This is a genomic window from Pseudomonas sp. Pseusp49 (assembly GCF_059491875.1).
In genome coordinates this window covers 982,915-1,040,585 of the sequence record NZ_CP168514.1, presented here as the reverse complement: position 1 = coordinate 1,040,585, position 57,671 = coordinate 982,915, and the positions used below count along the sequence as shown (strand labels likewise).

Genomic DNA, 57,671 nt, shown 5'->3' with positions numbered 1-57,671 from the left:
GTGACCGCGTCGGTGGCATCGATGCCGATGATTTTTTCGATTTCTTCCTTGACGCGCTCCGGATCGGCCTGTGGCAGGTCGATCTTGTTCAGCACCGGCATCACTTCCAGGCCCTGCTCGATCGCCGTGTAGCAGTTGGCAACCGATTGCGCTTCAACGCCCTGACCGGCGTCGACCACCAGCAGCGCGCCTTCACAGGCCGCCAGCGAACGGCTGACTTCGTAGGTGAAGTCAACGTGGCCGGGGGTGTCAATGAAGTTCAGCTGGTAGTTGATACCGTCTTTGGCTTTGTAATACAGAGTAACGCTGTGCGCCTTGATGGTGATCCCGCGCTCGCGCTCGAGGTCCATGGAGTCCAGGACCTGGGCTTCCATTTCGCGCTCGGCCAGGCCGCCACACATCTGGATGAAGCGATCAGCCAGCGTCGACTTGCCATGGTCAATGTGGGCGATGATGGAGAAATTGCGGATATGACTCAAATCACTCACGGATCAACACTCAAAAAGGCTGCAGGCATAGCCCGCCGAAAAATAGCCGGGAATTGTACCTGATCCACGGCACTAGCGTCACGTTCGCAGGTCAGACGGCACCTACAAAAACGCCCCGGTCTTGCGACAAGGGCGTTTTTGATCGTCAAAGCGCTCGGAAAAAGCCCGCCATCAACCGGCCCGGCGCAACAGCCAGAGCCCGGCCACGGCACAAATACCCGCCGGCACCAGCACCGAAAGCAACGGTGGGAAGCCGAACACCTGGCTCGAAGGGCCCAGCAGATCCTGAACGATGCGGAAGGTAAAGCCCACCAGCACGCCAGTGAACACCCGTTGACCCAGGGTCACCGATCGCAGCGGACCAAAGATGAAGGAAATCGCCATCAACACCAGGGCGGCAGTCACCAGCGGCTGCAACACCTTGACCCAAAATGCCAGCCAGTAACGGCTGTTGTTCAACCCCTGGTCCGCCAGGTAGTGGATATAACCCCACAGACCGCTGATCGACAGCGACTCTGGCACCATGACCACGGTGCTCAGCAATTGCGGACTCAAGGCCACGCCCCAACGCTCGACCGGGGTCGACACCACTTCAGTGCTGCGTTCGTGGAACACCGTGGTCGTGACGTCCGTCAACTGCCAGTGATCCGTGTCGAACTCGGCGCGCTTGGCGAAGCTCGCCGACAGCATGTGCCGCTCGTTGTCGAAACGGTAGCGGGTCACGCCGTACAGGATGCCGTTAGGCTGCACCGAGTTGACGTGAATGAACTCGTCGCCCTGGCGGTGCCACAAACCGTGCTTGGCGCTTTGTGCATCGCCGCTACCCTGGGCCAGCGAGCGATTGGCCTGCGCGGTGGTTTCAGCAGGTGGAGCGACGTACTCGCCGATCAGCAAACCGGCCAGCATCAATACCAGCATCGGCTTCATGACCGCCCAGACGATCCGGCCGATCGACACGCCGGCAGCGCGCATGATCGTCAACTCACTGTTGCTGGCCAGAGTGCCCAGGCCGATCAGGCAACCGATCAGCGCGGCCATCGGCAGCATTTCGTACATCCGGCGCGGCGCGGTCAACAACACATAACTCAGCGCATCGACCAGGGTGTAGGTGTCGCTGACTTCACTCATCTCGTCGATGAAGGCAAACAGCGTCGCCAGACCAAGAATGATCCCGAGCACCGCCAGAATCGCCATGAACACGCTGCTACCAATGTAGCGATCCAGCTTAACCACGGGCCACCTCCAGCGCGCTGCGGCGACTCGCCCTCATCAAGCGCAAGGGTTCCCAATAGAGCAGGCCCAGGCCAATGGCCAGGAAAATCCCGTGCACCCACCACAAGCCAAACACTGCAGGGATCTTGCCCTTGTCGAGGGCACCACGGGCGGCAATCAGAATGGTCAGGTAAGCCATATAGAGAAGAATCGCTGGCAGCAATTTGAGGAATCGACCCTGACGCGGGTTGACCCGCGACAGTGGCACCGCCATCAAGGTGACGATGAACACCAGCAATGGCAGCGAGATGCGCCATTGCAATTCGGCACGCATGCGAATGTCTTCACTGCCGATCAACGTACTGGTCGGCATCGCATCGCGGTCGGTGACTTCGTCGCTGACTTCCGGTTTTGGCAGCAACACACCGTATTCGTCGTACTTGATCGCCCGGTAGTCGGCCTGACCCGGACTGCCGTCATAGCGATAGCCGTTGTCCAGGATCAGGTAGCGGTTGCCGTCCGGTCGAATTTCCTGACGCCCCTTTTCCGCCACCAGCACAGAAATTCCGCGATCCTTGTTGTTGGAACTGATGTTCTTCTGCGAGATGAACACGCCACCCAGGTTCACGCGATCATCCGACATGCGCTCGGTATAGGTGACCCGGGTGCCGTCACGCAGGGACTGGAAGCGCCCCGGCTCCAGGGTATCGAATTCGGTGAGGGCATCCTGCTTGTTCAGCAGCAGCTGAAACTGATTGGCCCCTTGTGGCGCCAGGCTCAGGCTCAGCCACGCGACGACGAGTGCAACCAGGGTGGCCGGAAACATCGTCATCCAGACCAGCCGCTGCTGGCTCATGCCGGTGGCCGAGAGCACGGTCATTTCGCTTTCGAGGTACATCCGACCGTAGGACAACAGGATCCCGAGAAACAGCCCCAGCGGCAGGATCAGCTGGAGGAACCCCGGCATGCGAAAGCCCATGATCAGGAACAGCGAGCCCGGATCCAGCAGGCCCGAGGCGGCCTGGGCGAGGTATTTGATGAAGCGACCGCTCATGATGATGACCAGCAGCACGGCGCTGACGGCGCTCAAGGTCAACAGGACTTCGCGGGACAGATAACGGAAGACGATCAAACCAGACACTCCAGGGTTGTCAGGCTAAGGCGGCCAAACAAGCAAACGTTTCGGACAGCCCGCAAGACAGAGCCGCCGAAAAAAGATGGCGCATTATCCTGTGATTGGGTGCGCCTGTCACTGCGCAATGCATTGGGGTGCAGGGTGTAGGGGTGAGCTTGCTCCGGGCGGCGTTCCGACGATGGTCGTCAATGATAACGCGGGGAGCCTGAAGCCCCGCGGTGGTCTCGGGTTCTTCGCGAGCAGGCTCGCTCCTGCAACAGGGCCGTCAATTCCATGAAGATCGTACAACCGAGGGTTGTCAGCCGCCGGTAGCGAGGTTCAAACTGCGGCCTTTGTCGCCGGTCGATCCTGGCGCCTTTCTTTATATAAGCAATCGACGCACATAAGGTGTCGGGCGCATGCGTGATAACCATCAATTCAGGGACCCGGACATGGAACTGGTTGTAAAAAGCGTCAACCCGGAAACGTTGAAGACCGCCACTCTCGTGGTCTCCGTCGGCGAAGGCCGCAAGCTCGGCGCCGTTGCCAAGCAACTCGACGAACTGAGCGGCGGCGCGATCAGCGCAGTGCTCAAGCGTGGCGACCTGGCCGGCAAGGTTGGCCAGAGCCTGTTGCTGCACAGCTTGCCGAACCTCAAGGCCGAGCGCGTGCTGCTGGTGGGCGTTGGCAAGGACGACGAGCTGGGTGACCGCCCGTTCCGCAAGATCATCGCCGGCATCCTCAACACCCTGAAGGGCCTGGGCGGCAGCGACGCGGTGCTGGCCCTCGACGAAATCGTGGTCAAAGGCCGCGACAGCTATGGCAAGACCCGCCTGCTGGCCGAAACCCTGGTGGACGGCGAATACAGCTTCGAGCAGTTCAAGAGCCAGAAAACCGAACCCCGCGCCCTGAAGAAAATCACCCTGCTGACCATCAAGGCCGCCCAGGCTGAAGTGCAGCGCGCCGTGACCCACGCCACTGCCATCGCCAACGGCATGGCCTTCACCCGTAACCTGGGCAACCTGCCGCCGAACATCTGCCACCCGACTTTCCTCGGCGAGCAGGCGAAAGACCTGGGCAAGGAATTCAAGGATCTGAAAGTCGAAGTCCTCGACGAGAAGAAGATCAAGGCGCTGGGCATGGGTTCGTTCTACGCCGTAGGCCAGGGCAGCGCCCAGCCGCCACGCCTGATCGTCATGCAATACAACGGCGGCAAGAAATCCGAGAAGCCGTATGCGCTGGTCGGTAAAGGCATCACCTTCGACACCGGCGGCATCAGCCTCAAGCCAGGCGCCGGCATGGATGAAATGAAGTACGACATGGGCGGCGCCGCCAGCGTGTTCGGCACCCTGCGTGCCGTGCTGGAGCTGAAGCTGCCGATCAACCTGGTGTGCATCCTGGCCTGCGCCGAGAACATGCCGAGCGGCAACGCTTCGCGCCCTGGCGACATTGTCACCACCATGAGCGGCCAGACCGTGGAAATCCTCAACACCGACGCCGAAGGCCGTCTGGTGCTGTGCGACGCCCTGACCTACTCCGAGCGCTTCAAGCCACAAGCCGTAATCGACATCGCGACCCTGACCGGTGCCTGCGTGGTCGCCCTGGGTTCCCACACGTCGGGCCTGCTGGGCAACAACGACGAACTGATCGGCCAACTGCTGAGCGCCGGCAAGGCTGCCGACGACCGCGCCTGGCAACTGCCGCTGTTCGATGAGTACCAGGAACAGCTGGACAGCCCGTTCGCCGACATCGCCAACATTGGCGGCCCGAAAGCCGGCACCATCACCGCCGCCTGCTTCCTTTCGCGCTTCACCAAGAACCTGAACTGGGCGCACCTGGACATCGCCGGCACCGCCTGGACCAGCGGCGGCAAGGACAAGGGCGCCACTGGCCGTCCGGTTCCGTTGCTGACCCAATACCTGCTGGACCGCGCCAAAGCCTGAAACCAATGACCCTGGGGAGCATTGCTTTCGGGCAGTGCCCCCCCAGGGCTCAGGAACCGCAATGACCAAAGTCGACTTCTATATCCTGCCCAGCGCCGATCCTTCGGCACGCCTGGATTTCGCCTGCAAGCTCACCGAAAAAGCCTGGCGCATGGGGCACCGTGTCTACCTCAATTGCAGCGACGCCGCCCAACGCAACGATCTCGACGCACGCCTCTGGACGTTCAAGGGTGAAAGCTTCGTGCCCCACGGCCCCGCCGAAAACGAACCGGATGGCTTGATTGTCCTGGGTCTGGGTGACGATTGCGGTCAGCATCAGGACTTGTTGGTCAATCTCGACCTGAAAGTCCCGGCCTTCGCCCAGCGTTTCGCCCGCGTGGCGGAAGTGGTGGTGGAAGACCCGACGATTCGCCAGGCCGCGCGGGAGAGTTTCCGTTTCTACCGCGAACAGGGCTATCCTCTGCAAGATCACCGTTTACAGCGACTCTGAGCCTTCCAATGGACACTCCAAAACCGCTGCAACAGTCCGCGCACCTGCTGGACGACCTTGAGTCGATCCGCCAATTGCTCGGCGATGACAACCTGCAACCGCCCCTGCTGACCGACACGGTCGAGGAAGGCGATCAGGAACAGATTCCCATGTTGTTCGACGCCGTCAGCGAGCCTTCGCCGCCCGTCGAACCGACAGCCCCCGCCCCGATTGCTGAACCGGTCATCGCGGCTGCACCGGCGCCTGCCATCAGCAAGAACCCGGATGACCTGTTGCACCTGGACAGCGAACTGCGCGCCGCCGCGCAGTTGATCATGCAAGACGTGATCGACGATTTCGCCCCGCACATCGAGACCGAAATCAAACGCCGCCTCAGTGCACGACTGGAGCGGTTGTTGAGCCAGTACAACGATTGACCGCATACCGCTCCCTGTAGGAGCTGCCGAAGGCTGCGATCTTTTGATCTTGAAAAAGCAAAAGATCGCAGCCTGCGGCAGCTCCTACAGGGAGGTATTCAGGTAGCGCCCAATCAACGCAATCCCGCTGGCCAGCACCAGCCACGTCACCAGGCGCACGAACGCCTCGCGAGACATCCGCATCGTCAGCCGCCGCCCAATCCACAACCCCAGCACCATCGCCGGCAACAGACACACCGCCAGCACCAGCAATGGCAAATCGGCATACACCCCGGCAATAGCAAACAGGCTCAAACGCACCACCGTACTGCAACTGATCAATGCGCTCTGGGTGGCCCGGGCCGCCTCCTTGGGCAAGCGGCTGTTCAGATAGATCGCATAGAGAAAGCCGCCGCTGCCAAACAACGCGCCAAACATCCCGCCCACCGTCCCCATCGGCAGAGCCCACACGGCAGACAATTGCGTCGGACGGGTTTTGACCCACAGGCTGTAGATCGCATAGGCGCTGATAAACAGCCCCATCAACAGCAACAACAGATCGGACTTGAGGTTCAGCAGGAAAATCACCCCCAGCGTGCAGCCCACCGCCATGCAGGGCAATAACCGCAACAGTTCCGGCCGGGCGACATCCCGCCGCGAAGGCAACAGGTTGCCGAATGCCGCGACAAAGTCGAGCAACACCAGCAACGGTACGATCTTCGACAGCGGCATGAACAGAATCAGAATCGGCCCGGCGATCAACGCCGTACCGAACCCGGCGATGCCGAACACGATGTAGGCCAGGGCGATGCCTGTCCCGATCACCAACCAGCCCACCACTCCAAAAGTCCATTGACCCAACAAATCCACCAACATTTCACTCAATCCCTGTAGGAGCTGCCGAAGGCTGCGATCTTTTGATCTTTGAAATCAAGATCAAAAGATCGCAGCCTTCGGCAGCTCCTACAAGGGGTCGTGCATTCGGTTGGAGAATGCCTTTATCATGCGCCCCATGATTAAAGATCCCTTTGCAAGACTCGGCCTGGACCGCGAAGTCCTGACCGTCAGCCAGCTCAACGGCCGCGCGCGGGTGTTGCTCGAAGACGTGTTCAGCAACATCTGGGTAGAGGGCGAGATCTCCAACCTCGCCCGCCCGGCGTCCGGCCACGTGTATTTCACCCTCAAGGACAGCGGCGCCCAGGTGCGTTGCGCGCTGTTCCGGCAGAACGCGGCACGGGTTCGCCAAGCCTTGAAGGACGGGCTGGCGGTCAAGGTGCGCGGCAAGGTCTCGTTGTTCGAGGGGCGCGGTGACTATCAACTGATCCTCGACACCGTGGAGCCGGCCGGCGATGGCGCCTTGCGCCTGGCCTTCGATGCACTCAAGGAAAAGCTCAGCGCCGAAGGCCTGTTCAGTGCCGAGCGCAAGGTCCCGCTGCCTGCGCATCCACAACGCATCGGCATCATCAGTTCGCCCACCGGGGCGGTGATCCGCGACATCATCAGCGTGTTCCGCCGTCGCGCACCGCAGGTGCAGTTGACGCTGATCCCCACCGCCGTACAGGGCCGCGAAGCCACCGCACAGATTGTCCGCGCGCTGAAACTGGCGGATGCCCGCGGTTTCGACGCCCTGATCCTGGCCCGGGGCGGCGGTTCGCTGGAAGACCTCTGGTGTTTCAACGAAGAAGCCGTGGCCCGCGCCGTGGACGCTTGCGTGACACCGATTGTCAGCGCGGTCGGCCATGAAACCGACGTGTCGATCAGCGACTTCGTGGCCGATGTTCGCGCGCCCACCCCTTCCGCTGCCGCCGAATTGCTGGCACCGGACTCCAGTGACCTGGTGCGTCGGGTCGAGAGCCTGCACCGCCGGCTGGTGATGCGCATGCGTGACCGTTTGATGCGCGACCGCCTGCGCCTGGAAGGTATCTCTCGCCGCCTGCGCCATCCCGGCGAGCGCCTGCGCCAGCAAGCGCAACGCCTGGATGACCTGGACATGCGCATGCGCCGCGCGTTCGAGCGTAGCCTCAACACCCGTCGCGAACGCTTGATCCGCCTGGAAACCCGTCTGGCCGCACAACATCCGGGCCGGCAACTGGCAATGTTGCGCCAGCGCCTCGACAGCCTGGCCGAACGCCTGCCGCGCGCCATCCGCGAAGGGCTGAAGAACCGGCGCCTGCAATTGCACAGCCAGATGCAGACCCTGCATGTGGTCAGCCCGCTGGCGACCCTCGGCCGTGGCTACAGCATCCTGCTGGACGAGCGCGGCAATGCGATCCGCAACGCCGCGCAAACCCACACCGGCCAGCGCCTGAAGGCCAAGCTGGGCGAAGGCGAACTGCAAGTACGGGTCGAAGACAACCACCTGACGCCTGTCACCCTTTCTTTACTGGACTGATCCATGCCGCGTTTCCTGGTTCCATTGCTGTTGCTGCTCCTGACCTTCAACGCCCACGCCGACAGCTACATCACCCGCCTGTTGAACAAACCGGTGCCGGGCGGCGTGGCCGTGGTGAATCTGGGCCCATCCGCCCAGGCGCCAAAAGCCAGTTATCAAGGCAAACCCGTGCTGGTCGTGAAGGAGCAGAACAACTGGCTGGCCATCGTCGGTGTGCCGCTGACGATCAAGCCGGGTACCCAATCGATCAGCAGCGGTGGTCGCAATCTGAACTTTACGGTTGGCAACAAGAAATACCCGGAACAGCGCATCACCCTGAAAAACACCCAACAGGTCAATCCGGACCCGGAAAATCTCAAGCGCATCGAGCGTGAACTGGCCGAGCAGATTGCCGCTTACCGCACGTTCAGCCCCAATACGCCAAGCAACCTGCTGCTGGACAAACCGGTGAACGGGCCGCTGTCGAGCAAGTTCGGCGTGCGCCGCTTCTTCAACGGTGAGGAGCGTAATCCTCATTCGGGGCTGGATTTCGCCGTGGGCGCCGGCACGCCGATCAAGACACCGGCCGCGGGCAAGGTGATCCTGATCGGCAACTACTTCTTCAATGGCAATACGGTGTTCGTCGACCATGGCCAGGGCTTCATCAGCATGTTCTGCCACATGTCGAAAATCGACGTTAAGGTGGGGCAGCAACTGGCCCGGGGTGGTGTGGTTGGCAAGGTCGGGGCGACTGGTCGGGCGACCGGACCGCATATGCACTGGAACGTCAGCCTGAACGATGCGCGGGTGGATCCTGCCATTTTCATTGGGGCGTTTCAGCCTTGAGCAAGATCAAAAGATCGCAGCCTTCGGCAGCTTCTACAGGGAACGCATACCCATGTAGGAGCTGCCGAAGGCTGCGATCTTTTGAACTGTCGCCAAGATTGCGCACCGTCTGAACCTCGCGCAAAAAACAAGATCATCGCAACCATTTGAAGCAATAAAATCTCGATAAATACCCGCTCACGAGTATTCCTCTCAATTTTTTTCGACTGCTTGCCATCCTTCCCCCCCAAGGTTAGGGTTGAAGGCATGAAAACCTCTCACACCCTCATTCAGCTCCGCCAGCACAGCAGCCTGTGCCTTGTCAGTGCACGACTGCCGGGCTGAATCGTGGTGCCTCGTCCCAAGCGTCAATCCAAGAACTTTTGATCCACCGGCAGGCCGCCTTTTTTCGGCCCACACAATAAGGATTTCCCGATGAGCATGCTCAAAGACCCGTCTTCGAAATACCGCGCGTTCCCGACCATCGACATTCCGGACCGCACCTGGCCATCGAAAACCATCACCGCCGCGCCGATCTGGTGCAGTTCCGACCTGCGCGACGGCAACCAGTCGCTGATCGAGCCGATGGACGCCGTCAAGAAGCTGCGCTTCTGGAAAACCCTGGTGCAGGTCGGCGTGAAGGAAATCGAAGCATCGTTCCCGGCCGCTTCGCAAACCGACTTCGACTTCGTTCGCACCCTGATCGAAGGCAACCACATCCCGGACGACACCACCATCCAGGTGCTGACCCAGGGCCGTGAAGACCTGATCGAGCGCACCTTCGAATCCCTGCGCGGCGCGAAGAAAGCCATCGTTCACCTGTACAACGCGACCTCCCCTTCCTTCCGCCGCATTGTCTTCAACCAGGACAAGGACGGGATCAAGGCCATCGCCGTGAACGCCGCCAAGCTGTTCGTCAAATACGCAGCCATGCAGCCGGACACCGAGTGGACCTTTGAATACTCGCCGGAGACCTTCAGCGCCACCGAACTGGAATTCGCCAAGGAAGTCTGCGACGCGGTCATCGAGGTCTGGAACCCGACGCCCGAGCACAAGATGATCCTCAACCTGCCGGCCACCGTCGAATGCGCGACCCCGAACATCTATGCCGACCAGATCGAATGGTTCGGCCGCCACATCAACCGTCGTGACAGCGTGATCATCAGCCTGCACACCCACAACGACCGTGGCACCGGCGTTGCCGCCACCGAACTGGGCCTGATGGCCGGCGCCGACCGCGTCGAAGGCTGCCTGTTCGGCAACGGCGAGCGTACCGGCAACGTCGACCTGGTGACCGTGGCCCTGAACCTCTACACCCAGGGCGTGAACCCTGAGCTGGACTTCTCCGACATCGACGGCGTGCGCAAAGTCGTCGAAGAGTGCAACCAGATCCAGGTGCACCCGCGTCACCCGTACGTCGGCGACCTGGTGCACACCGCATTCTCCGGCTCGCACCAGGATGCGATCCGCAAGGGCTTTGCCCAGCAGAAACCGGACGAGTTGTGGGAAGTGCCGTACCTGCCGATCGACCCGGCTGACATCGGCCGCAGCTACGAGGCGGTCATCCGCGTCAACAGCCAGTCAGGCAAGGGTGGCATCGCCTACCTCCTGGAGCAGGAATACGGCATCAGCCTGCCACGTCGCATGCAGATCGAATTCAGCCAGGTCGTGCAGCGTGAAACCGACCGCCTGGGCCTTGAGATGACCGCCCAGCAAATCCACGCGCTGCTGCACAGCGAGTACTTGCAAGCCAACACCCCGTACGCGCTGGTCAGCCATCGCCTGCAGGAAGAAAACGGTCACAGCGCCGTCGAAGTGGAAGTAGCCAGCAAAGGCCAGGGCGAGACCAACCTGCACTGGCGCGGCAAGGGCAACGGTGCCCTGGAAGCGCTGGTGGCCGGTCTGCCGATCCCGGTGGAGATCATGGACTACAACGAGCACGCCATTGGCGCAGGCACCAATGCCAAGGCCGCGGCCTACATTGAACTGCGCGTGAACGGCGAACGTGCGGTGCATGGCGTGGGCATCGATGAAAACATCACCACCGCCAGCTTCAAGGCCCTGTTCAGCGCGCTGAACCGCTCGCTGAGCCAGCCGGAAGCGAAAGCGGCGTAAGACTTAGCTGCAATGCAAAAGGCCCCGGGGTTTGCATCTCGGGGCCTTTTTGTTTGGTTGAAGATCAAAAGATCGCAGCCTGCGGCAGCTCCTACAGGAAAACGCAGGCTGCGATCTTTTATGAAGTGAACTCGAAGGTATCGGCATCCAGATTCGCCGGAAACCGTGTGCGATAAGCTTGAAGGTCTGCAGCATTCAGAACGACCTGAAACACCCCATCCGCCTCTCCTGCGCCAAGCAACATCTCGCCCTGGAAATCCAGCACCTGGCTGTCACCGGTGTAGGCAAAGCCCTTGCCATCGGTGCCAACGCGATTGACTGCCGCCACGTAGCACAGGTTCTCGATCGCCCGCGCCGGCAACAGGCGGTTCCAATGCTGACGCCGCGCACCTGGCCAGTTCGCGGTGTACAGCAGCAGATCCGTGTCCTGAGCGTCACGACTCCACACCGGGAAGCGCAAGTCGTAGCAAATCAGCGGTCGCACGCGCCAGCCCTTTAACTCGAACTGCACCTGACGCTCGCCCGGGGTGTAGTGGTTATGCTCACCGGCCATGCGGAACAGGTGACGCTTGTCGTAATGCAGTACCTCGCCATCCGGGCGCGCCCACAACAGGCGATTGCGATGACTGCCGTCCTCGGCCTGGATGATCACGCTGCCGGTAATCACGGCATCAAGTTTTGCCGCCTGAACCCGCAGCCACTTGCTGGTGGGGCCGTTTTCCGATTCCGCGAGGGTCTCGGACTCCATGGAAAAACCGGTGGTGAACATCTCCGGCAGAATGATCAGGTCAGCGCCGCGAGCCTGCTCAAGCAATGGCTCGAAATGCTCCAGGTTGGCCTGACGGTCGTGCCAAGCCAGGGATGTCTGGATCAGCGCCACGGTCAGGTTCGGCAACGCACTCAGATCACGCATAGTTTTTCCGCCGCTTCACGCAGGGTCTCCTCACGCTTGGCGAAGCACAGTCGCACCAGGCGCTGCCCTTCAGGCGGTGTCTGGTAGAACACCGAGATCGGGATACTGGCCACACCATGCTCGCGAGTCATCCACAGGGCCATCTCGACATCATTGAGGTCCGGGCGGATCTGCGAGTAATCGACCAACTGGAAATAGGTGCCGGAAACCCGAGTGAAACTGAAACGCGACGGCGCCAGCAGATCGCAGAACAGATCACGCTTGGCCTGATAGAAATCCGGCAGCTCTTCGACGTGCTCAGGATGCTCGGCCATGAAGTCGGCCAAGGCATATTGCAGCGGCGTCACACCACAGAAATTGACGTACTGGTGCACCTTGCGCAATTCCGCCGTCAGGGCCGGCGGGGCGACCACGTAGCCGGTTTTCCAGCCGGTGACGTGGTAGGTCTTGCCGAACGAGCTGACCACGAAAGCACGCTGATACAGCTCTTCATGGGCCAGCACGCTGACATGGGGCACCCCGTCATACACCAGGTGTTCGTAGACTTCATCACTGATCAGATAGATGTCGCGATCGCGGATCAAGGCGGCCAACTGATCGAGTTCGGCACGACTGATCAATGCGCCACTGGGGTTGTGCGGGGAGTTGAGAATGATCATCCGCGTGCGCGGGCTCAGTGCCTGGGCAAGCTTCTCGAAGTCGATACTGAAATCGTTCAAGCCCAGCTGTACATGCACGCAACGACCGCCGGCCAGCTCTACCGAGGGCTCGTAGCTGTCGTAGGCCGGGTCAAACACGATGACTTCGTCGCCGCTGTGGATAACCGCCTGAATGGCACAGAAAATCGCTTCGGTCGCGCCTGGGGTGACCGTCACTTCAGTATCCGCATCCACTTGCGTGCCATAGCTGCGGGCGACTTTCACCGCAATCTGCTGACGCAACACCGGCAGCCCGGTCATCGGCGAATACTGGTTATGGCCACTGGCGATATGCCGGCCAACCGCATCGCACAGGGCCTGCGGGGCCGCGAAATCGGGAAAGCCCTGGGACAGATTGAGCGCGCCGGTCTGTGCCGCGAGCTGAGACATCTGCGTGAAGATGGTGATGCCGACATTCGGCAGCTTGCTGGTGATCATCGATAACCCCTTGCAGGTGAGCTGCAAGTTTCAAGCTGCAAGCTGCAAGTGGTCAAGCGCCAAACCTCCAGACGCAAAAAAGGGCCTTGGAAAGGCCCCTTTTCGCTTTGACTTGAAGCTTGCAGCTTGCAGCTGCTTTTATCGCTTATCGCGGCGCTTCTTGTCGGCTTTCTTGTGGTGCGACATCAAGCGACGCTTCTTGTTGACCTGACGGTCGGTAAGCGTGTTCTTGTTGCCTTCGTACGGGTTCTCGCCACCCTTGAACTCGATGCGGATCGGCGTACCGACCAGCTTCAGGACACGGCGGTAAGTGTTTTCCAGGTAGCGCACGTAGGACTTCGGCACCTTCTCGATCTGGTTGCCGTGGATCACGATGATTGGCGGGTTTGCACCACCGAGGTGGGCATAACGCAGCTTGATCCGACGGCTGTTGACCATCGGCGGCTGGTGCTCGCTGACCGCGTCTTCGAGGATCTGGGTCAGGCGGCTGGTCGGCCAACGGGTAACCGCGGACTTGAACGAGTTCTGTACCGACGCGTAGAGGTTGCCCACGCCGGTGCCGTGCAAGGCCGAGATGAAGTGGATATCGGCGTAGTCAACGAAGAACAGCCGACGTTGCAGCTCGACCTTCACGAAGTCGCGCTCGCTCGGCGTCATGCCGTCCCACTTGTTGATCGCGATGACCAGCGCACGACCCGATTCAATGGCGAAGCCCAACAGGTTGAGGTCGTGATCGACCACACCTTCGCGGGCGTCCATCACGAAGATCACCACGTTGGCGTCTTTGATCGCCTGCAGGGTTTTGACCACGGAGAACTTTTCGACTTCTTCGTGGATCTTGCCGCGCTTGCGCACACCGGCCGTGTCGATCAGCGTGTACTTCTCGTCGTTACGTTCGAACGGGATGTAGATACTGTCGCGGGTGGTGCCAGGCTGGTCGTAGACGATGACCCGGTCTTCACCGAGCATGCGGTTGACCAGGGTCGACTTGCCGACGTTCGGACGGCCGATGATCGCGATCTTGATCCCGTCTTTTTCGCTTGGGCCAGGAATGCGCTTGGCTTCCTCGCCTTCGGCGACGACCTCTTCCTCTTCGCCTTCCTGCGGCTCGTCTTCGTCACGCGGGAATTCACTCAGTGCCGCTTCCAGCAACTGGGTGATACCACGGCCGTGGGCACCGGCGATCGGGATCGCATGGCCCATGCCCAACGGGGCGAATTCGGCGCGGGCCATTTCCGGGTCGATGTTGTCGACCTTGTTGGCGACCACGTGGGAACGCTTGTTACGTTTGCGCAAATGCTCGGCGATCATCTGGTCGGCGGCGGTAAAACCGGCCTTGGCATCTACCAGGAACAGAACGACATCGGCTTCTTCGATGGCCAGCAGCGACTGCTCGGCCATCTTTTCGTCCATACCATGCTCGTCACCGGAGATACCGCCGGTGTCGATCAGAATGTAGGAACGCCCTTGCCACTTGGCCTCACCGTACTGGCGATCACGGGTCAGACCGGACAAGTCGCCGACGATGGCGTCACGAGTCCTGGTCAGGCGGTTGAACAAGGTGGACTTGCCGACGTTCGGTCGGCCCACCAGGGCGATTACGGGAACCATGCGGCTCTCCACTTCGTTATTTCAGAAAATACAAAAGCCGCTGCGAGGCAGCGGCTGGTGCTCGGGGCAATCACGTTGTCATTTGTAGGAGCGAGCTTGCTCGCGAAAAACGCCAAGACACCGCGTTTATTCAGGCCGCCAACGTCATCATTAACGTCCATCGCGAGCAAGCTCGCTCCTACAGTCCTACAAACGGTGAAGCCGCTTGGGGGTTAAAACCCAAGCATAGTCGTTACTTGATGGTCAGGGCTTCCAGTTTGCCGCTGTTGCCATACACATAAATCGTGTCACCCACCACCAGCGGACGGGCACGCAGGCCGTCGCTGTCGATGCGCTCGCGGCCGACGAATCGACCGTCCACCTGACTCAGCAGGTGCAGGTAACCTTCCAGGTCACCGACTGCAACATAGCTGGAGAACACTTCCGGGGCCGACAGTTGACGACGGGCCAGCGAATCGTTGCTCCACAAGGCTGTGGTGGAACGCTCGTCGACGCCTTCAACGGTACCCGAAGACAGGCTTACATAAACGGTGCCAAAGCCCTGGGCGACACCGGCGTAGCTGGAAGCATCACGCTGCCAGAGCTGACGGCCGCTTTGCAGGTCCAGAGCGGCAACGCGCCCCTGATAGCTGGCGACATACAGCGTCTCGCCCGACAGCAGCAAGCCACCGTCGATATCGACCACGCGCTCCAGCTCCGAACGACCTTGCGGGATCGCTACGCGCTGTTCCCACACTGGTACGCCGTTGGAGATGTCCACGGCAACCACTTTACCGGTCGACAGGCCAGCCACCGCGAGGCGGTTGGTCACGATCGGCGCGCTGGTGCCCCGCAGGGTCAGAACCGCAGGCGTGCTGTCATAGATCCAGCGACGATTACCGGTGGAGGCATCCAGGCCGATCAGGCGATCGTCCTGGGTCTGAACCACCACAACGTCACCGTTGTTGGCTGGCGGTGCCAGCACTTCGCTGGACACGCGAGCGCGCCATTTTTCTTCGCCGTTGATCGCGTCCAGGGCAACGATTTCACCCTTGATCGTACCGATCGTGACCAGACCGTAACCAACGCCGACAGCACCGGAAACAGGCAGCTCGAGGTCTTTCTTCCATTTGACGTCGCCCGTGTGGCGATCCATCGCCATCAACACGCCAGTGACGTCGGCGGCATAGATGGTATCGCCATCGATGGCCGGAACCAGCATGTTGTAGGTTTCGCCCTGACCGTCACCGATCGAACGACTCCACTGCTTGTGCAGAACCACTTCTTCCTTGAAGTCGACCAGTTCGGCCGGAGGCAGTTCTTTTTTGCTGTTGCTGCTGCAACCCGCGGCCAAAATGGCCAAGGCCAGCAATGCTGCATGTTTCCAACGAATCACGTCACGCATCCCCTTTGGCCAGGTCGTCCAGCTTGATTTGCAGGCCACCGACCGCCGCTTCATCCGACAGTGCCGCCTTGGCTTTTTGATACGCCGCGCTCGCCTCGTCGGTACGACCCAACTGCACCAGCAAGTCGCCCTTGAGTTCTTCGCGAGTGGCCAGGAATGCCTTGTCGGCATCGCCTTCGAGCAACTTCAGTGCTTCGTCGGCCTTGTTCTGCGCGCCGAGTACCTGGGCCAGACGCTGACGGGCGATTTCGCCCAGCGCAGGGTTGGCCGGTTTGGCGACGATGGCCTTGAGTTCGGTGGCCGCGTCGTCCAGCTTGCCGCTGTCGACCGCTACCTTGGCCACGAACAGGCTGCCGTACTGCGCGTAGGCGCTGCCGCCGTACTCGCTGTTGAGCTTGCCGGCCAGGTCCGAAACACGGGCCGCATCAGGCTTGCCGTCAGGTGTCAGCGTGGTCTCGAGCAATTGCTGATAGAGAATCGAGGCGCCTTGCGACTGATTGCTCTGATACTTGTGGAACGCCTGCCAGCCGAACACGATGACCAGCGCCAACAGGCCGCCAGTAACCAGGGGCTTACCGTTGCGTGACCACCATTCCTTCAATTCCGCCACATGTTCGTCTTCGGTACTCGACACCCCAATACTCCTTAATCGCTAATTCGGCTGTTTAGACAGCTTCAACCCTGCACGACGCAGGTGGCCAGGTGCGCTGCAAGCGCATCCCAGGCAATGCTTTGTTGTTCGCCCTGGCCACGCAGGGGTTTGAAACCTACCACTTGCTGGGCCATTTCGTCGTCACCGAGGATCAGCGCGTACAGCGCACCGCTCTTGTCGGCCTTCTTGAACTGGCTTTTGAAACTGCCGGCGCCGGCATTCACTTGCAGGCGCAGGTTGGGCAACTGGTCACGAACGCGCTCTGCCAGGGTCAGCCCGGCGAGTTCGGCGGCTTCACCGAAGGCGCAGAGGTAGACGTCAACCTGACGGGAGATCTCCTCCGGAATCTGCTCCAGGGTTTCCAGCAACAGCACCAGGCGTTCGATGCCCATGGCAAAGCCCACGCCAGCGGTCGGCTTGCCGCCCATTTGCTCTACCAGGCCGTCGTAACGGCCACCGGCACACACGGTGCCCTGGGCGCCGAGCTTGTCGGTGACCCATTCGAAAACGGTCTTGCTGTAGTAATCCAGCCCGCGAACCAGCTTCGGGTTGATCACGTAAGGAATGCCGGCGGCATCCAGGCGAGCCTTGAGGCCCTCGAAGTGCACGCGGGATTCTTCGTCGAGGTAGTCGGCCATCTTCGGCGCATCGACCAATACCGCCTGGGTGTCGGCGTTCTTGGTATCAAGAACCCGCAGCGGGTTGGTTTTCAGGCGACGCTGGCTGTCTTCGTCGAGCTTGTCCATGTGCGCCGAGAGGTATTCGACCAGCGCTTCGCGATAACGACCGCGGGATTCGCTGGTTCCCAGGCTGTTGAGCTCGAGTTTTACCGCATCGCGGATGCCCAGTTCGCCCCACAGGCGCCACGTCAGCACGATCAGTTCGGCGTCGATGTCCGGACCGTCGAGGTTGAACACTTCGACACCGATCTGGTGGAACTGGCGATAACGACCTTTCTGCGGACGCTCGTGGCGGAACATCGGACCGATGTACCAGAGTTTCTGAACCTGGCCACCACCGGTAATGCCATGCTCCAGCACCGCACGCACGCAGGCCGCCGTGCCTTCGGGGCGCAGGGTCAGGGAGTCGCCGTTGCGGTCGTCGAAGGTGTACATCTCTTTTTCGACGATGTCGGTCACTTCACCGATGGAGCGTTTGAACAGCTCGGTGAACTCGACGATCGGCATACGGATCTGCTTGTAACCGTAGTTATCCAGCAGGCGCGAAACGGTGCCTTCGAAATGACGCCACAGGGGGGTCTGTTCGGGCAGGATGTCGTTCATGCCACGAATGGCTTGCAGAGACTTGCTCACTTTAAATCCTTAAATTCGTTCGGCTCTTCAGTCAGGTTCAGCCACGCGCAATTACGGCAGCGTCAGCTTCGACCTTTTCGGCCGCTTTCTGACGGATCAAGCGTTCAAGCTCATCCACCAGATTGTCATTCGTCAGTTTCTGCGACGGCTTGCCGTCGATGTAAATCAGGTTTGGCGTGCCACCGGTCAAGCCGATATGGGCTTCCTTGGCTTCGCCCGGGCCGTTGACCACGCAACCGATGACCGCGACATCCAGCGGCACCAGCAAATCCTCGAGGCGCCCTTCCAGCTCGTTCATGGTCTTGACCACATCGAAGTTCTGCCGCGAGCAGCTCGGGCAGGCGATGAAGTTGATGCCACGGGAACGCAGGTGCAGGGATTTGAGAATGTCGTAGCCGACTTTCACTTCCTCGACCGGGTCGGCCGCCAACGAGATGCGGATAGTATCGCCAATCCCTTCGGCGAGCAGCATACCGAGGCCGACGGCAGATTTCACCGTGCCGGAACGCAAACCACCGGCTTCGGTGATGCCCAGGTGCAGTGGCTGGACGATTTCCTTGGCCAGCAGGCGGTACGCTTCGACGGCCATGAACACGTCGGAGGCTTTCACGCTGACCTTGAAGTCCTGGAAGTTCAGGCGTTCAAGGTGCTCGACGTGACGCAAGGCAGACTCGACCAGCGCAGCAGGTGTGGGCTCGCCGTATTTCTTCTGCAGGTCTTTTTCCAGGGAGCCGGCGTTCACGCCGATACGGATCGGGATCCCGCGGTCACGGGCGGCATCGACCACCGCGCGCACGCGGTCTTCGCGACCGATGTTGCCCGGGTTGATCCGCAGGCAATCGACACCTAGTTCGGCGACGCGCAACGCGATGCGGTAGTCGAAGTGGATGTCGGCGACCAGGGGGACTTTGACCAGTTGCTTGATCTTGCCGAAGGCTTCGGCGGCGTCCATGTCCGGTACGGAAACCCGCACGATATCGACGCCGGCCGCTTCCAGGCGATTGATTTGTGCGACCGTGGCCGCGACATCATTGGTGTCGCTGTTGGTCATGCTCTGCACAGCGATAGGCGCATCGCCGCCAACAGGCACGTTACCGACCCAGATCTTGCGGGATTCGCGACGTTTGATTGGAGATTCGCCGTGCATGACTTATTGACCCAACTTCAGGCGAGCAGTCTCGCCACTGGTGAACGGAGCGACATCGACTGGCTGGCCGTTGTAGCTGACCTGAGCGCCCCGGGCAAAGCCCAGGCGTACGGAAAACGGTGGTTTGCCATTGACCGCCAGGCTGTCGCCTTTGCGTTTGAGACCGCTAAACAGCACCTTGCCGCTACCGTCGGTCACTTGTGTCCAGCAATCGGAGGTGAACTGCACCTGAACCTGGCCCTGACCGGCCACAGGTGCGGCTGCCGCTGGAGCAGGAGCCGCAGCGGCTACCGGCGCAGTCACCGCAGGGACCGGGGCGGCAGGCGCTGCCGGGGCCGGAGTTGCCGGGGCCACCGGCGCTGCGACAACGGGCGCGGTAGTGTGCGCAGGAGCCGCTGGCGTGGTCGGCGCTGCCGGGGCAACTGGTGCAGTCACTTGAGCCTGTTCCGGTGCTTCAGCCGGAGCCTCGGCCTGTGGCAGCGCGAGAGCCGTGCCGCCTTCGGTCTGACCTTCCGCGACGGCCTGGTCTTCCGGCTCATCCAGCGGATGAATCTGAGTGGTACCGTCGGCACCTTCGACTTCTACGTGTTCTGGTGCCAGACCGATCAGGTCCTTGGTGCGCATCGAGGTCTGATCCTGCCACCAGACGAAACCGCCCCCGATCACCGCGACCAGCAACAGCAGGCTGACGATTCGCAAAATGGTGTGGGAAACCCGCACCGGCTCTTCAATACGACCCAGGCTGTGAACATTGCTGCCCTGGGAGTCGGTGCCGGTGGATTGATCGAATTGCTGGACCAGAACGGCCTGGTCCATGCCGAGCAACTTGGCATAGGCGCGAATGTAACCACGGGCAAAGGTATGCCCGGGCAGCTTGTCGAACGCGCCGGCTTCCAGATTGCTCAAGGAAGTAGTGGTGAGGTTGAGCTTGAGGGCCACTTCGGCCAGCGACCAGCCATTGCTTTCGCGGGCCTGGCGCAAAGTCTCACCAGGGTTAACGCGATTCGCTGCTACAACTTCGGGATGCGCCGCTTTCATCATTGCTCCGACAGGTATTGCTGATATTCCGGCGTACCGGGATAGAGTCTTTTTAGTTGCAGGCCTTTACTTGCAGCCTTGTCGCGATCTTCGAACACTTTTGCCAGCCGAACGCCGAGCAATAGACTACGTGCATTTTGCTCGGAGAGCTGGCTGAAACGGTCGTAATAATCTCGCGCGGGCACATAATGCCTGTCTTCGTAAGACAACTCAGCCATTTCCAGCAATGCACGAGGTTGTTGCCGGTTCAGGCGCAGGGCTTTTTCCAGTTGCTGCTGGGCCAGATCACGCTGGCCGAGCATCGCAGCGGTCATGCCCAGGTTCTCGAACACCCGCGAGCGCTCAGGATACAGCGTATCGGCAGCGGCTTGTTCAAAGCGCTCGTAGGCTTCCTTGTAACGTTTCTGCTCGAAAAGAAAACTGCCGTAATTATTGAGGATTCGTGCGTCGCCCGGACGGGAAGACAGTGCCTTGCGAAAGTGCTCGTCGGCCAACTCCGGCTCCATCTCGGCCTGAAACACCAGCCCCAGCGCAGCATTGGCATCCGGGTCGGAGCCATCGAGTTCCAGGGCTTTTCTCAGCGGAACCTTGGCGCGCTCGGTCATGCCTTGTTGCAAATACCCGATACCGAGCTGCACGTATGCATCACGCGCTTCATCACGGCCCTTGCTGGTCTTCATCGGATTGTAATCACCCGAAAGCACGCAGCCAGCACACAGGCTGGCCAACAGCAAAAGCAGCGCAAAGCGCAGGGACATAGAGATCCTCTCTTAATTGTTGTTCGCAGTGCTCGAAGCAACATCGCTGTCGGCGCTCAATTCACGCACGGCGATATAACGTTCGCTGCGACGGGTGCGATCCAGCACCTGCCCTACCAATTGACCACAGGCGGCGTCGATGTCTTCACCACGCGTGGTGCGGACGGTGACGTTGAAACCGGCATGATGAAGCTGATCCTGGAAACGACGAATGGCGTTATTGCTCGGACGCTCGTACCCGGAATGCGGGAACGGGTTGAACGGGATCAGGTTGATCTTGCACGGGATGTTCTTGAGCAGCTCGATCATTTCCACGGCGTGCTCAAGCTTGTCGTTGACGTCCTTGAGCAAGGTGTACTCGATGGTCAGCACACGCTTTTCGCCCAGGGACGACATGTAGCGCTGGCACGACTCGAGCAGCATCTTAAGCGGATACTTCTTGTTGATCGGCACCAATTGGTTACGCAATGCGTCATTCGGAGCGTGCAGGGACAACGCCAGAGAGACGTCGATGTGCTTGGACAGCTCATCGATCATCGGTACCACGCCGGAGGTCGACAGGGTCACGCGGCGCTTGGAAATGCCGTAGCCCAGGTCGTCCATCATCAGATGCATGGCCGCGACGACGTTGTCGAAGTTCAGCAGCGGCTCACCCATGCCCATCATCACCACGTTGGTGATGGCACGGTCGACGGTTGCCGGGACGCTGCCAAAGGATTTGTTGGCAATCCACACCTGGCCGATGACTTCGGCGGCGGTGAGGTTGCTGTTGAAGCCTTGCTTGCCGGTGGAGCAGAAACTGCAATCCAGGGCACAGCCTGCCTGGGACGAAACGCACAAGGTGCCGCGTTTGCCCTGGGGAATGTACACGGTCTCGACGCAGCTGCCGGACGCCACGCGCACCACCCACTTGCGGGTGCCGTCGCTGGAGATGTCCTCGCTGACCACTTCCGGACCACGGACCTCAGCAACAGCCTTGAGCTTTTCGCGCAAGGCCTTGCTGACGTTCGTCATGGCATCGAAATCATCGACACCAAAGTGGTGAATCCATTTCATTACCTGACCGGCACGGAAACGCTTCTCCCCGATTGAGTCGAAGAATTTTTCCATTTCCTGTTGAGTCAGACCCAGCAGGTTAGTTTTTACAGTCGATGTAGTCATGGATTCACCTTCACTCTTAAGCCAATGCTTAGCGAGTGGTTACTTCAGTAGCTGCGAAGAAGTACGAGATTTCGCGAGCGGCAGCGGCTTCGGAGTCCGAACCGTGTACGGCGTTGGCGTCGATGGAGTCAGCGAAGTCAGCACGGATAGTGCCGGCAGCAGCTTCTTTAGGGTTGGTAGCGCCCATCAGCTCACGGTTCAGAGCGATAGCGTTTTCGCCTTCCAGAACCTGAACGACAACCGGACCGGAGATCATGAAAGCAACCAGGTCGTTGAAGAAACCACGAGCGCTGTGCTCAGCGTAGAAGCCTTCGGCTTCGGCTTTGGACAGTTGCTTCAGTTTCGAAGCTACAACGCGCAGGCCGGCTTTTTCGAAACGAGTGGTGATCTCGCCGATCACGTTTTTAGCAACGGCGTCAGGCTTGATGATGGAGAAAGTACGTTGAACAGCCATGGTGTAACTCCAGAAACGGTAATTTACGAAAAATTAAACCCGCGAATTATACGCGGGTTCTCGGGTATTGCCTAACCTGCGGCGTGGCTCAGTCGCGTTCTTCGATCCAGTGGGCCTGAATGGCCTCCAGGATCTTTTCGCCACAATGCTCAGGCAAGTCGTCGAAATCGGGTAATTCCATTACCCATTTGCGCAGATCGACGAAGTTGACCGACATAGGGTCCACGTCGGGCTTGCTTTCGGCCAGCTGGATCGCGATCTCCAGCACATCAGTCCACTTGAGTTTCATGACAATTCCTTGAATCAGTGCGGCGCTTCGGCGGCGTGGTTGAGCGAGTACTTCGGAATTTCGACCGTCAGGTCTTCGGTACCGACCTTGGCCTGGCACCCCAGGCGGGACTCGCGCTCAAGGCCCCAGGCCTTATCAAGGTAGTCTTCTTCCAGTTCATCGGCCTCTTCCAGCGAGTCGAAACCCTCGCGGATGATGCAGTGGCAGGTGGTGCAGGCGCACACGCCGCCACAGGCGCTTTCCATCTCGATGTGGTGCTCATGGGCCAGTTCGAGGATGGAAACCCCCGTTTCAGCCTCAACAACCATGCCTTCGGGGCAAAACTTCTCGTGTGGCAGAAAAATGACCTGCGGCATCGTTATTCCTCAATCTCATTCAGGTTGCGCCCCGCCAGCGCGGCTTTCACCGTCGAGTCCAGGCGGCGGGCAGCAAAGGCGTCGGTCACTTGCGACAGACGCTTGGTCTGCTGCTCGATGGCATAACCATCGGTACCTTTCATCAGTTCGGTCAGTTCCTGCACCTGCAGATCGATGACCAGGCGCTCTTCGGCGTCGAGCAAGCGCTCGCCATCAGCCTCCAGAGCGGCCTGCACGGCCTCGATCAGGCGCTGGGCGTCGACCTGCTGCTCGCGCAGTACACGGGCAACCTTGTCGTCATTGGCGTGCTGGAACGAATCCTTGAGCATTTTGGCGATTTCGCCGTCGGTCAGGCCGTAGGACGGCTTGACCTGAATGCTGGCTTCGACGCCCGAACCCAGTTCGCGAGCGGAAACACTGAGCAGACCGTCGGCATCGACCTGGAAGGTCACGCGAATCTTCGCCGCACCCGCCACCATCGCCGGGATACCGCGCAGTTCGAAGCGCGCCAGGGAGCGGCAGTCGCTGATCAGCTCGCGCTCGCCCTGCAACACGTGGATCGCCATGGCCGACTGGCCGTCTTTATAGGTGGTGAAGTCCTGGGCGCGAGCGACGGGGATGGTGGTGTTGCGCGGAATCACCTTCTCCATCAGGCCGCCCATGGTTTCCAGGCCCAGGGACAATGGAATCACGTCGAGCAGCAGCAGTTCGCCACCATCGCGCTTGTTACCGGCCAGGGTATCGGCCTGGATCGCAGCGCCAATGGCGACCACTTGATCCGGGTCGATTTCAGTCAGGGGCTGACGACCGAACGCTTCGGCGACGGCTTCGCGAACGCGGGGTACGCGAGTCGAACCACCGACCATGACCACGGCGTGCACGTCTTCCAGCTCGATACCGGAATCACGTACCGCACGACGGCAGGCTTTGAGGCTGCGCGCGACCATCGGCTCGATCAGCGCATTGAAGGCTTCACGGGTCAGCTGGGCTTTCCAGTCGCCATAGGCAACTTCGACGGCCGCCGCATTGGTCAGGGCTTCCTTGGCGGCACAGGCGGTTTGCAGCAGGTTGCGCTGCGCACCCGGATCGAGGTCGGCGGACAGACCGGCGCTCTCGATGATCCAGCCAGCGATCGCGTGATCGAAGTCATCACCGCCCAGGGCGCTGTCGCCACCGGTGGCCAGGACTTCGAAGACACCGCCGGTCAGGCGCAGAATCGAAATATCGAAGGTACCGCCGCCCAGGTCATAAATGGCGACCAGGCCTTCGGCATGCTGATCCAGACCATAGGCCACAGCGGCAGCGGTCGGCTCATTGAGCAAACGCAGCACATTCAGGCCGGCCAGCTTGGCCGCGTCCTTGGTGGCTTGACGCTGAGCGTCGTCGAAATAGGCCGGAACAGTGATCACCGCACCCACCAGCTCACCGCCCAAGGTCTCCTCGGCACGCTGGCGCAGGACCTTGAGGATATCGGCGGACACTTCGACCGGGCTTTTCGGGCCCTGAATGGTGTCGATGAACGGCATGTGCGACTCACCGCCGACAAAGCGGTAGGGCAGTTGCTCCCCCAGCTGCTTGACGTCGGACAGACCACGCCCCATCAAGCGCTTGACCGACAGCACGGTGTTCAAGGGATCGGTGGCGGCAGCCAGCTTGGCGGATTCGCCAACCTCGACGCGATCGGCGTGATAGCGCACGGCAGACGGCAGGATGACCCGCCCTTGCGCGTCAGCCAGAGGCTCGGAAAGTCCACTGCGCAATGCAGCGACCAGCGAATTGGTAGTGCCCAAGTCGATCCCCACAGCCAGACGACGCTGGTGCGGTTGAGGACTTTGGCCGGGTTCGGCGATCTGCAGTAGGGCCATCGTTATCAGGACTTATCTGTATATCAGGCGTGCGACCGGAGCGGCACTGGGTTAATCGTCGAGGCGCTCTTCTAACTGGCGCACTTCGTAGGTGAGCTTGTCGAGGAACTGCATGCGCCGCATCAGGCGTTCGGCCCGTTCACGTTGCGCGGCATCGTTCCAGCAAGCTGCGAAGCTTTGGTTCAGTTCATCCTGGGCAGCCTTCAGGCGACGCTTGAAGACGGCAACGCCATTGAGGTCGGCGCTGTCCTGCAGGTCTTCGAGCTCTTCACGCAGCTCCATCTGCTGCAGAAGGAACTCCGGATCATGCACCGTGACCTCCAGCGGCAGCTCGCCACCATTCAAGGCGAGCAGGTAACGCGCGCGTTTGGGTGGACTCTTGAGCGTCTGATATGCCTCGTTGAGGCTCGCGGATTGCTCCAGCGCCAGCCGCTGCTCGCGCTCGGAAGCGTCTGCAAAGCGGTCCGGATGAACGCCGCGCGCCAACTCACGGTAGCGCGTAGCCAGCTGATCGAGGTCCAGATCGAAACTCGGTTGCAGCTCGAATAAAGCGAAATGACAAGGAGTACCCACGACAAGCCTCAGATGTTGAAGCTTTCGCCGCAGCCACATTCACCGCGCACGTTGGGGTTGTTGAACTTGAAGCCTTCGTTCAACCCTTCCTTGACGAAATCGAGCTCGGTGCCGTCCAGGTAGGCCAGGCTTTTCGGGTCGATAATCACTTTTTCGCCGTGACTTTCGAACACCTGGTCCTCAGCAACCACCTCGTCGACAAACTCCAGCACATAGGCAAGGCCGGAACAGCCCGTGGTGCGGACACCCAGACGAATCCCTTCACCCTTGCCGCGCCCGTCGAGGGAGCGCCGCACGTGCTTGGCCGCCGCTTCTGTCATGCTGATAGCCATCGTTGACTCCTTACTCGTCGCCAAATGCTTAGATCAAGCCTTTCTTCTGCTTGTAGTCGCGAACAGCCGCCTTGATGGCGTCTTCAGCGAGTACCGAGCAGTGGATTTTCACTGGCGGCAGGGCCAGTTCTTCAGCCAGCTGGGTGTTCTTGATGGTTTCCGCTTCGTCCAGGGTCTTGCCCTTCATCCACTCGGTGGCGAGGGAGCTGGAAGCGATAGCCGAACCGCAACCGTAGGTCTTGAACTTGGCATCTTCGATGATGCCGGCGTCGTTGACCTTGATCTGCAGGCGCATCACGTCGCCGCACGCCGGAGCGCCGACCATGCCGGTGCCGACATCAGGATCTTCCGCATCCATCTTGCCGACGTTGCGCGGGTTTTCGTAGTGGTCGATGACCTTTTCGCTGTAAGCCATGATTCTCAATCCTCACTCATCAGGGCCGCTCTTGAGACCCTGCAGTTGCGCTGCATTTACCGCCGCGCTACTACAGGACCTGTATCCGGCGGCTTCTATAGTTAGTGTGCCGCCCACTCGATCTTCGAGATATCGACGCCGTCTTTGTACATGTCCCACAGCGGCGACAGAGCGCGCAGCTTGGTTACGGCCTCGCAGACTTTCTGCGCGGCGTAGTCGATTTCTTCTTCGGTGGTGAAACGGCCGAAGGTGAAACGGATCGAGCTGTGAGCCAGTTCGTCGTTGCGGCCCAGGGCGCGCAGTACGTACGAAGGCTCAAGGGATGCCGAGGTGCAGGCCGAACCGGACGAAACCGCCAGATCCTTGAGTGCCATGATCAGCGACTCGCCTTCAACGTAGTTGAAGCTCAGGTTCAGGTTGTGCGGAACGCGGGCGGTCAGGCTGCCGTTGACGTACAGCTCTTCCAGGTGCTCGACCTGCTTGTAGAAACGGTCGCTCAGGGCCTTGATGCGCACGTTCTCGGCAGCCATGTCTTCCTTGGCTACGCGGAAAGCTTCGCCCATGCCGACGATCTGGTGGGTCGCCAGGGTGCCGGAACGCATGCCACGCTCGTGGCCGCCACCGTGCATGGTCGCTTCGATACGTACGCGCGGCTTGCGGCTTACGTAGAGGGCGCCGATGCCTTTAGGACCGTAGGTCTTGTGGGCGGAGAACGACATCATGTCGACTTTCAGCTTCTGCAGGTCGATCTCGACCTTGCCGGTGGACTGAGCGGCGTCGACGTGGAACAGGATGCCCTTGGAACGGAGCAGTTCGCCGATCGCTGCGATGTCGTTGATGGTGCCGATTTCGTTGTTCACGTGCATGACCGACACCAGGATGGTGTCGTCGCGCAGTTCGGCTTCGATCATATCCGGCGTTACCAGGCCATCGGTGCGAGGCTCGATGTAGGTCACTTCGAAACCTTCACGCTCCAGTTGGCGCATGGTGTCCAGGACAGCCTTGTGCTCGATCTTGGTCGTGATCAGGTGCTTGCCTTTGGTGGCGTAGAAATGTGCCGCACCCTTGATTGCCAGGTTGTCGGATTCGGTGGCACCGGAGGTCCAGACGATTTCACGCGGATCGGCATTGACCAGGTCGGCCACCTGACGACGGGCGTTTTCAACGGACTCTTCAGCTTTCCAGCCGAACACGTGGGAACGGGACGCCGGGTTACCGAAGTTTCCGTCGACCAGCAGGCATTCACTCATCTTTTGCGCGACACGCGGATCAACCGGGGTGGTCGCAGAGTAATCAAGGTAAATCGGCAATTTCATGGACTATCTCCTAAATCAGGCTGGCTGGCGTGCCGCTAGCTCTTTGGCTGTCATTCGACGGCGGACGCTTCAATCTTGTCCAGGCGTGGCACCTTGCTGTTGCAACGGCGCTGGTCCTGACGCTGGGCTACTTCTTGCACCTCACGGCGAGTCACAAGGTCAGCCAAGCTGATACCGCTCAGAAATTCGTGAATCTGCAGGCTCAGGTCGCACCACAAGTGGTGGGTCAGGCAGGTGTCGCCTTGATGGCAATCACCCTGCCCCTGGCATTTGGTGGCATCGACCGATTCGTTCACCGCATCGATCACCTGGGCGACCTGGATGCCCTGCATGTCGCGGGACAATTGGTAACCACCGCCCGGACCACGCACGCTGGACACCAGATTGCTGCGGCGCAATTTGGCAAAAAGCTGTTCGAGGTAGGACAGGGAGATGCCTTGGCGCTCGGAGATATCGGCCAGGGACACGGGCCCGTGCTGCGCGTGCAACGCCAGGTCAAGCATGGCGGTCACGGCGTATCGGCCTTTTGTAGTCAGTCGCATGGACAATTACCACGGAGTTCGGAATGAGGCGAGTATGCAATTCCCGAGTATTTAAGTCAACTATAAGACCTAGTACTTTAGTCGGGATTACCCGCAAAGAGCGGGCGCATCATAGCAGGGTCTGCGGCTTAATGGCACACCGCTTAGCGCAGCGCCATTACCCAAATACGACCTCCGATCCCGGTAGGAGCTGCCGCAGGCTGCGATCTTTTGACTTTGATTTTAAAAAAAACAAGATCAAAAGATCGCAGCCTTCGGCAGCTCCTACACAAAGGCTTCAGCTGGCCTGGGTCTGGTCTTTGTCTTTTACGCAGGCGAAGTCTTCTTCGCGCAGCTCAGGCAGATCTTTCGCACAGTAATTACTGCCCAGATCCTTCAATGCCCCGCACATCCCCTCCAGACGACCATCGACCGCCTGCAGGTGGTCAAGCAACTGGTTGATGGCGCGCGCCACCGGGTCAGGCATGTCTTCAGTCACGCCATAGGCATCAAAACCGATCTTCTCGGCCATGGCCTTGCGCTTGGCGTCCAACTCCTGGTCGGGCTTGACGATGATCCGCCCCGGAATCCCCACCACCGTGGCGCCCGGTGGAACTTCCTTGGTCACCACGGCGTTGGAGCCAACCTTTGCACCCGCACCTACAGTGAACGGGCCAAGCACCTTGGCGCCGGCACCGACCACGACCCCATCACCCAGGGTCGGGTGACGCTTGCCCTTGTTCCAGCTGGTGCCGCCCAGGGTCACGCCCTGGTAAATAGTGACGTCGTCGCCGATCTCGGCGGTTTCACCGATGACGATGCCCATGCCATGGTCAATGAAGAAACGACGACCGACCTTGGCCCCCGGATGGATCTCGATCCCGGTCAGCCAGCGACCGAAGTTCGACACCAGCCGCGCCAGCCACTTCAGGTCCGCGCGCCACAGCATCGCCGACAAACGGTGAATCCAGATGGCGTGCATGCCGGGGTAGCAGGTCAGGACTTCAAAAGCGTTACGCGCCGCCGGGTCTCGATGGAATACGCTCTGGATATCTTCACGCAAACGCTCAAACATCATTAATCCTTCCGCTTTAGAAGCTCACCACGGGCCGCTTTCTGGGTTTCCGTGAGGATGCCACGCAAAATATTCATTTCCGCCCGGCTGACCGAGCTGCGTCCGTACAACCGGCGCAGGCGCGCCATCAAGTGCCGTGGTTTTTCCGGATCGAGGAATTCGATGGCCACCAGGGTTTGTTCCAGGTGCTCATAGAATCGCTCCAGCTCGTCCATGGTCGCCAGCTCAGCGCTTTTGACCGAAGCCACCTCTTCCTTCTCGACCTTGCTCGGCTGGCCTTGGGCCGCCAGCCAGGACATGCGCACTTCATAGCTCAACACCTGCACCGCCGCCCCAAGGTTCAGCGAACTGAACTCAGGGTCGGATGGGATGTGCACGTGATAATGACATCGCTGCAGCTCTTCGTTGGTCAGGCCGGAATCTTCACGACCGAACACCAGGGCGATTTCCGCGCCCTGCCCGGCTTCCTCGACCACCTTCGTTCCGCATTCGCGGGGATCGAGCAGCGGCCAGGGAATGCGCCGGTCGCGGGCACTGGTACCCAGCACCAGGTTGCAGCCGACCAGGGCATCTTCCAAGGTGGCGACGACTTGCGCGTTTTCAAGGATGTCACCGGCACCGGAAGCACGGGCGTCGGCTTCGTGATGCGGGAACTGACGAGGCTCGACCAGCACCAGCCGCGACAAGCCCATGTTCTTCATGGCACGCGCAGCCCCGCCGATATTGCCCGGATGGCTGGTATTGACCAGGACGACACGAATGTTATGCAGCAAGGGAGGCGCTCTCGAACACGATAATCGGGAGCGGAATCTTACAGCTGAAGCTACCGTTAAGCCATGAAAGCGAACGTCGTCCTTCTCCTGTAGAAACTTTCTGATAGAATGCCCGGCTTTCTTTAACAACCTTAGGTGACACATCCATGCAGCCCATGCTGAATATCGCGCTGCGCGCCGCCCGCAGCGCCAGTGAATTGATCTTCCGCTCCATCGAGCGCCTGGATACCATCAAGGTCGACGAAAAAGACGCCAAGGATTACGTATCCGAGGTGGATCGCGCCGCCGAACAGAAAATCATCGACGCCCTGCGCAAGGCGTACCCGAATCATTCGATCCTGGGTGAAGAGACCGGCATGCACGCCGGCACCGGCATCGAAGGCGAAGAGTACCTGTGGATCATCGATCCGCTGGACGGCACCACCAACTTCCTGCGCGGCATTCCTCACTTCGCTGTCAGCATTGCCTGCAAATACCGCGGTCGCCTGGAGCACGCTGTTGTTCTGGACCCGGTTCGCCAGGAAGAATTCACCGCCAGCCGTGGTCGCGGCGCTCAACTGAACGGTCGTCGCCTGCGCGTCAGCGGCCGCACCAGCCTGGACGGCGCCCTGCTGGGTACCGGCTTCCCGTTCCGTGACGAGCAGATGGACAACCTCGACAACTACCTGGGCATGTTCCGCGCCCTGGTTGGCCAGACTGCCGGCATTCGCCGCGCAGGTTCGGCGAGCCTGGACCTGGCCTACGTGGCTGCCGGCCGTTTCGACGCTTTCTGGGAGTCGGGCCTGTCCGAGTGGGACATGGCCGCAGGCGCCCTGCTGATCCAGGAAGCCGGCGGTTTGGTGAGCGACTTCACCGGCGGTCACGACTTCCTCGAGAAAGGCCACGTCGTTGCCGGCAACACCAAGTGCTTCAAGGCAGTTTTGACGGCGATCCAGCCGCACCTGCCGGCCTCGCTGAAGCGCTAAGCTTCCCGCGACAGAGAAAGCACCCTGCGGGGTGCTTTTTTTATGCCCGCAATTCGAGCCGGCTTGCTGGCGATCCGACCTGACATTGACCATTGATGCCGACTGCTACACCTCCCCCCTGTAGGAGCTGCCGAAGGCTGCGATCTTTTGATTTTAAAAATCAAGATCAAAAGATCGCAGCCTTCGGCAGCTCCTACATTTGAAATCAGTGATTTGCGGGCACAAAAAAAAGCACCCCGCAGGGTGCTTCTTTTTTTATCCAGATCACTGACCCTGCTGATTCTCCGACAGGATCAACTTGCCTTCCTTATCCACCGGAATCTGGTTGCCCGGATCACGATCCATGCGCACCTTGCCTTCCTTGCCGTCCAGCGAATACCGCACGTCGTAACCTACAACCTTGTCACTGATATCGTTGACCGTGTTGCAGCGGGTCTGGGTCGTGGTGTAGGTATCACGCTCCTGCATGCCTTCCTGCACCTTGTTGCCGGCATAACCACCACCGACGGCACCCGCGACCGTGGCGATCTTCTTGCCGGTGCCGCCACCGATCTGGTTACCCAGCAAACCACCTGCCAATGCACCGACCACCGTACCGGCGATCTGATGTTGATCTTTCACCGGCGCCTGCCGGGTGACCGTTACATCCTTGCACACTTCACGTGGAGTCTTGATTTGTGTCTTGACCGGCTCAACGGCGAGTACTTGTGCGAACTCAGGACCGCTTTTAACCAGGCTGTAGGTGGCCACAGCGCCCCCGGCAGTCACACCGACAGCACCCAGTACAGCACCAACCAGCATCGACTTGTTCACATGAACCTCCTGGACCATCACATGCGGAACATGTCCGCGCTTCTCCCAGCCTTGGAGCACAAAAAAAGGCGCGAGTTCAACTCGCGCCTTTTTTGGACTACATCGCAGAGAGAAGCTTCCCTCAAGGACGGTCGTCGACTTCCTTCTCGGTATTGGCAGGAGGAATCAGGTCTTCCGTGCTCAGGTTCAGCCAGATCAGCACCACGTTCGCGATGTAGATCGACGAGTAGGTACCCGCCAGAACACCGATGAACAGGGCGATGGAGAAACCGAACAGGTTGTCGCCGCCGAAAAACAGCAGGGCCGCGATCGCCAGCAAGGTGGAGATCGACGTCGCCATGGTCCGCAGCAGGGTTTGCGTGGTCGAGATATTGATGTTCTCGATCAGGCTGGCCTTGCGCAGTACGCGGAAGTTCTCACGAACCCGGTCGAATACCACGATGGTGTCGTTGAGCGAGTAACCGATGATCGCCAGTACCGCCGCCAGCACCGTCAGGTCGAAGGTGATCTGGAAGAACGACAGGATACCGATGGTCACGATCACGTCGTGGATCAGGGACACGATCGCACCGACCGCGAACTTCCACTGAAAGCGGAACGCCAGGTAGATCAGGATGCCGCCCAGCGCCATCAGCATGCCGAGGCCGCCCTGGTCGCGCAGCTCTTCACCCACCTGCGGGCCGACGAACTCGACGCGCTTGACCGTCGCCGGGTTCTCGCCGCCGACCTTCTGCAAGGCCTCGGCAACCTGGTGACCCAGTTGCGGATCTTCGCCAGGCATGCGCACCAGCAGATCGGTGGTTGCACCGAAGTTCTGCACGATGGCTTCGTGATAACCCGCGGTCACCAGCTGCTCACGCACCTTGGTGACATCGGCCGGACGCTCGTAGGTCAGCTCGATGAGCGTACCGCCGGTGAAGTCCAGGCCCCAGTTCATGCCCTTGTGGAAGACACTGAACAAGGCCAGTGCGGTAAGGAACAATGTGACGCCGAACGCAAAGTTGCGAACGCCCATGAAGTTGATTGTACGTAACATGGCAGCCCCTTAAATCCACAACTTCTTGAAGTCACGACCGCCGAAGATCAGGTTGACCATCGCGCGGGTCACCATGATGGCCGTGAACATCGAGGTAAAGATCCCGAGGGACATGGTCACTGCGAAGCCCTTGACCGGGCCGGTGCCCATGGCAAAGAGGATGCCGCCGACCAGCAAGGTGGTCAGGTTGGCGTCGAGAATCGCGGTGAATGCCCGGCCGAAGCCTTCGTTGATTGCGCGCTGCACGGTCATGCCGGCGGCGATCTCTTCACGGATCCGCGAGAAGATCAGCACGTTGGCGTCGACCGCCATACCCATGGTCAACACGATACCGGCGATACCCGGCAGGGTCAGCGTTGCCCCCAGCAGCGACATCAGGGCCAGCAGCATCACCATGTTCACCGCCAGGGCGACGGTAGCGATGAGGCCGAAGAAGCGGTAGATGGCCATGATGAACAGCGAGACGAACAGCATGCCCCACAGCGACGCATCGATACCCTTGGTGATGTTGTCGGCACCCAGGCTTGGACCAATGGTGCGTTCTTCAGCAAAGTACATCGGTGCCGCCAGACCACCGGCACGCAGCAGCAGCGCCAGCTCGGACGACTCGCCCTGGCCGTTCAGGCCGGTAATACGGAACTGGGCACCCAGCGGCGACTGGATGGTCGCCAGGCTGATGATCTTCTTCTCTTCCTTGAAGCTCTGAACCGGCACGTCTTTCTCGACGCCATTGACCACTTGCTTGGTGTAAGTGGTGACCGGACGCTGCTCGATGAAGATCACCGCCATGCTGCGACCGACGTTCGAACGGGTCGCACGGCTCATCAGCTCGCCGCCGTGGCCGTCCAGACGAATGTTCACTTCCGGCGTACCGTGCTCGCCGAAACCAGCCTTGGCGTCAGTCACCTGGTCACCGGTGATGATCAGGCCACGCTCGATCAGCGCAGGAGGACGCTTGCCCTCACGGAACTCGAAGGACTCGGAAGTGGCTTTCGAAGCACCCGGCTCAGCAGCCAGACGGAACTCGAGGTTGGCCGTCTTGCCGAGGATACGCTTGGCTTCGGCGGTGTCCTGCACGCCCGGCAGCTCAACCACGATGCGGTTGGCGCCCTGGCGCTGGACGATCGGTTCGGCAACACCCAGCTCGTTGACGCGGTTACGTACCGTGGTCAAGTTCTGCTTGATGGAGTATTCGCGGATTTCCGCCAGCTTGGCCGGGGTCATCGCCAGACGCAGCACCGGTTGACCATTGAGGTCGGCCGGAACAATGTCGAAATCGTTGAAGTTCTTGCGGATCAGCACACGGGCCTGTTCACGGCTGTCTTCATCAGCGAAGCCCAGCTGGATGGCGCCATTGAGTTGCGGCAGGCTGCGATAGCGCAGCTTTTCTTTACGCAGCAGGCTCTTTACATCGCCTTCGTAGACTTTCAGACGCGCGTCGAGGGCTTTGTCCATGTCCACTTCCAGCAGGAAGTGCACACCACCGGACAAGTCCAGACCCAGCTTCATCGGGTGCGCAGCGAGGTTGCGCAGCCATTGCGGGGTGGTTTGTGCCAGGTTCAGCGCGACGACGTAGTCATCACCCAACGCCTTGCGCACAACGTCCTTGGCCGGCAGCTGGTCTTCAGCCTTGGTCAGGCGAATCAGCCCGCCCTTGCCGTTGGCGGCCAGGGTGGCAGCCTTGACGTTGATCCCGGATTCCTTGAGCGCCGTGCTTACACGATCCAGATCAGCCTGATTGACCTGCAGCGCAGTGCTTGCACCGCTGACCTGAATGGCCGGGTCATCAGGGTAAAGATTGGGAGCGGAATAAATCAGACCGACCGCCAGCACCGCCAGGATCAGAATGTATTTCCACAGAGGATATTTGTTCAGCATCACGCCGCCCGTTTATGACGCGGGGCGCCTTGCGCGCCCCGTCGATTGAAGATGAAGTTGAAACTTAGATCGCTTTGAGCGTGCCTTTTGGCAGCGTCGCGGCGATGGCACCTTTCTGGAATTTCATTTCGACGGTGTCGGAAACTTCCAGAACGACGAAATCGTCGGCCACTTTAGTGATCTTGCCGGCGATGCCGCCGGTGGTCACAACTTCGTCACCCTTTTGCAGGCTGCTCAGCAGGTTTTTCTGCTCTTTGGCGCGCTTGGCCTGTGGACGCCAGATCATCAGGTAGAAGATGACCAGGAAGCCGACCAGGAAAATCCACTCGAAACCGCCGCCCATAGGGGCTGCCGCAGGTGCTGCAGCGTCTGCCATGGCATTAGAGATAAAAAAGCTCATTTAGCACTCCAGTTGCAAATGTTGAATCTTGGGGTCAGAAAACTCAGTCCAAAGGCGGAACAGGTATCCCGCGTTTGGCGTAGAAGGCATCGACAAAGGCGGCCAATGTACCCTGTTGAATAGCCTCGCGCAAACCAGCCATAAGCACTTGATAATGACGCAAGTTATGGATGGTATTGAGCATGCTTCCCAGCATTTCGCCGCACTTGTCCAGGTGATGCAGATAAGCGCGGGAGAAGTTCTGGCAGGTATAGCAATCGCAGGTCGGATCGAGCGGCGAATCATCATGGCGATGGAACGCGTTTCGGATCTTCAGCACGCCGGTATCGATGAACAGATGCCCATTGCGGGCATTACGGGTTGGCATCACGCAATCGAACATGTCCACACCGCGGCGCACACCCTCAACCAAGTCTTCCGGTTTGCCAACGCCCATAAGGTAACGAGGTTTGTCAGCCGGCATCATGCCCGGCAGGTAATCCAGCACCTTGATCATCTCGTGCTTGGGCTCGCCCACCGACAGGCCGCCAATGGCCAGGCCATCGAAGCCGATCTTGTCCAGGCCTTCCAGGGAGCGCATGCGCAGGTCCTGGTGCATGCCGCCCTGAACGATGCCGAACAGCGCCGCGGTGTTGTCGCCATGGGCTTCTTTCGAACGCTTGGCCCAACGCAGGGACAATTCCATGGAAATACGCGCGACGTCTTCATCAGCCGGGTACGGCGTGCATTCGTCGAAAATCATCACGATGTCGGAGCCCAGGTCACGCTGGACCTGCATCGACTCTTCCGGGCCCATGAACACCTTGGCGCCGTCGACCGGGGAGGCGAAGGTCACGCCCTCCTCCTTGATCTTGCGCATGGCGCCCAGGCTGAACACCTGGAAACCGCCGGAGTCGGTCAGGATCGGGCCTTTCCACTGCATGAAATCGTGCAGGTCGCCGTGCTTCTTGATCACTTCCGTGCCCGGGCGCAGCCACAGGTGGAAGGTGTTGCCCAGAATGATTTCAGCGCCAGTCGCCTCGATATCCCGTGGCAGCATGCCCTTGACCGTGCCGTAGGTACCCACCGGCATGAAGGCCGGGGTCTCGACGGTACCGCGCGGGAAGGTCAAACGACCGCGACGAGCCTTGCCATCAGTGGCCAGCAGCTCGAAAGACATACGACAGGTGCGACTCATACTGTTTCCTCTGGGCCCGATTCTTTAGGGGCAGTCGGCGCAGGATTACGCGTGATGAACATCGCATCACCGTAGCTGAAAAAGCGGTAACCGTTGTCGACCGCAGCCTTGTAGGCCGCCATGGTCTCGGGATAACCGGCGAACGCCGAAACCAGCATCAACAGCGTGGATTCGGGCAAATGGAAGTTGGTGACCAGGGCATCGACCACATGAAACGGCCGGCCAGGGTAAATGAAAATGTCTGTATCGCCGCTGAACGGCTTGAGCACGCCATCGCGCGCCGCACTTTCCAGGGAACGCACGCTGGTGGTCCCCACCGCCACCACGCGACCACCGCGAGCACGGCAAGCCGCAACGGCATCGACCACGTCCTGGCCGACTTCCAGCCATTCGCTGTGCATATGGTGGTCTTCGATCTTCTCGACCCGCACCGGCTGGAACGTCCCTGCGCCAACGTGCAGGGTCACGAACGCCGTCTCGACGCCCTTGGCGGCAATCGCCTCCATCAGCACCTGATCGAAATGCAGCCCCGCCGTCGGCGCCGCCACCGCGCCCAAACGCTCGGCGTAGACGGTCTGGTAACGCTCGCGGTCGGCACCTTCATCCGGGCGGTCTATATAAGGAGGCAGCGGCATGTGCCCGACACGGTCGAGCAACGGCAACACCTCCTCGGCAAACCCCAGCTCGAACAACGCATCATGACGCGCGAGCATCTCGGCCTCGCCACCGCCGTCGATGAGAATCTTCGACCCCGGCTTGGGCGACTTGCTGGAACGCACATGGGCCAGCACGCGATGACTGTCCAGCACCCGCTCCACCAGGATTTCCAGCTTGCCGCCGGAAGCCTTCTGGCCAAACAGCCGCGCCGGAATCACCCGGGTATTGTTGAACACCATCAAATCGCCAGGGCGCAAATGCTCCAGCAAATCAGTGAATTGACGGTGTGCCAGGGCGCCGCTGACCCCATCCAGGGTCAACAGACGACTATTGCGACGCTCGGCCAAAGGATGGCGGGCGATCAGCGAATCAGGGAGCTCGAAAGTAAAGTCAGCAACGCGCATGATGGGGTTCGTCTAGCAGGGCCGGGAAGTCTAGCGGAATTATCAAAAATTCTCCATGTACCTGATTGACCAGCGGTTATCTCATCTCTATACTTCGCCGCCATTGAGCCCTGATGGCGGAATTGGTAGACGCGGCGGATTCAAAATCCGTTTTCGAAAGGAGTGGGAGTTCGAGTCTCCCTCGGGGCACCAAAATTAAGAAAGGTCTTGCTTAGCAAGGCCTTTTTTTTCGCCTGCGATAAAGTGACCAGCACCCCACCGACAAACGCCCCGACAACGCACCAACCCGTAGGAGCTGCCGAAGGCTGCGATCTTTTGATCTTGCTCTCTTCTGCCCCTCTCGCCGGAAGAACATTTCACAAGGATCCCCCCCATGGAATTGCACCTGGAAACCGTCGCCCTCTTCTCCCTCAAACTGGCTTATGAATCGGAAGGCCAGAGCCCGATTTTGCGGGATGATTTAGTCATGGGTGATTACCAGCGGGATGTGTTTGAGTTGTTGGTGCGGCGGGGGGATGTTGAAGGGATTCAGGTGAAGGTAGGTGAGTGTGTGGGGTTGGCGTTGGAGGCTGTTGGAGGTGTGGATAAGCCGTTGGGGCGGGAGTTGGGGAGGTTGGTGGGGGAATTTTCTGGGATTCGGGCGATGGAGGAGCTTGATGCTCCGCTCATCGCGCTCAAGGATTATTTGAAAGACATTCAATGAATGAGGCGGAGGCGGCTGAAAATCTCGTTTGTTTTTTGAACGACCACATGACCTCAAACTCGATATCGACGCGCTACTACTACCTGCTGACTACAAACCTGCTCACTCTACGCCCAGGAAAATCCTGGAACTTTCCACGCTAGCCGAATGCCAGCAACTGCGCGCTCTGTATCCCTCACCGGCAGATTGAACCAGCCAATGATTTGATTGGGACTAGGGCGGACCTCTTGAGCTCCTGAACCGACCCCCTGTTGTTTGATAACCTCTATGTTTTACTGATGGACTGAGGATTGTAGCTCGAGGCTACAGGCTTCACCTGAGACGTAGAGGCTGAAGGCGGTGATAGACACTAGTCTGGTGGCGAAGCTAAGAGCTGAGAATGCAAGATTGGTTGCCTTGCTGGATGCTCATGGCATCGAATGGCGCCCGCCTGCTGAGCCAGTCAAAATAGCGATTGTCCAAGCAGAGCAATCACAGCAACTCGATACTGAAGGAAAGCTTGCCCTATTCCGAAGCTTGTTTCGTGGCAGGACGGACGCTTATCCCATCCGCTGGGAAAGCAAGGCAGGCAAATCAGGATACGCACCCGCTTGCGCAAACGAATGGAGGCCAGGCGTTTGTGAGAAGCCCCGAATTAAATGTGGCGACTGCGGTAACCGCCAGCTGCTTCCGCTGACCGATGAGGTGGTCTATCGCCATCTGGCGGGCGAAGTGGTCGTTGGTATCTACCCCCTACTCTCTGATGACACTTGTTATTTTTTGGCTGTCGACTTCGATGAAGCCGAATGGCGTGATGATTCCAAAGCTTTTGTGCAGTCATGCCATGAGCTGAACGTCCCGGTGGCGCTGGAAATATCGCGCTCAGGCCAAGGGGCTCATGGCTGGATTTTCTTTGAGCGTAATGTTCCTGCCTGCGATGCGCGCCGCCTCGGTGCCGCAATCATCAGTCATGCCTGTGAGCGCACCCGCCAGTTGGCGCTCAGCTCCTATGATCGACTGTTTCCAAACCAGGACTATATGCCCAAAGGCGGCTTTGGAAATCTCATAGCGCTCCCTTTGCAAAAGCGCGCCAGGGCCCAAAACAACAGCATTTTTGTAGACGACTCGCTTGAGCCCCATCCTGATCAATGGGCCATCCTGGCATCGATTCAACGCATGAGCCCAAAAGATATCCAGCCCGTTATTATCCAGGCGATGGGTAATCGAGACCCTCTAGGGGTCGCCTATGTCGATGACGAAGGTGATGCGGAACCTTGGAAAGATCGTGAATCGAGATCACGTAAATTGACATGCCCGTTGCCTGCTGCTGTCAACATCACGCTGGCCAACTTAATTTACTTTGAAAAGTCGGGATTGCCACAGCCATTGGCAAACCAGCTTGTCCGGCTCGCAGCTTTTCAAAATCCTGAGTTCTACAAAGCTCAGGCCATGCGCATGTCAGTGTGGAACAAGCCAAGGATTATCGGCTGTGCCCAGAACTTCCCCAAACATATTGCGTTACCGCGTGGCTGTTTGGATGCTGCGCTGGAGCTTTTAGAGGAAAACGGGGTTACTCCTATTCTTAAAGACGAACGCTTCGCGGGCGACCCCATCGACGTGAGCTTTCTCGGGACCCTGCGTTCTGACCAAGAGGCTGCTGTCAGCGCAATGCTAAGTCATGACACCGGTATCCTCTGCGCACCGACAGCTTTCGGTAAAACGGTGAGTGCTGCTGCGTCGATTGCCGCACGTGGCATTAACACGTTGGTGCTTGTGCATCGGACGGAGCTGTTAAGGCAGTGGCAAAAGCGCTTGCAGGCGTTCCTGGGAGTCGGGAATGGTGTCGTTGGTACCCTTGGGGGCGGAAAAACGAAGCTTACCGGCATCATCGACATTGCCGTAATGCAGTCGTTATCGCGAAAAGGCGAGATCAGCGATCAGGTAAAAAACTACGGACAGATCATCGTTGATGAGTGTCATCACCTATCAGCCGTGTCATTCGAGGCACTACTGAGGAGCGCGACCGCGCGGTACGTACTGGGACTCACCGCAACCCCAGTGCGCCGAGATGGGCAACAGCCTATTATTTTCATGCAGTGCGGACCGAACCGACATTCTGCTGCTCGGCCAGCGAGTGCGCCTCATGACCTATCTGTCGTGCCTCGATTGCTGTCCAAACCAATAGTGGTCCCCGACGGCTTTGGGATTCAGGACGTTTTTCGGCATCTAGCCGACGACTCTGAGCGAACAGCCAAAATCGTTTTGGAGATTGAGTTGGCGTACAGCGAGGGTAGAAAAATTCTAGTACTAACGGATAAGCGCCAGGCTGGTTACAAAGCGATGGGCTACCGTATGGCTGATTCCATGGTCACCATGGACCTGCTCTAACGTGGTTGACGGTCAACCTCCGCACCAGTCTCAGGATGCTTTTTTCGAGGACAAACAAAACCCCAACTGCTTTCGCAATTGGGGTTTCGGAATTTAATCTTGACGATGACCTACTCTCACATGGGGAAACCCCACACTACCATCGGCGATGCATCGTTTCACTTCTGAGTTCGGGATGGGATCAGGTGGTTCCAACGCTCTATGGTCGTCAAGAAATTCGGGTACTGAGTCGCGGCCAGTTGGCCTCGCTTCAGCAAATTGGGTATGTGACAGCTGGGTGTTTTGTGAGTCTCTCGAACTTTCGGTTCGTTTCGTCTTCACACACCGCAATCTGATGCTCTTTCGAGTAGTCAAATTGCTTGGGTGTTATATGGTCAAGCCTCACGGGCAATTAGTATTGGTTAGCTCAACGCCTCACAGCGCTTACACACCCAACCTATCAACGTCGTAGTCTTCGACGGCCCTTCAGGGGACTCAAGGTCCCAGTGAGATCTCATCTTGAGGCAAGTTTCCCGCTTAGATGCTTTCAGCGGTTATCTTTTCCGAACATAGCTACCCGGCAATGCCACTGGCGTGACAACCGGAACACCAGAGGTTCGTCCACTCCGGTCCTCTCGTACTAGGAGCAGCCCCTCTCAAATCTCAAACGTCCACGGCAGATAGGGACCGAACTGTCTCACGACGTTCTAAACCCAGCTCGCGTACCACTTTAAATGGCGAACAGCCATACCCTTGGGACCGGCTTCAGCCCCAGGATGTGATGAGCCGACATCGAGGTGCCAAACACCGCCGTCGATATGAACTCTTGGGCGGTATCAGCCTGTTATCCCCGGAGTACCTTTTATCCGTTGAGCGATGGCCCTTCCATACAGAACCACCGGATCACTAAGACCTACTTTCGTACCTGCTCGACGTGTCTGTCTCGCAGTCAAGCGCGCTTTTGCCTTTATACTCTACGACCGATTTCCGACCGGTCTGAGCGCACCTTCGTACTCCTCCGTTACTCTTTAGGAGGAGACCGCCCCAGTCAAACTACCCACCATACACTGTCCTCGATCCGGATAACGGACCTGAGTTAGAACCTCAAAGTTGCCAGGGTGGTATTTCAAGGATGGCTCCACGCGAACTGGCGTCCACGCTTCAAAGCCTCCCACCTATCCTACACAAGCAAATTCAAAGTCCAGTGCAAAGCTATAGTAAAGGTTCACGGGGTCTTTCCGTCTAGCCGCGGATACACTGCATCTTCACAGCGATTTCAATTTCACTGAGTCTCGGGTGGAGACAGCGCCGCCATCGTTACGCCATTCGTGCAGGTCGGAACTTACCCGACAAGGAATTTCGCTACCTTAGGACCGTTATAGTTACGGCCGCCGTTTACCGGGGCTTCGATCAAGAGCTTCGCGTTAGCTAACCCCATCAATTAACCTTCCGGCACCGGGCAGGCGTCACACCCTATACGTCCACTTTCGTGTTTGCAGAGTGCTGTGTTTTTAATAAACAGTCGCAGCGGCCTGGTATCTTCGACCGGCGTGGGCTTACGGAGCAAGTCCTTCACCCTCACCGGCGCACCTTCTCCCGAAGTTACGGTGCCATTTTGCCTAGTTCCTTCACCCGAGTTCTCTCAAGCGCCTTGGTATTCTCTACCCAACCACCTGTGTCGGTTTGGGGTACGGTTCCTGGTTATCTGAAGCTTAGAAGCTTTTCTTGGAAGCATGGCATCAACCACTTCGTCACCCAAAGGGTAACTCGTCATCAGCTCTCGGCCTTAGAATCCCGGATTTACCTAAGATTCCAGCCTACCACCTTAAACTTGGACAACCAACGCCAAGCTGGCCTAGCCTTCTCCGTCCCTCCATCGCAATAACCAGAAGTACAGGAATATTAACCTGTTTTCCATCGACTACGCTTTTCAGCCTCGCCTTAGGGACCGACTAACCCTGCGTCGATTAACGTTGCGCAGGAAACCTTGGTCTTTCGGCGTGGGTGTTTTTCACACCCATTGTCGTTACTCATGTCAGCATTCGCACTTCTGATACCTCCAGCAAGCTTCTCAACTCACCTTCACAGGCTTACAGAACGCTCCTCTACCGCATCATCCGAAGATGATACCCGTAGCTTCGGTGTATGGTTTGAGCCCCGTTACATCTTCCGCGCAGGCCGACTCGACTAGTGAGCTATTACGCTTTCTTTAAAGGGTGGCTGCTTCTAAGCCAACCTCCTAGCTGTCTAAGCCTTCCCACATCGTTTCCCACTTAACCATAACTTTGGGACCTTAGCTGACGGTCTGGGTTGTTTCCCTTTTCACGACGGACGTTAGCACCCGCCGTGTGTCTCCCATGCTCGGCACTTGTAGGTATTCGGAGTTTGCATCGGTTTGGTAAGTCGGGATGACCCCCTAGCCGAAACAGTGCTCTACCCCCTACAGTGATACATGAGGCGCTACCTAAATAGCTTTCGAGGAGAACCAGCTATCTCCGAGCTTGATTAGCCTTTCACTCCGATCCACAGGTCATCCGCTAACTTTTCAACGGTAGTCGGTTCGGTCCTCCAGTCAGTGTTACCTAACCTTCAACCTGCCCATGGATAGATCGCCCGGTTTCGGGTCTATTCCCAGCGACTAGACGCCCTATTAAGACTCGCTTTCGCTACGCCTCCCCTATTCGGTTAAGCTCGCCACTGAAAATAAGTCGCTGACCCATTATACAAAAGGTACGCAGTCACCCAACAAAGTGGGCTCCCACTGCTTGTACGCATACGGTTTCAGGATCTATTTCACTCCCCTCTCCGGGGTTCTTTTCGCCTTTCCCTCACGGTACTAGTTCACTATCGGTCAGTCAGTAGTATTTAGCCTTGGAGGATGGTCCCCCCATATTCAGACAAAGTTTCTCGTGCTCCGTCCTACTCGATTTCATGACTAAGAGATTTTCGCGTACAGGGCTATCACCCACTATGGCCGCACTTTCCAGAGCGTTCCGCTAATCTCAAAGCCACTTAAGGGCTAGTCCCCGTTCGCTCGCCACTACTAAGGGAATCTCGGTTGATTTCTTTTCCTCAGGGTACTTAGATGTTTCAGTTCCCCTGGTTCGCCTCTTGCACCTATGTATTCAGTACAAGATAACCATCTTATGATGGCTGGGTTCCCCCATTCAGACATCTCCGGATCAAAGTCTGTTTGCCGACTCCCCGAAGCTTTTCGCAGGCTACCACGTCTTTCATCGCCTCTGACTGCCAAGGCATCCACCGTATGCGCTTCTTCACTTGACCATATAACCCCAAGCAATCTGGTTATACTGTGAAGACGACATTCGCCGAAAATTCGATTCTTGCTCATAAAGAGCAACTCACAAATTTTACCTTAGCCTGATCCGTTACCAGTGAAAGTAACGTTCAGTCTATCTTTCTATCACATACCCAAATTTTTAAAGAACGAACTAGTCAAAGACTAGAAATCAATATTCACGCTGGAATACTCATTTCTAAACTCTAACGAAACAGACCACTTTAAAGGCTGGCCTCTCGTCTTCTTCAATGAATCAAGCAATTCGTGTGGGAACTTATGGAGCAGCTGAGTCGTCGATTAAGGAGGTGATCCAGCCGCAGGTTCCCCTACGGCTACCTTGTTACGACTTCACCCCAGTCATGAATCACACCGTGGTAACCGTCCTCCCGAAGGTTAGACTAGCTACTTCTGGTGCAACCCACTCCCATGGTGTGACGGGCGGTGTGTACAAGGCCCGGGAACGTATTCACCGCGACATTCTGATTCGCGATTACTAGCGATTCCGACTTCACGCAGTCGAGTTGCAGACTGCGATCCGGACTACGATCGGTTTTGTGGGATTAGCTCCACCTCGCGGCTTGGCAACCCTCTGTACCGACCATTGTAGCACGTGTGTAGCCCAGGCCGTAAGGGCCATGATGACTTGACGTCATCCCCACCTTCCTCCGGTTTGTCACCGGCAGTCTCCTTAGAGTGCCCACCATAACGTGCTGGTAACTAAGGACAAGGGTTGCGCTCGTTACGGGACTTAACCCAACATCTCACGACACGAGCTGACGACAGCCATGCAGCACCTGTCTCAATGTTCCCGAAGGCACCAATCCATCTCTGGAAAGTTCATTGGATGTCAAGGCCTGGTAAGGTTCTTCGCGTTGCTTCGAATTAAACCACATGCTCCACCGCTTGTGCGGGCCCCCGTCAATTCATTTGAGTTTTAACCTTGCGGCCGTACTCCCCAGGCGGTCAACTTAATGCGTTAGCTGCGCCACTAAGAGCTCAAGGCTCCCAACGGCTAGTTGACATCGTTTACGGCGTGGACTACCAGGGTATCTAATCCTGTTTGCTCCCCACGCTTTCGCACCTCAGTGTCAGTATCAGTCCAGGTGGTCGCCTTCGCCACTGGTGTTCCTTCCTATATCTACGCATTTCACCGCTACACAGGAAATTCCACCACCCTCTACCATACTCTAGCTCGTCAGTTTTGAATGCAGTTCCCAGGTTGAGCCCGGGGCTTTCACATCCAACTTAACGAACCACCTACGCGCGCTTTACGCCCAGTAATTCCGATTAACGCTTGCACCCTCTGTATTACCGCGGCTGCTGGCACAGAGTTAGCCGGTGCTTATTCTGTCGGTAACGTCAAAATTGCAGAGTATTAATCTACAACCCTTCCTCCCAACTTAAAGTGCTTTACAATCCGAAGACCTTCTTCACACACGCGGCATGGCTGGATCAGGCTTTCGCCCATTGTCCAATATTCCCCACTGCTGCCTCCCGTAGGAGTCTGGACCGTGTCTCAGTTCCAGTGTGACTGATCATCCTCTCAGACCAGTTACGGATCGTCGCCTTGGTGAGCCATTACCTCACCAACTAGCTAATCCGACCTAGGCTCATCTGATAGCGCAAGGCCCGAAGGTCCCCTGCTTTCTCCCGTAGGACGTATGCGGTATTAGCGTTCCTTTCGAAACGTTGTCCCCCACTACCAGGCAGATTCCTAGGCATTACTCACCCGTCCGCCGCTGAATCAGAGAGCAAGCTCTCTTCATCCGCTCGACTTGCATGTGTTAGGCCTGCCGCCAGCGTTCAATCTGAGCCATGATCAAACTCTTCAGTTCAAACATCTTTGGGTTTTGAGAAAACCCTAAACTTGGCTCAGCAATCGTTGGTTACATCTTTGATTTCTCGCGGAGTAACTTGTGATGCTGATAATCTGTTGACTAGCAGTCTGACTCCACAAGCACCCACACGAATTGCTTGATTCAGTTGTTAAAGAGCGGTTGGTTAAGATCTTTCGTCTTAACCGAGGCGCGCACTCTACAGCACACACTCTCAAACTGCAACCTTAAAAGTTTTTGATTTTACTAATAAAATCAACTACTTAAGCCTGAACGAACACCAATATGCTCGTTAGCGGGAGGCGAATAATACAGTATTAAAATACGTGGTCAACCCCTACCTAGAAATTCTTTTCCCTTACCAAAGAGCCTAGGTTGCCACTATGAAAACTTCCAAGGCCTGTACAAAACATCAGGGCAGCAGAGTACTCAGACCACGTCGTCACTAAATCGCCCCTTATTTCGTAGACGCTGACTGACCGCTTTTGGCTGTGGATTGCTGCCTGTCGCGACAGGCTGAAAACGCGTTTTGAAGTCCTCGCTTCTACGTTGAATCTGCAAACGTCCGGTTAGTCAGCAGACTTGGATTTTGCGTAGGTGCGTGTTTTTCGCGCCGATTTTCATTGCCGCATCTGCCTTAAAATGTTTTTACACAGCTTCGCCCCATAGCTGTCACTCGCCTGCGGCAGCTGTCGACCGATTCTGTTGAAAAAGTCCTAGCGTAGTGGGCGGGGTGTTCAGCGGGACATGTGGATGCCTTGGGTTTTCGCGATCGGGCTCGCTCCTACAGGGGGTTGTGGTTCAGTTCAGGGGGGTGTGTTGGCTGGGCTGGCGCCTTCGCGGGCAAGCCCGCTCCCACAGGGGTTGCGGTGAGCTGGCTGGCGTTGTTTGGCTCCAGCGGGTTGTGATTGTGGTGCACCTCCACCATTGATAGTGGTTGGGCTGGCGCTTTCGCGAGCAGGCTCGCTCCCACAGGGTTAGCGGCGTACTTCAGCGCATCTGCTTCGTAGAATTACCCTCGGTTCTGATGCTTCTTCTCACCGGTAATGCTTGCTATACATCAGTCATCGACAGGCCCTTTCGGCATTAGGCCAGTGTGTGAACGCCCCGTGCGGCACTCATCTAGACTTAATGGATAGTCGTAGGCAGAACCGAGCACGTCGCTTTGGTGCAGGTCGATCAATAGCGGCGTGGCAAGCTGCCCTTTATGCCCAGTAGAGGTGCGGCGAAGACCGTGCCGGGCACAACAAGATGCCCGCTCAGGGTGCCCTGGCCAACGGCCAAATTGCCACGATACCGTGACGTGGTGTGAGTGCCGCAGCCGACACTTTCGGACGACCGACGACCTTCTGGTTTGTCCGTGACCGTGAGGATTGCTGAATGCCTGATGAGATGTTGCACCTGCCTGTGGTCAACAGTTTGCTGGAGCGCCACAAGGGCTCTGCGGGTGCGCTGTTGCCCATTCTTCATGATATTCAGGAGCGCATTGGGTACGTCCCCGATGTCGCCGTCCCCGAGATTGCCCATGCCCTGAACCTGAGCCAGGCCGAGGTTCGTGGGGTGATCAGTTTTTACCATGACTTCCGTACTGCGCCGCCTGCGCGGCATATCCTGCGGCTGTGCCGGGCCGAGTCGTGCAAGAGTCGCGGTGCCGAGCAGTTGGCTGCGCAGTTGCGTGAGCGTCTGCAACTGGATGACCACGGTAGTAGCGCCGATGGCAGCATCAGTTTGCGTCCGGTGTATTGCCTTGGGGCCTGTGCCTGTTCGCCGGCTCTGGAGCTGGATGGCCGGGTGCATGCGCGGCTCAGTGCCGAGCGTCTGGATGCTTTGCTCGACGCTTGCCGGGAGGACGCGTGATGCCGACTCTTTATCTGCCCTGTGATTCTCTTACCCGTGCTGTGGGCGCCGACGAGGTCTCCACGGCCCTGATCACTCAGGCCAAGGAACTCAATCTGCCGCTGGAGCTGCAGCGCACCAGTTCGCGCGGGCTGTATTGGCTGGAACCATTGTTGGAGGTGGATAGCCCGCAAGGTCGTATTGGCTTCGGGCCGCTGACGGCCACCGATGTGCCGTCGGTACTCGATGCGCTGCAAGGCGAGCCGTCCACTCATCCACTGGCCTTGGGCCTGGTGGAGGAACTGCCTTATCTGAAGACTCAACAACGCCTGCTGTTCGCCCGCGCCGGCATTACCCGGCCACTGTCGCTGGACGATTACCGGGCTCACGGCGGTTTCGAAGGTTTAACAAGGGCCGTCGCCATCGGTGGCGAGCAAACTGCCACGGCAGTGTTCGATTCAGGCCTGCGTGGCCGTGGCGGCGCAGCCTTCCCCGCCGGAATCAAATGGCGCACGGTGCGTGCGACCGAAGCGGCGCAGAAGTACATCGTGTGCAACGCCGACGAAGGCGACTCCGGCACCTTTGCCGACCGTATGCTGATTGAAGGCGACCCCTTCCTGCTCATCGAAGGCATGGCCATTGCCGGCATTACTGTCGGCGCCACCTATGGCTACATCTATGTGCGCTCGGAATATCCGGATGCCGTGGCCACCCTGCGCAACGCGCTGCAGATTGCCCGGGAGAACGGTTACCTGGGCGCCAATGTCGGCGGCAGTGGTCAGGCCTTCGATATGGAAGTGCGCGTCGGTGCCGGTGCGTACATCTGCGGTGAAGAAACCGCGCTGCTGGACTCCCTCGAAGGCAAGCGCGGGATCGTCCGCGCCAAGCCACCGATTCCGGCGTTGAAGGGGCTGTTCGGTCAGCCGACGCTGGTGCACAACGTGCTGACCCTGGCCTCGGTGCCGCAGATTCTGGCCAAGGGCGCGCAGTTCTATCGCGATTACGGCATGGGCCGCTCCCTGGGCACCATGCCTTTCCAGCTGGCGGGCAATATTCGTCACGGTGGACTGGTGGAACGGGCCTTTGGCCTGACGCTGCGGGAGTTGGTGGAAGATTACGGCGGAGGTACCGCCAGTGGCCGGCCGCTAAAGGCTGCGCAGGTGGGCGGCCCGCTCGGTGCCTGGGTGCCGCCGTCGCAATTCGACACGCCGCTGGATTACGAAGCCTTCGCCGCCATCGGCGCGATGCTCGGTCACGGTGGTGTGGTGGTGGCGGACGACACCTTGGACATGGCCCATATGGCGCGTTTCGCGATGGAGTTCTGCGCCGAGGAATCCTGTGGCAAATGCACGCCGTGCCGCATCGGCTCGACCCGTGGCGTGGAGGTGATCGACCGCCTGCTGGCCGCACCGGACCAGAACGGTCGCGATGAGCAGGTGATCATCCTCAAGGACCTGTGCGACACCTTGCAATACGGTTCGCTGTGCGCGTTGGGCGGCATGGTTTCCTTCCCGGTTGCCAGCGCCCTCAAGCACTTCCCCGCCGACTTCGGCTTGCAGCCTTCGGAGGCCGAGCAATGATTACTCTCTTCGACCCGAACACCGATATCGACCTCGGCACTCCTGCCCGTGAGAGCGAGGTGCAAGTCACCCTGAGCATCGACGGCCGCAGCATCAGCGTACCCGAAGGCACCTCGGTGATGCGCGCCGCCGCGCTGCTGGGCACCACCATTCCGAAACTCTGTGCCACCGACAGCCTGGAAGCCTTCGGCTCCTGCCGCATGTGTCTGGTGGAGATCGACGGCATGCGCGGTTATCCGGCGTCCTGCACCACGCCGGTTACTGAAGGCATGAGCGTGCACACCCAGACGCCGAAGCTCGCGACCCTGCGCCGTAACGTCATGGAGTTGTACATCTCCGATCACCCGCTGGACTGCCTGACCTGCTCGGCCAACGGCAATTGCGAGCTGCAAACCGTGGCCGGTCAGGTCGGCCTGCGGGAGGTGCGTTACGGCTATGAGGGCGACAACCATCTGGCCGATGTGAAGGACACGTCCAACCCGTATTTCGACTACGACCCGAGCAAGTGCATCGTCTGCAACCGCTGCGTGCGCGCCTGCGAAGAAACCCAGGGCACCTTTGCCCTGACGATTACCGGGCGCGGTTTCGAATCCCGGGTGGCGGCCGCCGGTGGGGATAACTTCCTCGACTCGGAATGCGTGTCCTGCGGTGCCTGTGTACAAGCCTGCCCGACCGCAACGCTGATGGAAAAAAGCGTGGTCGAACTGGGCCAGCCAGAACGCAGCGTGATCACCACTTGCGCCTATTGCGGCGTGGGCTGCTCGTTCCGCGCCGAGATGAAAGGCGACCAACTGGTGCGCATGGTTCCGGACAAGAACGGCCAGGCCAACCACGGCCACTCCTGCGTCAAGGGGCGCTTTGCCTGGGGCTACGCCACTCACCCGGATCGCATCACCAAGCCGATGATCCGCAAGCACATCAACGACCCGTGGCAGGAAGTCAGCTGGGATGAAGCGGTGACCTACGCCGCCAGCGAATTCCGCCGGCTGCAGCAGAAATATGGCCGCGATTCCATCGGTGGCATCACCTCCAGCCGCTGCACCAACGAAGAAACCTACCTGGTGCAAAAACTGGTGCGCGCCGCGTTCGGCAACAACAACGTCGACACCTGTGCGCGGGTCTGCCACTCGCCGACCGGTTATGGCTTGAAACAGACCTTGGGCGAGTCCGCCGGTACCCAGAGTTTCGACTCGGTGATGCAGGCCGACGTGATCCTGGTGATGGGCGCCAACCCCAGCGACGCCCACCCGGTGTTCGCCTCCCAGCTCAAACGCCGCCTGCGTGAAGGCGCGCGGCTGATCGTCATCGACCCGCGGCGCATCGATCTGGTGGACTCGGTGCATGCCCGCGCCGAATACCATTTGGCCCTGCGCCCCGGTACCAACGTCGCCATGCTCAACGCCTTGGCCCATGTCATCGTCACTGAAGGGCTGCTCAACCAGGCCTTTATCGACGAGCGTTGCGAGGGCAGCGATTTCGCGACCTGGAGTGAGTTCGTCAGCCGTGCGGAAAACTCGCCGGAAGCCCTTGGCCCTGTCTGCGGTGTACCCGCTGCCGACATCCGTGCAGCTGCGCGCTTGTATGCCACCGGTGGCAATGCGGCGATCTACTACGGTTTGGGCGTCACCGAACACAGTCAGGGCAGTACTTCGGTGATGGGCATCGCCAACCTGGCCATGGCCACGGGCAACATCGGCCGCGAAGGCGTGGGCGTGAACCCGTTGCGGGGGCAGAACAACGTGCAGGGTTCCTGCGACATGGGCTCTTTCCCCCACGAGTTGCCTGGCTACCGACACATTTCCAACGAGGTGGTGCGGGCGCAGTTTGAACAGGCGTGGAACGTCACCCTGCAACCCGATCCGGGCCTGCGCATTCCCAACATGTTCGAGTCGGCCCTGGCCGGCAGTTTCAAGGGCCTGTATTGCCAGGGCGAAGACATCGCCCAGAGCGATCCGAATACCCAGCACGTCACCGCCGCCCTGTCGGCCATGGAGTGCGTGGTGGTGCAGGATATTTTCCTCAACGAAACCGCCAAGTTCGCCCACGTGTTTTTGCCGGGCAGTTCGTTCCTGGAAAAGGACGGCACCTTCACCAACGCCGAACGGCGCATCTCCCGGGTGCGCAAGGTCATGGACCCGCTGGGCGGCAAGGCCGACTGGGAAGGCACCGTGGCCCTGGCCAATGCCCTGGGTTACCCGATGAACTACAAGCACCCATCGGAAATCATGGATGAAATCGCCAGCCTGACGCCGACCTTCACCAACGTCAGCTACGCCGAACTGGACCGCCACGGCAGCCTGCAATGGCCGTGCAACGCCGAGGCGCCGGACGGTACGCCGACCATGCACATCGAGGAGTTCGTGCGCGGCAAGGGGCGTTTCATGCTCACCGGCTACGTGCCCACCGAGGAGAAGGTCAACACTCGTTATCCACTGCTGCTGACCACCGGGCGCATCCTCAGCCAGTACAACGTCGGCGCCCAGACCCGGCGCACCGACAACGTGGCCTGGCACGACGAAGACCGTCTGGAAATCCACCCGACCGACGCCGAGAGCCGTGGCATCAACGAAGGAGACTGGGTCGGCATCGGCAGCCGCGCCGGGCAGACCGTGCTGCGTGCGCGGATCACCGAACGGGTCGCCCCGGGCGTGGTGTACACCACTTTCCACTTCCCGGAATCGGGGGCCAACGTGATCACCACCGACAACTCCGACTGGGCCACCAACTGTCCGGAGTACAAGGTCACGGCCGTGGAAGTCAGCCGCGTGTATCACCCTTCGGAGTGGCAGAAGCGCTTCCAGGAGTTCAGCGAAGAACAGGACCGTTTGCTCAAGGATCGCCGCCACGCCCGTGGTGATAAAGCCGAGGTGCGCCGATGAGTACTGACAACCTGATCAAGATGGCCAACCAGATCGCCCAGTACTTCGCCAGCCAGCCGGACCAGCAACAGGCGGTGCTCAGCGTGCGCAATCATCTGCAGATGTACTGGGCACCGAGCATGCGCAAGGAATTACTTGCCTGGCAGACGGAGCACCAGGGGGCGGATTTGCACCCGCTGGTGCAGGCGGCGGTGAGTGGGGCGGGTTGGGAGGCTTAGTCGGAAGGAGCCCGGATGAATACCTGTGGGAGCGGGCTTGCTCGCGAAGGCGTCAGTCCAGACAACATTGATGTTGAATGTACTGGCCCCTTCGCGAGCAAGCCCGCTCCCACAGGGTTATGTGTTGGGGTCGAGATTCAGGTTAGCCTTGAAGTGATCGGGGGCTTTCAATGATTCACGGCAGGTGTCGGGAAATCATCGCGGGCAGGCCACAAGCGCTCATTTCCTGCACTGAGCGTATCCTGTTCACGACTATCTTCCCTGAGCCCCGGAACCACCATGACCAAAAGCATTCTCTACGCCCTGGGCGCTGCGGCCCTGTTCGGCGCCAGCACGCCCTTGGCCAAGTGGCTAGGCTTGAATGTGTCCCCCCTTCTCCTCGCCGGCCTGCTTTACCTGGGCAGTGGCGTCGGGCTGACGCTAACCCGCCTGATGCGTGATCGTGGCTGGCAGCCAACAGGCCTAACGGCCCCTGAATGGCCATGGTTCATCGGGGCCATTGTGTTCGGTGGCGTTCTGGGGCCGGTTGCATTGATGTTTGGACTGACCCTCACCTCTGGCACCACCGCATCACTGTTACTGAACCTGGAAGCCGTGTTGACCGCACTGATGGCCTGGGTGGTGTTCAGAGAGAACGCAGACCGGCGCATTGTTGCGGGGATGATCGCCATTGTCGCCGGGGGCGTATTGTTGGCGTGGCCTCGCACTTCGGCAGAGGTTCATGGCTGGTTGGGACCTGTCGCGGTGGCGCTGGCCTGTTTTTGCTGGGCCATTGATAACAACCTCACCCGCAAGGTGTCTGCGTCGGATGCGTTGTTTATTGCCGGCACCAAAGGGTTGGTAGCTGGGGTCGTCAATTGCGCGCTGGGAATCGCGCTGGGCATGCACCTGCCAGCATGGTCGCTGCTTGGGCCAACCCTGCTGGTGGGCTTTTTGGGGTATGGCGTGAGTCTGGTGCTGTTCGTCCTGGCGTTGCGGGGGCTTGGTACGGCGCGCACCGGGGCTTACTTTTCTACGGCCCCGTTCCTGGGAGCCGCAATCGCGATCCTGTTTTTCGGTGAAGCCGTAACGTGGGTGTTTTGGATCGCTGCCGGCCTGATGGGGCTTGGGGTCTGGATTCATCTGACCGAGAGTCACTCACACGAGCATCGGCACGAACCGCAAATCCATGACCATAAACACGTCCATGATGAGCATCATCAGCATGAGCACGACTTTGAGTGGAATGGTGAGCAACCCCATAGCCATGTGCACCAGCACTCACCGATCGTCCACAGTCATCCGCACTTTCCCGACATCCATCACCGACACTCGCATTGAGCCCCGGAGGCTGTGGCTATCACGTCCTTACTCGACGTCCTTCTGCCGTGACGCCGTCACCGTCACTTCAATCGCCCGGACACTGATCGCCGCGAATGTCGCCGTCATCAGTACCCCATTGAAACCCAGCAGGATCGCCAGTACCCGTGACACGCCCAGTTTGGGCACCAGTTCTCCGTAGCCGATGGTCAGGCCGGTCACGAAGGCGAAGTAGACGCCGTCATACGGGCTCCACCCTTCCAGGTGGGCGATGATGAGGCCGAACGCAATGATCACCAGCAGCAGTATCGAGAAGATCGGCCACACCACTTTGAAGTAGAACCAGACGGCCTTGTAGAACTCGTGGCGGACGTTTGATGCACGGGTGAGGTTCATGTCGTGGGCTTCCTGGGGTTTGACTGATGCACAGCGGTTCAATACCCCGTTCAGCTTGGCACAAGCGCTGAAAACTGCGACCAACGGGGCGTTATCTCTGGCCAGGACTATGACAAAGATCACGCCAAGCGGGCTATCCGGAAACCGCCCGGCGCCGGTGGATTCCTGTAGGAGCGAGCCTGCTCGCGATGGTCGTTAACGATTACGCGGGTTTCCTGGTTAAACGCAGCGCTCTCTAGTCCATCGCGAGCAGGCTCGCTCCTACAAGGTTTCTGGCTTTATCCCTCAGTTCACTTCCGTTTCCCGAATCAGCTTCTTGTTGATCTTGCCAACACTGGTCTTGGGGATTTCGGCGACGAACTTGAACTGCTTGGGGATCGCCCATTTGTTGATGCGGCCGCCGTCGACGAAGGCTTGCAGGTGCGTCTCGAGGATCTTGCGGTCCAGGTATTGCCCCGGCTCGCACACCACCATGGCCATGGGCCGTTCGCCCCACTGCTCATCGACGATGCCCACCACCGCGACCGACATCACGCCCGGGTGTTCGCTGATCAGGCTTTCCAGTTCCAGGGAGCTGATCCACTCGCCGCCGGTCTTGATCACGTCCTTGATGCGGTCCTTGATTTCCACGCCGCCCTGTTGGTCGATCGAGGCCATGTCGCCGGTGTGCAGCCAGCCGTTGTGCCACAGCTCCGCGCCTTTGTCCGGGGCTTTCAGATAGCCCTGGGTCAGCCACGGCGCGCGCACCACGATCTCGCCCAGGGACTCGCCGTCATGGGCCACGTCGTTGCCTTCGGCGTCGATGATCTTCAGGTCGACCAGCGGCACCGGTGTGCCGGTCTTGATGCGGATCGGCAGTTGGGCTTCGGCGGATAGCTGAAGGTCCTCGTCGCGCAGGTAGGTCAGGCACAGCAACGGGCAGGTTTCCGACATGCCGTAGCCGGCGTGCACCACCATGCCTTTGGCGCTGGCTTCACTGGCGATGCCGAGCGTCAGCGCACTGCCGCCGAGGAGCATTTTCCAGCCGTCGAAACGGGTCGCCTTGCCTTGCTCACAGTTGAGGATCATCTGCAGGATGGTCGGCACGCAGTGGGAGAAGGTCACCTTCTCTTCGCGGTACAGCTTGACCAGGCTGTTGGGTTCGTAGCGGCCCGGGTAGACCTGCTTGATGCCCATCAGGGTCGCGACATACGGCACGCCCCACGCATGCACGTGGAACATCGGCGTGATCGGCATGTACACATCGTCGGAACGCAGCAGCGGCTGGCCTTGATAGACGCCCAGGGTGCCGACGGCATTCAGGGTGTGCAGCACCAGTTGCCGATGGCTGAAGTACACGCCTTTCGGGTCGCCGGTGGTGCCGGTGGTGTAGAACAGCGTGGCGACCGAGTTCTCGTCGAAATCCGGGAAGTCGTACTGGTCCGGGGCCAGGGACAGCAACTGCTCGTACTCACCGAGCACCGGCAGCGACGTTGCGGTCGCCTCGTCATCGGTGAGCTGCAGGTAGCCTTTTACCGTTTCCAGCCGTCCGTGGATCTGTTCGACCAGGGGCAGGAAGTCGTCATGCACCAGCACCAGGTCATCCTCGGCGTGGTTCATGGTGAACAGCACCTGCTCCGGCGACAGACGAATGTTCACCGTGTGCAGCACCGCGCCGATCATCGGCACGGCGAAGAAGCATTCCAGGTAGCGGTGGCTGTCCCAGTCGAGCAAGGCCACAGTGTCACCGGCCTTGACCCCGGCCGCCGTCAGCGCATTGGCCAGGCGGCGGATGCGCTGGTTGAGCGTCTGGTAGCTGTAGCGCAGTTTGTCGGCGTAGACGATTTCCCGGCCCGGCTCGTAACGCACGCCGGACAGCAGCAATTGCTTGATCAGCAAGGGATAGGCATAAGCGCCGTCGGCGGGCGGGATTATTTTTGTTTTCAGCATGGTTGGAGTTCCTTGTCCTTGGATCAGAACTGATCGGCTTTCAGCTCGTAGAGGCAGTCACTACCGGCCTTGACCGATGCGCTCAACGAGTGGATACGCGGCAGCAACCGGGCGAAGTAGAAACGCGCGGTGGCCAGTTTGCTGGTGTAGAAGTCGTCTTCGGCATCCCCGCTGATGACGGCCTTGGCCATGCGCGCCCACATGTAGGCGTATGCGGTGTAGCCAAACACGTGCAGGTACTCGACCGAGGCCGCGCCGATTTCATTCGGGTTGCCCTGGGCCCGGTCCAGCAGCCACGCGGTCAGCTCGTCGAGGGTGTCCACGGCGGCATTCAGCGGCTTGGTGAACTCGTCGAGGTCGGCACTGGCGTTAGCGGTAAAGTTGCGGATTTCCGAGGCGAACAAGCGGTAGAGCGCCCCGCCGCTGCCGACGATCTTGCGCCCGGCCAGGTCCAGGGACTGGATGCCGTTGGTGCCTTCGTAGATCTGGGTGATGCGCACGTCGCGCACCAGTTGCTCCTGACCCCACTCGCGGATGTAGCCGTGGCCGCCGAAGACCATCTGACCGTGCAGGGTGGTTTCCAGGCCCATGTCGGTGAGGAACGCCTTGGCCACCGGGGTCAGCAGCGCCACCAGTTCCTGCGCACGATTGCGTGTGACTTCGTCTTCGCTGTACCTGGCCGTGTCCAGCTGCAACGCTACGTAGCTGGAGAACGCACGGCCGCCTTCGTTCAAGGCTTTCATGGTCAACAGCATGCGGCGCACGTCCGGATGCACGATGATCGGGTCGGCGGCCTTGTCCTTGTTCTGCGCACCGGTCGGTGCACGGCTTTGCAGACGGTCGCGGGCGTAGGTGACGGCGTTCTGATAGGAACGCTCGCCCTGGGCCAGGCCCTGGATGCCCACACCCAGACGCTCGTAGTTCATCATGGTGAACATCGCCGCCAGGCCTTTGTTCGGCGCGTCGACGATCCAGCCGGTGGCGCCATCGAAGTTCATCACGCAGGTGGCGGAGGCCTTGATGCCCATCTTGTGTTCGATGGAGCCACACGACAGCGCATTGTTTTCACCCAGCGAACCGTCGGCGTTGACCAGCACCTTGGGCACCAGGAACAGCGAGATGCCCTTCGGCCCCGCCGGTGCATCCGGCAGGCGCGCCAGTACCAGGTGGATGATGTTCTCGGTCAGGTCGTGGTCGCCGCCGGTGATGAAGATCTTGCTGCCGCTGACCTTGTAACTGCCATCGGCCTGGGGTTCGGCCTTGGTGCGAATCAGGCCCAGGTCGGTGCCGGCATGGGCTTCGGTCAGGCACATCGAACCGGTCCAGGTGCCGGCGTACATGTTCGGCAGATAGCGTTGCTTGAGCTCTTCGCTGGCGTGGGCCTTGATCGACAGGCAGGCACCGGCGGTCAGCATCGGGTACAGGCCGAACGACAGGCTGGCCGAGTTGACCATCTCTTCGACCTGCGCCGAAATCGCCTTGGGCATGCCCATGCCGCCGTACTGCGGATCACCGCCGACACCGACCCAACCGCCCTCGGCGAAGGCTTGATAGGCCTCGGCAAAACCCTCTGGCGCAGTGACCGAACCATTGCTCCAGGTACAGCCCTGTTCGTCGGTGGCGCGGTTCAAGGGTGCGATGACTTCGCCAGTGATCTTGCCAGCCTCTTCGAGGATGGCGGCGGCGGTTTCTTCATCGATCACGTCGGCCAGGCCGGGCAAACTGGCCCAGAGCCGGGACACCTGGAAAACCTCGTTGAGTACGAAGCGCATGTCGCGCAGGGGAGCTTTGTATTCAGACATCTTGGCTTACTCGGAAGTGGTCAGGGCATGGGGCATGCCCGGACGTTCAGTGGATTCAGTGTTTTCGGCGGCAGTCTCAGTACCCGGCTGAGGGGCCCGTTCACGCAGCAGGAAATACGACAGGGCTGGAATCAGGATCAGCGCACCGAGCATGTTCCACAGGAACATGAAGGTCAGCAGGA

49 protein-coding genes, 1 tRNA gene and 3 rRNA genes (2 of these 53 only partly in view) are annotated in these 57,671 nt (G+C 59.4%); 15 read left to right on the top strand and 38 right to left on the bottom strand.

All coding sequences use genetic code 11. The features are described from left to right. The 3 genes from lepA to lptF all read right to left on the bottom strand — a co-directional run. Positions 1-488: the 5' portion of a translation elongation factor 4 gene (gene lepA / locus ACEN83_RS04530; protein ID WP_007973962.1), read on the bottom strand. It extends 1,312 nt beyond the left edge of the window; the window shows 488 of its 1,800 coding nt (coding positions 1-488); its start codon is at positions 486-488; the stop codon falls past the left edge of the window. Positions 489-659: 171 nt separating this feature from the next. Beyond that, complete coding sequence (lptG, locus tag ACEN83_RS04525) at positions 660-1,721, bottom strand: LPS export ABC transporter permease LptG (RefSeq protein ID WP_116581908.1); 1,062 nt, start codon at positions 1,719-1,721, stop codon at positions 660-662. Continuing rightward, on the bottom strand, positions 1,714-2,832 hold the full coding sequence (gene lptF, locus ACEN83_RS04520) for an LPS export ABC transporter permease LptF (protein WP_495579606.1): 1,119 nt from the start codon (positions 2,830-2,832) through the stop codon (positions 1,714-1,716). Before lptF ends, lptG begins: the two co-directional genes overlap by 8 nt. 434 nt (positions 2,833-3,266) lie before the next feature. Between lptF and ACEN83_RS04515 the strand changes: the two genes are divergently transcribed. The 3 genes from ACEN83_RS04515 (at position 3,267) to ACEN83_RS04505 (ending at position 5,663) form a co-directional block, all read left to right on the top strand. Further along, positions 3,267-4,757 (top strand): leucyl aminopeptidase, encoded by a 1,491-nt coding sequence (locus tag ACEN83_RS04515; protein WP_495580845.1) that lies wholly within the window; start codon positions 3,267-3,269, stop codon positions 4,755-4,757. A 61-nt stretch (positions 4,758-4,818) separates the two neighbouring features. Continuing rightward, on the top strand, positions 4,819-5,247 hold the full coding sequence (locus tag ACEN83_RS04510; protein WP_495579605.1) for a DNA polymerase III subunit chi: 429 nt from the start codon (positions 4,819-4,821) through the stop codon (positions 5,245-5,247). 8 nt (positions 5,248-5,255) lie between these two features. Further along, on the top strand, positions 5,256-5,663 hold the full coding sequence (locus ACEN83_RS04505) for a DNA polymerase III subunit chi (RefSeq protein WP_495579604.1): 408 nt from the start codon (positions 5,256-5,258) through the stop codon (positions 5,661-5,663). A gap of 84 nt (positions 5,664-5,747) precedes the next feature. Here the strand turns inward: ACEN83_RS04505 and ACEN83_RS04500 are convergent, their stop codons facing one another. Next, positions 5,748-6,518 carry a sulfite exporter TauE/SafE family protein gene (locus tag ACEN83_RS04500; RefSeq protein ID WP_495579603.1) on the bottom strand — a complete coding sequence of 257 codons (771 nt, stop codon included), beginning with the start codon at positions 6,516-6,518 and terminating at the stop codon, positions 5,748-5,750. 136 nt (positions 6,519-6,654) lie between these two features. On the opposite strand from ACEN83_RS04500, the gene xseA reads away from it, so the two are divergent. The 3 genes from xseA to leuA all read left to right on the top strand — a co-directional run bounded on the left by xseA (position 6,655) and on the right by leuA (position 10,953). Beyond that, the gene (xseA, locus tag ACEN83_RS04495) at positions 6,655-8,034 is read left to right on the top strand and encodes an exodeoxyribonuclease VII large subunit (RefSeq protein ID WP_008053235.1); all 1,380 of its coding nucleotides are present in this window, start codon (positions 6,655-6,657) and stop codon (positions 8,032-8,034) included. Positions 8,035-8,037: 3 nt separating this feature from the next. Continuing rightward, positions 8,038-8,859 carry a peptidoglycan DD-metalloendopeptidase family protein gene (locus tag ACEN83_RS04490; protein WP_495579602.1) on the top strand — a complete coding sequence of 274 codons (822 nt, stop codon included), beginning with the start codon at positions 8,038-8,040 and terminating at the stop codon, positions 8,857-8,859. A 414-nt stretch (positions 8,860-9,273) separates the two neighbouring features. After that, positions 9,274-10,953 carry a 2-isopropylmalate synthase gene (gene leuA / locus ACEN83_RS04485; protein ID WP_116581902.1) on the top strand — a complete coding sequence of 560 codons (1,680 nt, stop codon included), beginning with the start codon at positions 9,274-9,276 and terminating at the stop codon, positions 10,951-10,953. Between the two features lie 118 nt (positions 10,954-11,071). Here leuA and ACEN83_RS04480 read toward each other — a convergent pair whose 3' ends face one another. The 21 genes from ACEN83_RS04480 to trmJ form a co-directional block, all read right to left on the bottom strand. Continuing rightward, on the bottom strand, positions 11,072-11,866 hold the full coding sequence (locus ACEN83_RS04480; protein ID WP_495579601.1) for an amidohydrolase: 795 nt from the start codon (positions 11,864-11,866) through the stop codon (positions 11,072-11,074). After that, a complete protein-coding gene (locus ACEN83_RS04475; RefSeq protein WP_116581901.1) occupies positions 11,854-13,002 on the bottom strand; it encodes a pyridoxal phosphate-dependent aminotransferase in 1,149 nt (382 codons plus the stop codon). Before ACEN83_RS04475 ends, ACEN83_RS04480 begins: the two co-directional genes overlap by 13 nt. Positions 13,003-13,140: 138 nt before the next feature. Continuing rightward, entirely contained in the window at positions 13,141-14,613 is a 1,473-nt protein-coding gene (gene der, locus ACEN83_RS04470; RefSeq protein ID WP_007973987.1) for a ribosome biogenesis GTPase Der, read from the bottom strand. A gap of 232 nt (positions 14,614-14,845) precedes the next feature. Beyond that, positions 14,846-15,997 (bottom strand): outer membrane protein assembly factor BamB, encoded by a 1,152-nt coding sequence (gene bamB, locus ACEN83_RS04465; protein ID WP_104450782.1) that lies wholly within the window; start codon positions 15,995-15,997, stop codon positions 14,846-14,848. After that, positions 15,990-16,631: a tetratricopeptide repeat protein gene (locus ACEN83_RS04460; protein ID WP_007973992.1), complete on the bottom strand. Its 642-nt coding sequence runs from the start codon at positions 16,629-16,631 to the stop codon at positions 15,990-15,992. Before ACEN83_RS04460 ends, bamB begins: the two co-directional genes overlap by 8 nt. 41 nt (positions 16,632-16,672) lie before the next feature. Then, positions 16,673-17,962 (bottom strand): histidine--tRNA ligase, encoded by a 1,290-nt coding sequence (hisS, locus tag ACEN83_RS04455; RefSeq protein WP_007973994.1) that lies wholly within the window; start codon positions 17,960-17,962, stop codon positions 16,673-16,675. 37 nt (positions 17,963-17,999) lie between these two features. Continuing rightward, positions 18,000-19,109, bottom strand: a complete 1,110-nt coding sequence (gene ispG, locus ACEN83_RS04450) for a flavodoxin-dependent (E)-4-hydroxy-3-methylbut-2-enyl-diphosphate synthase (RefSeq protein WP_003185136.1) — start codon at positions 19,107-19,109, stop codon at positions 18,000-18,002. Between the two features lie 3 nt (positions 19,110-19,112). Continuing rightward, positions 19,113-20,147, bottom strand: coding sequence for a RodZ domain-containing protein (locus ACEN83_RS04445; RefSeq protein WP_495579600.1), 1,035 nt, complete (start codon positions 20,145-20,147; stop codon positions 19,113-19,115). Beyond that, positions 20,147-20,905 carry a type IV pilus biogenesis/stability protein PilW gene (pilW, locus tag ACEN83_RS04440; RefSeq protein WP_218485904.1) on the bottom strand — a complete coding sequence of 253 codons (759 nt, stop codon included), beginning with the start codon at positions 20,903-20,905 and terminating at the stop codon, positions 20,147-20,149. Before pilW ends, ACEN83_RS04445 begins: the two co-directional genes overlap by 1 nt. A gap of 12 nt (positions 20,906-20,917) precedes the next feature. Then, positions 20,918-22,066 (bottom strand): dual-specificity RNA methyltransferase RlmN, encoded by a 1,149-nt coding sequence (rlmN, locus tag ACEN83_RS04435; RefSeq protein WP_495579599.1) that lies wholly within the window; start codon positions 22,064-22,066, stop codon positions 20,918-20,920. A 28-nt stretch (positions 22,067-22,094) separates the two neighbouring features. Next, on the bottom strand, positions 22,095-22,520 hold the full coding sequence (gene ndk / locus ACEN83_RS04430; RefSeq protein WP_007903599.1) for a nucleoside-diphosphate kinase: 426 nt from the start codon (positions 22,518-22,520) through the stop codon (positions 22,095-22,097). An 88-nt stretch (positions 22,521-22,608) separates the two neighbouring features. After that, positions 22,609-22,809 (bottom strand): Fe-S cluster assembly protein IscX, encoded by a 201-nt coding sequence (iscX, locus tag ACEN83_RS04425; protein WP_102699123.1) that lies wholly within the window; start codon positions 22,807-22,809, stop codon positions 22,609-22,611. Between the two features lie 14 nt (positions 22,810-22,823). Next, positions 22,824-23,165 carry an ISC system 2Fe-2S type ferredoxin gene (gene fdx / locus ACEN83_RS04420; protein ID WP_015093626.1) on the bottom strand — a complete coding sequence of 114 codons (342 nt, stop codon included), beginning with the start codon at positions 23,163-23,165 and terminating at the stop codon, positions 22,824-22,826. 2 nt (positions 23,166-23,167) lie between these two features. Beyond that, positions 23,168-25,030, bottom strand: coding sequence for a Fe-S protein assembly chaperone HscA (gene hscA, locus ACEN83_RS04415; protein ID WP_495579598.1), 1,863 nt, complete (start codon positions 25,028-25,030; stop codon positions 23,168-23,170). Between the two features lie 51 nt (positions 25,031-25,081). After that, positions 25,082-25,603 carry a co-chaperone HscB gene (hscB, locus tag ACEN83_RS04410; RefSeq protein ID WP_007974002.1) on the bottom strand — a complete coding sequence of 174 codons (522 nt, stop codon included), beginning with the start codon at positions 25,601-25,603 and terminating at the stop codon, positions 25,082-25,084. An 8-nt stretch (positions 25,604-25,611) separates the two neighbouring features. Next, positions 25,612-25,935, bottom strand: coding sequence for an iron-sulfur cluster assembly protein IscA (iscA, locus tag ACEN83_RS04405; RefSeq protein WP_007974004.1), 324 nt, complete (start codon positions 25,933-25,935; stop codon positions 25,612-25,614). Between the two features lie 28 nt (positions 25,936-25,963). Beyond that, positions 25,964-26,350 carry a Fe-S cluster assembly scaffold IscU gene (gene iscU / locus ACEN83_RS04400; protein ID WP_007974006.1) on the bottom strand — a complete coding sequence of 129 codons (387 nt, stop codon included), beginning with the start codon at positions 26,348-26,350 and terminating at the stop codon, positions 25,964-25,966. A 101-nt stretch (positions 26,351-26,451) separates the two neighbouring features. Continuing rightward, positions 26,452-27,666, bottom strand: a complete 1,215-nt coding sequence (locus ACEN83_RS04395; protein WP_495579597.1) for an IscS subfamily cysteine desulfurase — start codon at positions 27,664-27,666, stop codon at positions 26,452-26,454. Between the two features lie 50 nt (positions 27,667-27,716). After that, positions 27,717-28,208, bottom strand: coding sequence for a Fe-S cluster assembly transcriptional regulator IscR (gene iscR / locus ACEN83_RS04390; protein WP_007974010.1), 492 nt, complete (start codon positions 28,206-28,208; stop codon positions 27,717-27,719). 277 nt (positions 28,209-28,485) lie between these two features. Next, positions 28,486-29,262, bottom strand: coding sequence for a serine O-acetyltransferase (gene cysE, locus ACEN83_RS04385; RefSeq protein WP_116581896.1), 777 nt, complete (start codon positions 29,260-29,262; stop codon positions 28,486-28,488). Positions 29,263-29,264: 2 nt separating this feature from the next. Further along, positions 29,265-30,035 (bottom strand): tRNA (cytosine(32)/uridine(32)-2'-O)-methyltransferase TrmJ, encoded by a 771-nt coding sequence (gene trmJ, locus ACEN83_RS04380; protein ID WP_007974014.1) that lies wholly within the window; start codon positions 30,033-30,035, stop codon positions 29,265-29,267. A 146-nt stretch (positions 30,036-30,181) separates the two neighbouring features. Here trmJ and suhB point away from each other — a divergent pair, with 146 nt between their 5' ends. Next, positions 30,182-31,000 carry a type III secretion system regulator SuhB gene (gene suhB / locus ACEN83_RS04375; protein WP_007974015.1) on the top strand — a complete coding sequence of 273 codons (819 nt, stop codon included), beginning with the start codon at positions 30,182-30,184 and terminating at the stop codon, positions 30,998-31,000. A 264-nt stretch (positions 31,001-31,264) separates the two neighbouring features. On the opposite strand, the gene ACEN83_RS04370 is transcribed toward suhB, so the two are convergent. The 6 genes from ACEN83_RS04370 to queA all read right to left on the bottom strand — a co-directional run bounded on the left by ACEN83_RS04370 (position 31,265) and on the right by queA (position 37,365). Further along, the gene (locus ACEN83_RS04370; RefSeq protein WP_104450787.1) at positions 31,265-31,813 is read right to left on the bottom strand and encodes a glycine zipper 2TM domain-containing protein; all 549 of its coding nucleotides are present in this window, start codon (positions 31,811-31,813) and stop codon (positions 31,265-31,267) included. A 121-nt stretch (positions 31,814-31,934) separates the two neighbouring features. Beyond that, the gene (gene secF, locus ACEN83_RS04365; protein ID WP_007980597.1) at positions 31,935-32,849 is read right to left on the bottom strand and encodes a protein translocase subunit SecF; all 915 of its coding nucleotides are present in this window, start codon (positions 32,847-32,849) and stop codon (positions 31,935-31,937) included. A 9-nt stretch (positions 32,850-32,858) separates the two neighbouring features. Further along, the gene (secD, locus tag ACEN83_RS04360; protein ID WP_495579596.1) at positions 32,859-34,727 is read right to left on the bottom strand and encodes a protein translocase subunit SecD; all 1,869 of its coding nucleotides are present in this window, start codon (positions 34,725-34,727) and stop codon (positions 32,859-32,861) included. 64 nt (positions 34,728-34,791) lie between these two features. Next, a complete protein-coding gene (gene yajC / locus ACEN83_RS04355) occupies positions 34,792-35,127 on the bottom strand; it encodes a preprotein translocase subunit YajC (protein ID WP_007956696.1) in 336 nt (111 codons plus the stop codon). 43 nt (positions 35,128-35,170) lie between these two features. Then, a complete protein-coding gene (gene tgt / locus ACEN83_RS04350) occupies positions 35,171-36,286 on the bottom strand; it encodes a tRNA guanosine(34) transglycosylase Tgt (protein WP_495580844.1) in 1,116 nt (371 codons plus the stop codon). A 14-nt stretch (positions 36,287-36,300) separates the two neighbouring features. Then, a complete protein-coding gene (gene queA, locus ACEN83_RS04345; protein WP_116581895.1) occupies positions 36,301-37,365 on the bottom strand; it encodes a tRNA preQ1(34) S-adenosylmethionine ribosyltransferase-isomerase QueA in 1,065 nt (354 codons plus the stop codon). A 107-nt stretch (positions 37,366-37,472) separates the two neighbouring features. On the opposite strand from queA, the gene ACEN83_RS04340 reads away from it, so the two are divergent. The 3 genes from ACEN83_RS04340 to ACEN83_RS04330 all read left to right on the top strand — a co-directional run bounded on the left by ACEN83_RS04340 (position 37,473) and on the right by ACEN83_RS04330 (position 40,435). Then, positions 37,473-37,557: transfer RNA gene (locus tag ACEN83_RS04340), tRNA-Leu, on the top strand. 181 nt (positions 37,558-37,738) lie between these two features. After that, positions 37,739-38,068 (top strand): hypothetical protein, encoded by a 330-nt coding sequence (locus tag ACEN83_RS04335; protein ID WP_495579595.1) that lies wholly within the window; start codon positions 37,739-37,741, stop codon positions 38,066-38,068. Between the two features lie 339 nt (positions 38,069-38,407). Further along, positions 38,408-40,435, top strand: a complete 2,028-nt coding sequence (locus ACEN83_RS04330; protein ID WP_495579594.1) for a TOTE conflict system archaeo-eukaryotic primase domain-containing protein — start codon at positions 38,408-38,410, stop codon at positions 40,433-40,435. A 97-nt stretch (positions 40,436-40,532) separates the two neighbouring features. On the opposite strand, the gene rrf is transcribed toward ACEN83_RS04330, so the two are convergent. From rrf to ACEN83_RS04315, 3 genes are all read right to left on the bottom strand, one after another. Beyond that, a 5S ribosomal RNA gene (gene rrf / locus ACEN83_RS04325) occupies positions 40,533-40,648 on the bottom strand. Positions 40,649-40,805: 157 nt separating this feature from the next. Continuing rightward, positions 40,806-43,699, bottom strand: a 23S ribosomal RNA gene (locus ACEN83_RS04320). A 314-nt stretch (positions 43,700-44,013) separates the two neighbouring features. After that, positions 44,014-45,550 (bottom strand): 16S ribosomal RNA (locus tag ACEN83_RS04315). The 16S, 23S and 5S rRNA genes sit together here, the layout of an rRNA operon. 1,380 nt (positions 45,551-46,930) lie before the next feature. Between ACEN83_RS04315 and ACEN83_RS04310 the strand changes: the two genes are divergently transcribed. The 5 genes from ACEN83_RS04310 to ACEN83_RS04290 all read left to right on the top strand — a co-directional run bounded on the left by ACEN83_RS04310 (position 46,931) and on the right by ACEN83_RS04290 (position 53,383). After that, complete coding sequence (locus tag ACEN83_RS04310) at positions 46,931-47,407, top strand: formate dehydrogenase subunit gamma (protein ID WP_056855147.1); 477 nt, start codon at positions 46,931-46,933, stop codon at positions 47,405-47,407. Continuing rightward, a complete protein-coding gene (locus ACEN83_RS04305) occupies positions 47,407-48,966 on the top strand; it encodes a formate dehydrogenase beta subunit (RefSeq protein WP_495579593.1) in 1,560 nt (519 codons plus the stop codon). The genes ACEN83_RS04310 and ACEN83_RS04305 overlap by 1 nt, the downstream gene beginning before the upstream one ends. Further along, positions 48,963-51,845, top strand: a complete 2,883-nt coding sequence (fdhF, locus tag ACEN83_RS04300; RefSeq protein WP_495579592.1) for a formate dehydrogenase subunit alpha — start codon at positions 48,963-48,965, stop codon at positions 51,843-51,845. The genes ACEN83_RS04305 and fdhF overlap by 4 nt, the downstream gene beginning before the upstream one ends. Continuing rightward, complete coding sequence (locus ACEN83_RS04295; protein WP_116581062.1) at positions 51,842-52,063, top strand: formate dehydrogenase subunit delta; 222 nt, start codon at positions 51,842-51,844, stop codon at positions 52,061-52,063. The genes fdhF and ACEN83_RS04295 overlap by 4 nt, the downstream gene beginning before the upstream one ends. Positions 52,064-52,342: 279 nt before the next feature. Beyond that, positions 52,343-53,383 (top strand): DMT family transporter, encoded by a 1,041-nt coding sequence (locus ACEN83_RS04290; protein ID WP_495579591.1) that lies wholly within the window; start codon positions 52,343-52,345, stop codon positions 53,381-53,383. Between the two features lie 27 nt (positions 53,384-53,410). On the opposite strand, the gene ACEN83_RS04285 is transcribed toward ACEN83_RS04290, so the two are convergent. The 4 genes from ACEN83_RS04285 to ACEN83_RS04270 form a co-directional block, all read right to left on the bottom strand. Then, positions 53,411-53,758 (bottom strand): potassium channel family protein, encoded by a 348-nt coding sequence (locus ACEN83_RS04285; protein WP_495579590.1) that lies wholly within the window; start codon positions 53,756-53,758, stop codon positions 53,411-53,413. 285 nt (positions 53,759-54,043) lie between these two features. Next, positions 54,044-55,687 (bottom strand): fatty acid--CoA ligase, encoded by a 1,644-nt coding sequence (locus tag ACEN83_RS04280; RefSeq protein WP_495579589.1) that lies wholly within the window; start codon positions 55,685-55,687, stop codon positions 54,044-54,046. A 23-nt stretch (positions 55,688-55,710) separates the two neighbouring features. Further along, complete coding sequence (locus tag ACEN83_RS04275) at positions 55,711-57,489, bottom strand: acyl-CoA dehydrogenase C-terminal domain-containing protein (protein ID WP_495579588.1); 1,779 nt, start codon at positions 57,487-57,489, stop codon at positions 55,711-55,713. A 6-nt stretch (positions 57,490-57,495) separates the two neighbouring features. After that, positions 57,496-57,671, bottom strand: the 3' end of a protein-coding gene (locus tag ACEN83_RS04270; protein WP_495579587.1) for an efflux RND transporter permease subunit. The gene runs 2,344 nt beyond the window's last position; the window shows 176 of its 2,520 coding nt (coding positions 2,345-2,520); its start codon lies beyond the right edge, outside the window; the stop codon is at positions 57,496-57,498.

Coding starts and splice junctions, on each gene's coding strand:
- ispG (WP_003185136.1), bottom strand. CDS start 19,109: ATGCACGGCGAATCTCCAATCAAACGTCGCGAATCCCGCAAGATCTGG.
- secD (WP_495579596.1), bottom strand. CDS start 34,727: ATGCTGAACAAATATCCTCTGTGGAAATACATTCTGATCCTGGCGGTG.
- iscR (WP_007974010.1), bottom strand. CDS start 28,208: ATGCGACTGACTACAAAAGGCCGATACGCCGTGACCGCCATGCTTGAC.
- ACEN83_RS04280 (WP_495579589.1), bottom strand. CDS start 55,687: ATGCTGAAAACAAAAATAATCCCGCCCGCCGACGGCGCTTATGCCTAT.
- ACEN83_RS04310 (WP_056855147.1), top strand. CDS start 46,931: ATGCCTGATGAGATGTTGCACCTGCCTGTGGTCAACAGTTTGCTGGAG.
- ACEN83_RS04480 (WP_495579601.1), bottom strand. CDS start 11,866: ATGCGTGATCTGAGTGCGTTGCCGAACCTGACCGTGGCGCTGATCCAG.
- iscX (WP_102699123.1), bottom strand. CDS start 22,809: ATGAAACTCAAGTGGACTGATGTGCTGGAGATCGCGATCCAGCTGGCC.
- bamB (WP_104450782.1), bottom strand. CDS start 15,997: ATGCGTGACGTGATTCGTTGGAAACATGCAGCATTGCTGGCCTTGGCC.
- cysE (WP_116581896.1), bottom strand. CDS start 29,262: ATGTTTGAGCGTTTGCGTGAAGATATCCAGAGCGTATTCCATCGAGAC.
- ACEN83_RS04335 (WP_495579595.1), top strand. CDS start 37,739: ATGGAATTGCACCTGGAAACCGTCGCCCTCTTCTCCCTCAAACTGGCT.
- hscA (WP_495579598.1), bottom strand. CDS start 25,030: ATGGCCCTACTGCAGATCGCCGAACCCGGCCAAAGTCCTCAACCGCAC.
- ACEN83_RS04500 (WP_495579603.1), bottom strand. CDS start 6,518: ATGTTGGTGGATTTGTTGGGTCAATGGACTTTTGGAGTGGTGGGCTGG.
- fdhF (WP_495579592.1), top strand. CDS start 48,963: ATGATTACTCTCTTCGACCCGAACACCGATATCGACCTCGGCACTCCT.
- ACEN83_RS04275 (WP_495579588.1), bottom strand. CDS start 57,489: ATGTCTGAATACAAAGCTCCCCTGCGCGACATGCGCTTCGTACTCAAC.
- pilW (WP_218485904.1), bottom strand. CDS start 20,905: ATGTCCCTGCGCTTTGCGCTGCTTTTGCTGTTGGCCAGCCTGTGTGCT.
- iscU (WP_007974006.1), bottom strand. CDS start 26,350: ATGGCTTACAGCGAAAAGGTCATCGACCACTACGAAAACCCGCGCAAC.
- leuA (WP_116581902.1), top strand. CDS start 9,274: ATGAGCATGCTCAAAGACCCGTCTTCGAAATACCGCGCGTTCCCGACC.
- ACEN83_RS04515 (WP_495580845.1), top strand. CDS start 3,267: ATGGAACTGGTTGTAAAAAGCGTCAACCCGGAAACGTTGAAGACCGCC.
- queA (WP_116581895.1), bottom strand. CDS start 37,365: ATGCGCGTTGCTGACTTTACTTTCGAGCTCCCTGATTCGCTGATCGCC.
- ACEN83_RS04305 (WP_495579593.1), top strand. CDS start 47,407: ATGCCGACTCTTTATCTGCCCTGTGATTCTCTTACCCGTGCTGTGGGC.
- ACEN83_RS04510 (WP_495579605.1), top strand. CDS start 4,819: ATGACCAAAGTCGACTTCTATATCCTGCCCAGCGCCGATCCTTCGGCA.
- ndk (WP_007903599.1), bottom strand. CDS start 22,520: ATGGCTGTTCAACGTACTTTCTCCATCATCAAGCCTGACGCCGTTGCT.
- fdx (WP_015093626.1), bottom strand. CDS start 23,165: ATGCCGCAGGTCATTTTTCTGCCACACGAGAAGTTTTGCCCCGAAGGC.
- ACEN83_RS04395 (WP_495579597.1), bottom strand. CDS start 27,666: ATGAAATTGCCGATTTACCTTGATTACTCTGCGACCACCCCGGTTGAT.
- secF (WP_007980597.1), bottom strand. CDS start 32,849: ATGTTACGTACAATCAACTTCATGGGCGTTCGCAACTTTGCGTTCGGC.
- ACEN83_RS04505 (WP_495579604.1), top strand. CDS start 5,256: ATGGACACTCCAAAACCGCTGCAACAGTCCGCGCACCTGCTGGACGAC.
- ACEN83_RS04290 (WP_495579591.1), top strand. CDS start 52,343: ATGACCAAAAGCATTCTCTACGCCCTGGGCGCTGCGGCCCTGTTCGGC.
- ACEN83_RS04445 (WP_495579600.1), bottom strand. CDS start 20,147: ATGAAAGCGGCGCATCCCGAAGTTGTAGCAGCGAATCGCGTTAACCCT.
- ACEN83_RS04295 (WP_116581062.1), top strand. CDS start 51,842: ATGAGTACTGACAACCTGATCAAGATGGCCAACCAGATCGCCCAGTAC.
- ACEN83_RS04285 (WP_495579590.1), bottom strand. CDS start 53,758: ATGAACCTCACCCGTGCATCAAACGTCCGCCACGAGTTCTACAAGGCC.
- suhB (WP_007974015.1), top strand. CDS start 30,182: ATGCAGCCCATGCTGAATATCGCGCTGCGCGCCGCCCGCAGCGCCAGT.
- der (WP_007973987.1), bottom strand. CDS start 14,613: ATGGTTCCCGTAATCGCCCTGGTGGGCCGACCGAACGTCGGCAAGTCC.
- rlmN (WP_495579599.1), bottom strand. CDS start 22,066: ATGACTACATCGACTGTAAAAACTAACCTGCTGGGTCTGACTCAACAG.
- tgt (WP_495580844.1), bottom strand. CDS start 36,286: ATGTCTTTCGAGCTGCTGGCCACTGATGGCAAGGCTCGTCGCGGTCGT.
- xseA (WP_008053235.1), top strand. CDS start 6,655: ATGATTAAAGATCCCTTTGCAAGACTCGGCCTGGACCGCGAAGTCCTG.
- ACEN83_RS04475 (WP_116581901.1), bottom strand. CDS start 13,002: ATGATCACCAGCAAGCTGCCGAATGTCGGCATCACCATCTTCACGCAG.
- ACEN83_RS04490 (WP_495579602.1), top strand. CDS start 8,038: ATGCCGCGTTTCCTGGTTCCATTGCTGTTGCTGCTCCTGACCTTCAAC.
- yajC (WP_007956696.1), bottom strand. CDS start 35,127: ATGAGCTTTTTTATCTCTAATGCCATGGCAGACGCTGCAGCACCTGCG.
- iscA (WP_007974004.1), bottom strand. CDS start 25,935: ATGGCTATCAGCATGACAGAAGCGGCGGCCAAGCACGTGCGGCGCTCC.